Genomic DNA, 57,671 nt, shown 5'->3' with positions numbered 1-57,671 from the left:
GCGCTGCGAGTGCTACTGCTGCTAAAAAAGCTCCTGGTGCTGGTGTGAAAATGGTTGCTGCGGATGAAAAAAGATTGAGCCCTGCTGCTGCGAGGAAGAAAGCCGCTGAAGCAGAAGCGGATAGGAGAAAGTTAGAAGAAGCGATTGCTGCAAGGGAGGCAGCAGATATGGCCGCACGTATTTTGAAGCAACAACAAGCATATCATGCAATACAACAAGCTGCTGAAAGAAAAAAGCTTGCAGATGCCAGCAAGGCTGCCGCAGCGAGAAATGCAGTTGGTGCAACAGTGGGTGGTGGCAGGGCTCCTTCGGGTGTTGCAACGAAACCAGCTGCGCCTCTCAGTACTCCTGCCTATCGGGACGAAGTGAAGAAAAAGAATGGAGGTACACCTGCTGCTGTTGTTGACTGGCGAGCGCCCATGTTGAATGCTACCGGACCGGGATTTGCACCTGTTGGGATGGGTGGTGCTGTTGTAAGAACAGATGGTCGAGGTGCGGTTGGACCTGCGCATGGGAATGGTGCTTTTACAGGTGCTGCCAGAGGAGCTAAATCCAAGGAAAAGGAGGTTGATGAAGTACCTTCCCGCTTTAGGCAACGAGGTTCAAAAGCAGTTGATATTGATGGTGATGATGTGCCTGTTACTGCTTACAATAAAGGTGTTCGTCGCCCTCCTCCCAGGGGTGATGCGAGCCCGCCTCGTAGCGCGGCAGGAGGGGGGGGAGGTATGCCTCCACGATATACCCCAACTGCTGCTCCAGTTCATTATGCCTCACGTGCTGTTGGTGCCAGTGCATATGTACCTGGCCAGGCTCCTTTAAGCGCAACACAAGCAGGATCTGTTCGTCTGCCAGGTAACTTGTTGTTAGGAACACAGGCGTTGCCCGCCAGTATTTTGACCGGACAAGCAACAGTAGAAGGTGGCGGTGGTGGGCTTTTGGTGGAGTTGGCGGAAGCTGAAGCTGAAGCAAAAGCCAAGGCTGTAGCCAAAATTGCTGCAGATGGGAAAGGTGCCGCTAGAGGAAAAAGAAAAGTTGAAGATTATGAAGCGGGTAATGTTGCAGCAGCTGCGGACATGCTTGCGGCCTCAAAAGGCTCCGCTGCAGCAAAGGGAAGTGATGAGGGTAAAGCTGAAGCATCCCCGGCAGTTTTGGGTGAGGCAACTGCCGCAACAGGAGCAGGCTCAGTTCAAGATGAAGGACATAAATCGAAAAAGGTTAAAAAAATTACTGATGATGAAGCCGTGGTAACCGGTGCTGACGATGCGGCTGAAGATGATGTTGCCGACGATTCTGAGCCAGCCTTATTTACTGCTGCTACTGATACTGCTGCTACTGCAGTATCAGCTGAATCAGCAGCCAGTTATGAATGATTGTTAGATTACATTCTACAAAGTGTAATCTAAGAGAGTGATAGGTTGACATATCATTGATCTTTTCAACGATCTACTCTTCAGTTGCTTTTACATCGATATAGCTTAGGGAATAGGGATTTTTTTCATGATCATGGAAAAATAAATAAGCGTCTGCATTCAGTATTTTATTAATTACTATACAAGGAAGGTTTAATTCTATCAAAATCACTGCCTTTACCAAGCCTCTCAACAGGTGATTAATGTGTATCAATTTTGCCGGCGTCCAAATCTCTCCGCCAAGATCGTCGTAATGGGTGTACCAATTGCGCGAATTGCGCATTTTACGCACCATCAGAATAGAATCGGGAGCCCGTTGCTGAAAAAACGCAATGTCCTTGACCGTTTCAAGCAGGTGGTAATATCTTGTCGCATTAATCCATTTCTTCTCCCTTTTTGTTACAACTTTCTCCTGAATCATCAGATCCATATAGGGCATCATTAGATTTTCAGAGCGCTCAACAAGGAAGGTTTTATGAAAAACTTCTAAAGCAGTGGTTATATTGAGATAAGATATTTCCGCCGTTTTGTTCATGCTGCTTTCGTTAAGCAGGTCAAAAACTTTGCTGTATTTACAGGCTTCGTTATAATATCTGGATACCATATCCGGGAAATAGGACTGAAGTTGGTCCAGGGTGATCAGAACGTCATTTGCTGCACCAGGTCTTTTTTTGAACGAGGGCATTTGTATTTCATGGCTATCATTTTCTTGCGTGCACAATATTAATTTCTGAATGCCTGGCATTTTTGAACAGAAAAGCGATTGCAGGCGCAGGAAGCTCAAGAGGTAATTATTCAACATCATTCTTGATGCCGGTTCTTTTGTTTCGATTTTGACGCGGCTGCGAGTTGCAAAAACGGCTTCCTGTTTTTGGAATTTGTGATAGCACCATGTTTGCAGTTCGAGCGTGGTGCTGTCGTTTATTGCATAGGTTTTTTCAAAGGAGGGCAGCGTACTTACGGAAGCTTCCTGCGCGGACAACTTGTAGGTAAAGGGACGGTGATTTATCCATTCTTCCAGCATATTGATCTCGGCTTCGATCCCCTTGTAGTAAGGAACCGTTACAGCAGGACTATGTTCGCCAATGATCAACTCCTGAATGCTTAGTCGTATTGTCAGCAATTCCATTTGTGAGAGGCTGCAATGAATCAGGGTGTAGCTTACGCCTGTCAGTTCTGCAACTACGTACACTACAGGAAAATGCATAATATCATTTTCATAACCTTGTGCATTAAATTCTAGCCAGTGGCGGCCAGCTTCATCCAGGAATAATTTTCCCGGATGTGTTTGTTCAGGGTTTTCAGGAGTTGAAAATGTTATGTCGAGTAAGGGCAATGTGGGATGGTTTCGTTGTATTTGTGCTGATAATTAGCGTGTTATAGTTTCGTTGTCACTATAAGCGTAAATTACAATTTTTATTCCCCGATTCGTGAATTGCGAATCGGGGAATTTTATTATGATCAGGGGAATGACTAATATCTGATCGTTCGTTATCTATAAATATTGAATCAAATTACTCAACTCTTACACTAGAAAAAACGTTGAGCTTTGAAAAGAATTGGAGTAGCTTTTTGAGGAAAGATGCTCTTGCCGATCCTAAGTCCATTTCATAAGTAATTAGGTCGTCTTCGACAAAATGTTTCCAATTATGAACTACACCATCAATTCTGTTGTTTTTTTCAGACTTTTCATTAAACTCGCCTATAAAATCATCCACCTTCTGTAACAACTTAGCCGTATCACTCATTACTCCCTTTTTTAATTGCAGTTGAATGTTACAATCCATATTCAACCGATCTATAATAAGTTCATAGGTTAGGTCTTTGAGTTTGAAAGGTTGACCAACATTCGGATACATTTGCTTGTTGTAGGCAAGGGCATCAATACCTTCAAGCCAGAATTCTATATCTGAGCAATCAATATCACTTTCTCCTACATAATATATTCTTCCAGAAGTTGATTTCCATGACATTGTTACCCAGAAGTTTCTTGTGTTAATTATTAACTGACATGAAAGTTTGGTAACCGGGCCAATACGTAGGAAAAATTCTTGATCCCTAGGCATTGATAAATAAAGCTCAACATGGTTGTTAACTTTAAAACCTACCTCTTTTTCGAATAATGGAGTCAATTGTGCATTTGCACATTCTACAAATTCTTTAGAAACGGTGATTCCTAACTGCTTTTTACATTGTTCAATATAAGTGTCTGGATAGGGGAAAAGAGTATTCGGAATGTATCTTTCCATACCTAAAAAGTTAAAATGACTCTGGAATATTAGAAGAAGTAAGCGATCCTATAAAATACTATATAGGATCGCTTATTTCGTTGACTATATAGTTAAGCTATTCTACTTTAACTCTTGCAAAAGAGTTGAGCTTTGAAAAGAATTGGAGTAGCTTTTTGAGGAAAGATGCTCTTGCCGATCCTAAGTCTATTTCATAAGTAATCAGGTTGCCTTCGACAAAATGTTTCCAATTATGAACTACACCATCGATTCTGTTGTTTTTTTCAGACCGCTCGTTATAGTTTCCGATAAATTCATCTACCTGGTTAAGCAGACTTACAGTATCAACAATTAAACTTTCTCTGATCTGTAATTGAATAGTGCAATCTGTATTTAGGCGATCGACGCTGAGTTCATAACTCAGGTCCTTTAATTTAAAGGGCTGGCCAATATTGGGGAACATTTCCTTATTATATGCAAGTGGATCAATTCCTTCAAACCAAAATTGGATATCAGAACAATCAACGTCAACATCCTCCATGTTGTAGATTCGTCCTGATTTTGATTTCCATAATATGGTCACGGGAAAGTTGTAATGATTAACTGATATTTCTGATGAAAATTCAGTAGTTGGCCCCTTTCGAAGAAAAAACTCTTGATATGGTGAGCTAATCCAGCCAATTCCAACAAGTTTGTTTACTTTAAATCCTACTGTATTTTCAAAAGCTCTAGTAAGTTGTGTGTTAGCACAATCCACGAATTTTTCAGAAATTTTAAATCCATATAACTTTTCACAACGCTCAATATAAACGTCAGGGTATGAGATTAATGTATTTGGTATATGCCTATCCATTCGTATAGTTTTATGATTTTAATGTAATGCTTTGACGAAACGAATAATTCTATATGCCATTGTAAAACTCGCCCAGTCGTCAACAATACCTCCTCCGAATGTAGCAATATCCTGAATAATTGTGCCCACTATTATACCTGCGGCAACGCCATATCCTGCAGCTTTAATATAGTTAAGCAGAGAAGCGTTGTCCGGATCTCTAAAAAATTCTGCTATTACTGCGTCAGTGTTTGATAAATTTTGTGTGAGTTTTTGAGCAAGCCTCGCAAGCTTTACAAGATTACTTTGTGTAAAAGTGACTGGTACAATGTTTGGAACAGTGTTTTTTGGAATATATCTATAAAAAATTACTCCGTTCTCTGCTAATGATGCCTCTAGGTATTCATTAGGCCTTTTGGCTTGATAATATTTTGTAGTATAGTTAAAGCCTTTTTGCCAAGCAGGTGCAATAGCATTTGGAGACATTGCACAATTCTGATTTGCTAGAGTAACATAAGTTTGAATCTCCGCTCGTCCTCTTGTTAAACCAGGCAAGCCATCTGGTTTTATTTCGAACATTTCTCCCGTTAATGTGTTCGCAATATCAGCGTAACCTGGGTATCCACTTCCTGTACTGCTTGCACCTGGTATTTTGAATTCCACTTCACCTGCAATCGGATTTTCAACAACATAATTATACATTATGATCCAGTGTTCTAATGTGCCTGGCCATTGAATATTACCAGTTCTGTTAGTGCCGTGACAGCCACCAGCGATGATATTATCATCGGCATTATCTTCTGCATCTATCTGGTCAAAGATTGCTTTCTCTGCAATTGTCATCTGAGGTTCAGGATCTGGTTCTGGATCAGGATCACCTGGTTCCCAGCCCGGAGCGCATGGATCATTTGGATCAACCCCGCTTAGTTTAATTTTTTCCTGCAGCACATCATTTTTCGAATCATTATTGTTTCCTCCGCCTTCACATGGGTTTGGAGGAGGGCCTGATCCGCCGCCACTGCCACCGGAACCGTCACCGCCACTGCCGCCGCCGCCATTGCCACCAGATTCTCCGCCTAATCCATCGTCCAGCCACTGACCATAGCAAAAGGTTAAATCCATCTGTACAGAGGGACATGATGGACAACGATCACAGCTTCCATTAGGTCCGGCGCAATATCCAATCTCTCTTATATATGGGCAATTGGTAAAGAAAATGGTTACATCCTCACAGTTCTCAGAATAGTACATCATATCAGTTTTCACCGTTTGCATTCCTTCTTTTTTGCCAATTCTTAATGAAATTGAATTTGCATCAGGATGCGCGTTATTGGAAAACAGCGATTTGTCTGTAACTCTGAAATCGGTATGGCCGAAAACGATCTTATCAAACATCATGAAGGATAACGCAAATTTTTGCGCCTGGCTTTTTGAAGGATCGGAATACAGAAGCCCTTTATACTGCCAGTCACAAGCGTAACTGATTGTAGTATCTGTTTGTGATGTTTTAATGATCATGATCGCATTGACGTTATTTTGAGAATCACGCGCAAAGGGTATATAATAAACATCTCCATTACTTCCACTTTGGGTGAGATTTGTTTGTATTCCACTTCCATTAACTGAAATGCGGCTCATTTTTGCTCCCTTTTTCATCATCTTATCCCACCTGGGATAACCGATATTTGCCACAGTCTGACCAATAAATGGTTTGGTTTCGTTCTTTCGCTGCAGGAAGGTAATTAACGCAGTTTCGGTAGCATCACCGCTTCGGTGGTTTGTAAAGAATTTCTCTTTAGTAACATCTTCCGATGTTCGAGTGATGTCCATTTTGCGGCATGACAAAAACAATGTCGATGCCAGTAGCCATAGCATGGCCACTCTGAGTAAGAATTCAGGTTTTTTCACAACAGGTTGTTTTGGTTAAATGAAACTATATGGTTTGAATTAAATAAAACACCGTTAAAACACCCATTTTTTCAATTTTGCAGTTTATATCCTGTTCTGCACAACACCTGATTACTTGATGTGGGAACATTGATTGATTCTAACAGGCCTCGCTTACCGATATACTTATCAGAGAGGTTTATTCATTCTATCTTTCAAATGATTTTCTCCGATCTTTTTCGGAGTGTGTAATGCTGTAGTTTTATCTCTTGAGCCACCAGCGCATAACCTGCAATTATTGAAATGAGAGGAGGGGATACTCTCGCTTGTAAAAATGTTTATATTTGTGTGAATAGGAAAATGCGAAACAGAATAATTGTTTCATTTTTGAATATCTCATTCAAATCTTAACCAAATGGCAACCAGTACACTTAAAATGCTCCGCGAGCTTAACGATTATACACAAGAATACATCGCAGAAGATATATTAAAAATCAGCCAACCCAGCTATGCGAGGTTAGAGCAAGACCCTTCCAAGATAAAAGCGGAACATGCGCAAAAACTGGCTGACTTATATAAGGTGAGTATCGCTAATCTGCTTTCTGAGGCTACTCCAATTATTACTTTCAAGGATACGATTGATGTTAATAATGGACTAAATGGCTATACAAATATGCCAACAAACAATTTTCATGAAGGGGAAGTCTCAGCCCTCAAAGCTCAAAACGAAATTCTGATAAAACAAAATACTGAGTTAATGGAATTGGTAAGAGTATTAGGCGGCAAGCTTGCTAATAGTTGATCTTAAATTGACCCAGTTTAAGAGATTACTAAATCTGCATTTGTTCTATTCTTTGCCGCTAGCATTTTAATGAGATTATCATTTTGATTTTGTAAATATTCAATTTGTTGTTTTAAGGAACTAACTTCTTGTTTACGCAGATATAGAATCTCCTCCATTCCGCGATCGTTGTTAAGGTGATTAACATAACCACTCGTGCCACCATATCCACTTGTAATGGTACAATTAGAATATAGGACCTGGGCCTGCAGGTAGGTTGGTGTATCATCGATCAAAAAGAATTCAGCAGGTGCCTGATAAAGTTCTGACAACTTATCAGCCAACATTCCTGAAATTCTGATTCGTCCTTCTTCAAGATCCTCGTAACTATCTCCTGATAACCCAAGTTCCCTGGCTACATCTTCTCTTTGCCAATTCTTAAATTCTCTAAAGGACGTTAGTTTGAAAGCTAAGTTCATAAGATGACAATTTACTTATTTGTCTTTTTACGTTTTTTCTTCGCCTCAAGCTGATTTCTGCGAATGAAATTCAACATTACGTCAAATTTTACTTGGAAAAAGTCGGCGAATATTTCCACTTCATTGAGTGAGAAACGACCTGGATCTTCAATCTTCTTATCGAAAGCATAAAACTCACCACCAAGAAGAGATTGTAGATTGCTTTTGGCAATAATGGCAAAAATTTGAGGAAAGCTTATTATAGTCGAGGTTTCCATGCCATTCTTAATAACTTGGATTTTATTCTGGCCAGCTTCTGCTTTGAAATGAGTGAGGATTTCTTGTTTTGTCTTCCTAGGCATGAGGTTGTAAGTGTTTGCCATTAAAAAGTAGACACAGACAAACAATTATCAATCAAATACTTATATATAAAGTACATAGGGTTTTATATATAGTACGAAGTATTGTATATAAAGTACTAAATTTGTTTTTGTATGTTTAATAAGAGCAAAACATATAATGAGTTCAGAATAGTTTTCAAGCAATACTATCCAGCACTTTGCTTTTTTGCAGAGAAGTTTGTATTGGATAAATCTGCTGCAGAAGACATTGTGGAAGATGTGTTTATCAAGCTTTGGGAAAAAGAGCCAGACTTTGCTAATTATAAGAACATCAAGGCATTATTATATATATCTGTGAAAAATGCCTGTTTCAATCATCTTCAGAAAATTATACGTGAAAAGCAAAGCCTGGCAGCCTATGGACAGTTCCGTTCTGCGGATTCCGAAGACTTTGTACTCCTAGAAATGGTGCGCTCTGAATTACTCAGGGATCTTTATACTGCAATGCAGGATCTTCCGGTGGAGTGCCGTAAGGTGATGCACCTTATTTTTGTAGAAGGTTGGGATCATAAGAAAGTGGCCAGTCACCTTGAAATTCATGTAAGCACGGTTAAGACACAAAAGGCGAGAGGAATATTAGCATTGAGAAAAAGACTTTCTTTTCCTGCCATTCTCTGGCTTCTCTATATTATTTTTTCTTGAAAAATTATTATACCCCTGTAGTCCCGATTTGCATTTCGTTGTCTTTATAACAGCTATAAGTCACGATTGCAACGGGGAAGGATAAGGGGATATCTAAACCATTCGTATGCAAAATAAACAGACACGGGAAGGATTTCGTGTTGCTGAACTCATAGGGAAGTATTTAAAGGGAACTATTTCGCCTGAAGAAATGGCTGAGCTGGAAGTTTGGGTGAATGAAACTGAAGGAAGCGTGGAATTCATGCGCGAGGTAACTAATGCTGAGAAACTTCAACAGGAGATTGATTCTTATGACCAGATCAATTTGGATGAAAAGTGGGAGCGGTTGGTGGAAAAGGCACTGGTCAGGGAGCGAGCCAATAAAAAAAGGATTGCTGGTTTTACCTGGTTGAATGTTGCTGCCGTGGTTATTGTTTTATTGGTAGGTGGTTTTCTACTTTATCAACCCAAAGAAACGGGATTGGTCAATGTGAAAAATGGACAAGCCATGATTGACAATGATGTGGCACCAGGAACTAGAAAAGCTGAATTGATCTTGAGTGATGGAAGTGTTGTTGAATTAAACGGCAAGGTCAAGAGTAATTTGAGTGACGATGGGACATCTATTCAAAACGGCGTGTCAGGATTGAAGTACGAGGCATCCGAAGGGAATGCACAAGTATTAAATACTTTGAAAATACCCAGAGGCGGCGAATTCCAGGTAACGCTTCCCGATGATACCAAGGTCTGGCTGAATTCAGGTTCAACTCTGACTTATCCAATCCGGTTTCCCGGAAAAGAAAGAAGGGTGCAGCTTTCAGGTGAGGCATATTTTGAGGTAAAGGCATTACATGCTGGTTCTAATAAATCAAGGGTGCCGTTTGTTGTAGAAGTTGATGGTGCAGAAGTACAAGTGTTGGGAACCCACTTTAATGTGCAGGCATACCCTTCGGAGAAAATGATAAAGACAACTCTGCTGGAAGGTTCGGTAAAAGTGCGTAATGAAATAGCAGATTTGCTGATAAAGCCTGGGGAGCGGGCTTTATTACCGGTAGCAGGCGGCCGTGGAACCATTGAGCATGCTGATAGTGAGGCCGCTGTTGCCTGGAAAAATGGTCTGTTTTTATTCAGCAATACATCATTAAAAGAAGTGATGGAACAGATCAGCAGATGGTACGATATTGACGTCAACTATAATAGCGATTTTCAATTTCCTAAGTACTTTACAGGGGAAATCAGACGTGACACACCCATGAGCAAATTGCTGGAGATGATTGAAATGACCGGTATCGCAAAGTTCAAGCTTGATCAGCGAACCGTAACCGTGCTTCCGAACCGGAAGTAGCGCGGCTTTTTATCTTTTAATCACCAAAACGCCCCTTATGAAAATGGGACAACTGCCTTTAAAAAGGGCTGGGGCCATGTATTGCCCTATGCCAACATTGAGAAAACTTCTTGTTTTACTATTTGTTCTTGCGGTCAGCCATCTGGCAAATGCTTCTGCCGATAGCAGTAAGCTTTCATTGAACCTCAGAAACGAACCGCTTGAAACAGCATTTACCTCTATCAAATCCCAGACGAGTTACCGGGTCATGTATGATAACAGCATGTTAAACAATGCGAAACTCGTCACGCTCAAAGTCCAGAATGAAGAAATCGTAACGGTTCTGCCTAAATTATTTCAATCACAACCTTTCGATTATAAAATTGTCGACAGGATCATCGTTGTTACGCCCAAAAGTGTGATCCCTCAAACCTTACCCACTAATCCGGCTAACAACCTATTAAAAGATACACTAGTATCGGGTATTGTTGTTACGGATTCAGCCGAAGTCCCATTGAAGGGTGCGATGATTACGATCGAAGCTACTGGTAAAATTTCCGTTACAGATGAGAATGGAAGGTTTTCGTTTTTGCTGCCGATGAAATCAAGTAAGCTGTCAATCAGCTATATCGGCTATGAGACAAAATCAATTACTGTAAATACACAGAACACTACACAGTTAAAAGTGGCTCTTCATCCCATTCTTGCTGAGATCCAGGATGTGAGTGTTAGTACAGGTTACCAGCGTATTTCAAAAGAGCGCTCGACCGGGTCGTTTACGCATTTGAATAATGAAGTGCTCAACCAGCAAGCAGGTACAAATATTTTAAATCGTCTGAATGGCGTTGCCAATGGTGTTTTGTTTGATAACAATCCCGCACGTCCACCCATTACTATCCGCGGTCTTAGCACGATACAGGGGCCAAGAGAACCACTGATTGTAGTAGATAATTTTCCCTACGAAGGGAATATTAATAATATCAACCCCAATGATATCGAAGATGTTACGATTTTAAAGGATGCTGCAGCCACGTCCATCTGGGGTGCAAGAGCGGGTAACGGTGTAATCGTGATTTCTACGAAGAAATCACAGTTCAATCAAAGAGCGAAGGTAGAGTTCAATTCCAATATATCTATCATCGATAAGCCCGATCTGATGAAATTAAGGCCCATTACCTCATCTGATATGATCGATGTTGAGACCATGTTATTTAAAAACGGTTATTATGATGCAAGCATCAATAGTGTCAATAAAACAGCTTTGTCACCTGCCGTTGAAATATTGTTACAGCGCAGGAATGGAGCCATCAGCGCTTCTGATTCGGCCCAACGACTTAATGCACTAAGAAATCTGGATGTCCGTAATGACTACAACAGGTATGTCTATGAAAAGGCAGTCAATCAGCAATATGCTTTAAACATCCGTGGAGGGGCTGAGAAAATGTCTTATCTGTTTTCTTTAGGTTACGATAAGAACAAGAGTAATCTGTCTGCACCTTATGAACGATTGACACTTCGTACCTCGAATATTTATAAGCCGACGAAAAATATTCAAATTACAACAGGCATTGCTTTCACGCAAAGTAAGACCGGTACAGGGAAAAGTGCCTATGGTTCAGAATTGATTAATACAAGCCAGCGTTTATATCCCTATGCACAATTGGCAGACGCATCAGGAAATCCGGTGCCACTGTACATGATAAGAAAGGGATACGCAGATACGATCGGGCAGGGCAAGCTATTAGACTGGAAATATTATCCTTTAACGGACTATCAATCTACAGGTACGGATAACCAGCTTCAGGAGATAGTCGCAAATCTTGCTGTACAATATAATTTTCTTCGGTTTTTTAGTGTGGATGTTAGATACCAGTACCAAAACCAACAAAACCGGGTTGATAATTTGCGCAGTAAGGGAAGTTATTATACCAGAAGTCTGATCAATCTGTTCAGTAAGATTGATTATAGCACAGGTAAGGTTAGTTATGCTGTTCCTAATGGTGCAATCCTGGACAGGAATATGGATTATGTCATGTCCCATGCCATCCGAGGACAGTTGAATTTTAATTATTCATCTGGTAAGCACGCAGTGGTGGCTTTCGCGGGAAGCGAGGTTAGGCAAATACGCAATTGGGGCAATTCTTACAGGTTGTACGGATATAATGAAGATAACCTCAGTTCGCAAAATGTTGATTATGTCAATACATATCCAAATATCATGACTGGCAGCCAGTCCATCATACCCAATAATGTTGACAATGCGGATAAGGAAAATCGCTTTGTTTCTCTATATGCAAATGCTGCCTATACCTATCTTGGTAAATACACCTTAACTGCAAGCGCGAGAAAGGATGCCTCCAACTTGTTTGGGGTCAACACTAATGACAAGTGGAAGCCTCTCTGGTCAACAGGAATTAGTTGGAATATTTCACAGGAGAGTTTTTATCACAGCAGGCTGTTGCCCTATTTGAAAGCCAGATTAACTTATGGGTTCAGTGGGAATGTCGATCCGTCCAAATCAGCTGTACCTGTAATCAATTATGTCGGTACTGCCAGTTACACCAATTACCAGGCGGCCAATATATTACAATATGCAAATCCTGAACTGCGATGGGAAACAGTTCGAACCATTAACCTGGGAGTTGATTTTCGTACCAAAGCAAGCGTTCTGTCTGGTAGTATCGATTTTTATTATAAACAAGGCTTTGATTTATTGGGTGGGACTGTGATTGACTACACCGCTGGTTTGAATACTTATACTGTAACTAAAAATGTTGCGGCCATGAGTGGCCGGGGTATTGATATTAGTCTTACTACCAAAAATTTAACCGGTCGATTTTCATGGAATTCGGTATTCCAATTCAATTACAATGCTTCTAAAATAACAGAATACTATTTGAGTACAAGAAGCGGGGCAAATTTTGTTGGAAGTGGATCTGTGATCGGTGGCATTGTAGGGAAGCCTGTTTATTCTCTGTTTAGCTACCAGTGGCGTGGATTGGATAAAGCAGGGAATCCCCAAGGTGTTTTCGCAGGGCGGACCAGTGCCAATTATAGCGGTATAACCGGCGCAACAACGACTCTTGATGATCTGGTTTATGGAGGCTCAGCGATTCCAACCCTATTTGGAAGCCTTACGAATATCTTTTCATGGAAAGGTGTTACACTGACTGCCAATATCACTTATAAGATGGGGCATTACTTCAGAAAAGAGTCTATCAACTATAATTCACTGTTTTCTCAGTATGCCGGGAATGCAGATTTTTCAAACAGGTGGCAAAAACCTGGTGATGAATCGATAACCTATGTTCCAGCGATGATTTATCCTAACGTTACGACACGCGACAACTTTTACAACAATTCCGCTGTTTTAGTGCGTAAGGCGGATAATATCAGACTGCAGTTTGTTAATATCAGTTACGATTATCTTCCTCTGAATTCAAAACGGATGCCATTTGAAAGGATCCAGTTTTTCCTGATGACAAGCAATCTTGGCATCTTATGGAAAGCTGAAAAGGAAGTTCCTGATCCTGAATTCCAGGGTAATGCTCTGGCACCTTCAAAAACTATAACCGTTGGTCTTAAAGCCATTTTTTAAGTGAATACTAAAGTCATGAAAAGAAACATATTATCCTGTGTACTCCTGGCAGTAATGATACTTTCCTCGTGTAAAAAATATTTAGATGAAAAACCAAACAAAAAGTTATCCATTCCAAGCACGGTTGAGGATTGTCAGGCATTGCTAGACCTGCATACTTATATCAATTCATTTGTTAATAATGCGGTAGGTGAGGTTAGTTCTGATAATTATTACCTGACCTCGCAAACATGGGCCGGACTTACACAACAGTCTTATAGGGATATGTACACATGGGGCGAAGAAATATTTTATGACAATGGTCCTTCCCAAAATGAATGGAGTAGTATGTACACGATTGTATATAGAGCCAATGTGGTTCTTGAAGTGATGGATAAAGTCCAAAAGACCGAACTGAACAATGCGGCCTGGGACAATGTTTACGGTTCTGCATTGTTTTTAAGAGCTGAAGCATTCAGTGTACTGGCTAGAAATTTTGCAAAGGCTTACACGGATAACAGCCAGGATTTAGGGATACCATTAAGAATGACCTCCGATTTTAATACACCATCCGTGAGAGCCACGGTTCAGGAGTCTTACGATCAGATCATCCGTGATGCCAAGGCGTCAGTTCCGTATTTGCCCCAATCTTCGGCTCATGTTATGAGGCCATCCAAGGCTGCCGCTTATGGATTATTAGCCAGGGTGTATCTTTCGATGCGGGTATATGATAAAGCAGCATTGTATGCTGATTCCAGTTTGCAGATCGCTAATACGCTGATCGATTATAATGGTGCCAGCACAACAGCGACATTCCCGTTTGATCGATTTAATCCAGAAGTCGTGTACTTTGCTCAAGGCGGACCGACTCCGTTAACGAATACAAGGGCTCGTATTGACTCGGTATTGTTTCTGTCTTATGCAGCGAATGATCTAAGGAAGTCGCTTTTTTTTAAAAGCAATGGGGATGGTAGCTATAATTTTAAAGGTAACTATACAGCTAGTGTATCACAATTTGTTGGCATTGCGACTGATGAAATGTACCTGACAAAAGCAGAGGCGGTTTGCCGCAATGGTGATTTCCAGGAGGGGTTAAAAATATTAAACCAGCTGATGGTTAAAAGATGGAAGCAGGGAACTTTCATTCCATTTTCTGCATCCAATCAATCACAGGCGCTGGCAATTATACTTTCAGAAAGACGCAAAGAACTCTTGATGCGGGATCTGCGGTGGATAGATATTAAACGGTTGAACCTGGAGAATGCTAATATTTCACTCAAGAGGATTCTGGATAATGGTGTATATACACTTCCTCCAAATGATAACAGGTTTGCATTACCATTACCAGCTAAAATTGTTGCGATTTCTCATATGCCACAAAATCCCCGTTAGGGGAGGGTAGGTCAGAAATCTGGCCTACCCAGTTTTTGCCTTAGAGATCAGGCTTCCGTTCGATCGTGAAATCGCCGGGACTGTCGTATGGGTTGCTTTCAGGTGAAAAATCAGGATTCTCACCTTCATCTGTTGGCCTCAGAACGGTGCAGATCATCGTAGTTCCACCACATTCTTCAGGCAATGGGTGTGCAACTGATGGCTTAACATACAGCAATGGGTCACGCTGTTCTTCAGGACTGGCATCGCCAATGTACACGTAGATCTGTGAGAAAGTTCCAGGCTTTGCTTTGGGAACAAAGGCTTTTGGCGTAAAAGCGGTGGTGCCCAATGCGAGTACCACAGCAAGCAATGCAATTATTGGCATTGCAAATTTTGATTTTTTCATTTTTTTGTTTTTAGGATGAATGAATTGTGAACATAGATTTTAAATGTTGCCTACTCTTTTTGAGGTTTTCGGCTTACTTCCTCGATCGGTTAGAGCTTGGACCGATCAGCCTTTCATTTGCAGGTGCGCGCGCTTTTATGAAGAGGGATACAAATGCTAATAAGGTTAACAATCCATTCAATACTAAATGTTGCTTCCAGTTAAGTTTGGCAATGATGCCGCCGCATGAACATGGCAGCTTCTCGGCTGTTAATAACATGTATGCGATATAGATCGTGAACACCGCCATTAATCCAAATGAAAGGATCATGCCTTTGCGCTGTGTTCTGGGCAAGCACAGCAGTATGGCTATAAATATTTCAGTAACGGGAATTAAAATGGAAACCTCGTAGGCGTAGTCAGATAAAAGTGGTGACCTGTAAAGGCTTGACTGAAATTGTCCCAGACCTATCAACTTACTAAACCCTGTGTACATAAACAGGAGGACAAATATGCCTGCGATAATATTTTTAAATAGGCTGGTATTCATAAGCGATAGCGAAACTACCTTCTTGCTACCACCCATGAAATCTATTATGCGAAGCTGTCTATTCTAATGACAAGCAAGCTGTTCATAGCATCATGTTCTTATAAATAACTAAATCAGCCGCCCTTTCATTTTTTCCAGAAACTCATTTCTGTAACTCTCGCCAAGCGGTATTGATATGCCGCTTTGTTTCAGTTTTAATGCTCCGTTCTCAAACTCAGCAATTCTTTTTAGTGATACGATATAAGATTTATGCACTCTGGCAAAATGCTCCTGTGGTAATCGCCGCTCAATATCCCGCAGTGCTAAATGTGCCAGTGTTGTTTCTTACCGCGGTGAAATGCAACGTAATTGCTCCTGGCTTCAACAAAGTCAATGTCTTCTATGTCTATTTTTACCATCTTTCCTTTATGTTCAGCTTTTACATAGAAGTAATCATTGGGTGTGATTTTATCGCTCATGCAAGGCCCAAGCGTATCAACAACCTTGGTAAGCGCTTTTATGAATCGCTCGAATGCGATCGGTTTTACCAGGTAGTCCACTGCATCCAATTCATAGCTTATCACCGCAAATTCTGAATAGGCAGTACAAAAAACCACTTTAATGGAAGGATCAATGAGTTTTTTTAATTCAATACCTGTAAGTTCATCCATTTGGATGTCCAGGAATAACACATCGATATGGTTCATTTTCAATAATTCCAACCCTTTGATCGGATCTGTTGTCGTTCCCATCAATTCCAAACCAGGTATTCTTTGAATGTATTCCTGTAAAACGTTAATAGATGGCTGTTCATCATCAATAATCAGGCAGTTCAGCATAATATCAGTTTTTAATGGTTAATTCAAAAGTGTAAAAATTGGCTTCGTCAATTGCATTCATTACATATCGATCTTTAAAAGCAATATCCAGTCTCTTACTTAGGTTTGTTATTCCTATGTTTAAGGAGAATAGGTGGTTGTTTGTTCTTCGCTTCTTGTTCCTGCAGGAAAATCGAATCTCTTTTGGCAATAATTGTATATTGATCATCAAAGGATTTTTCTCATCCTTTAAGTCTCCATATTTAAAGGCATTTTCAACAATTGTCAATAAGGATAAGGGTGGTAGTTCCTGGCCAGCAATGATTCCATCGATATTGTATTGAATGTGCCTGCTATTGCCAAATCGCAGACTATGAATTTCCAGTAAGGTTTCTAATTGTTCAATTTCATGTTGAATCAGCACTTTATCCTTGCCTTCCTGGGCACTTTCCAGTAAATAACGCATCAGCTTGGAAAGCTTCATAATATTGTCGGCAAGATCCTGGGAAAACATCATTGCCTGTGAGAAAAGAACGTTTAATGTATTATACAAAAAGTGAGGATTGATTTGTGCTCTTAGGAAAGCATACTCATATTGTAGTTTCTCCTTTTCTGATTTCAGTTCCAAAGCCCTTAATCTGGCTATTTCTAATTCTTTATTTACTTTATCTTTTTGCAACGAAAGTTTCTCTTTCTGAAGCCGCATAATATTTTTTTCACTCATCAGGATCCTCTGTATATAAAAGTAGAGCATCGCATAAGCTGAATACCTGATATAACCTAAAGTGGTCGTTTTAAAGAAAATGATCCGTTCGGTCGTTGTGTATATTTGATTGCCCAGGCGTGGAATCCAGATATAGATATAACAGTACCCGAATGTAGACATGATCAAGAGCACAACTGCCATGGTCGCTATTCCCTGTAATGCCCATGTTCTCTTGTATAATCCTAACAAAAAAAGATTGATGTAAAAGGTAATGCTGTACGGTATGATAGTCAATAAGGTCTGAAAAATACTGAGCTCAGTATTGTATAGATAGTCGGTAATGTACAAGAAGGTTATATAAACCAACCATGCACAAAGGTGAACAGCCCACATCGGGATGCGCCGTTTTTTTAAATAGGTTTTCATAAGATGGCAAGGTATTCCTTCAACACATGTATTCAATATCTAATATAAGTATTCCTTATTATTATTGATTGCCTCGATTACATTGATCTTGATAAATTTTAATAATTGTTGCAATAATGCAACTCATTAATACTTTGTTTTTGCTGACAGCCTAATACTGGTATTTTGTCATTGGTGATATTGCAATCAACCGGCATGGCAGCTTAATTACACAGAGCTCCATTGGTAAACTGTCGTTCACAGTTGAAGAGCTAGTTGGGGCGTGAAGGAAGCATAAAATCTTACAATATTTATTTAATGCTATCGTAAACGTAGGCTTATCTCTCTGAAAACGGTAATTTTTTATGCCAACAGGGCTTTGCTCAATGTGTTCACTTTTATACTAACTAATGAACAATGTATGGTGCAACGCTCTACAATCAATCTTGGAGCAGATTTGTTGCTTAAGCCAACAATTAATCGGTTAAAATTGATGCGGATCAACATTTATGTTTTCTATTGTTGACCAAAGAAACATGGTTGTCTGAATGGCATTTTAGCTTTGGATTATTAATTCACAACCCAAAAAACAGAACCATGAAGTGGATAATGTGTGCAGTTTTTCTTTTATTGGGAATGTTTGCAAAATCACAAGGTATAGGTCTTCGCCTAGGGCATAGCCTGGTGCCCGCTACACAATTTGCTCTTCGTTATGAACATTGGACCAACAACAATATCAATTTTTCGCTGAGTCCATTTTTTGAGAAAGCTAAGTTCGATGGTCTTAACTATTCATGCTTGGGCACTGATCTGCTGGCAGAATTTACACCAGCGCGTCAAATGGACGGCACTTCACTAATTAACTGGCGCACTGGCTTGGGGTTAAGCTGGCAGGTTGAAAATGAGCCCTGGCTATATAAAGGCCTTTCATTCATGCAACGCATGAATTACGGAGTTGTAGGTGAGGCATCGTTACAATGTTATCTGACTGAAACCTTCCGGCTCAATACATTCATTCAGCAGAAATACCTGTTACGAACGCAGATGGGAGCTACCCGATTCTGTTTCGGACTAGGGCTCACCTATAACCTTAACAGCTACTAAGTCATAAATCTCTTCTTATGAATTGCAATAAAATTTTCCGGCATTGCCGGTGCTGGATCCTTTTTGCCTTACTCATCCCTTTGGCTTCTCAAAGCCAGACTATGAATAGTATAACGATTACACCTTTGGACATTCAATATGATTGCGTCACTGGTAGGGCGTATGCCAAGTTTAACATCAGAAATGTTAACACATTAGATCCGTTTGGGTATTATCATACTTTGTATGTTATTGATTTCGGGGCCAGTCGTTTATATGGAGACCTTGCTAGCGGCGTAGACGGGGGCGAAGTTTATTGGGAAGGTGCCTATGACCCTTCACAGGCAATTATCTGTTCGGCCTGGGGCTACAGCGATAATGATGCGCCGTTGATCTTTTATTATATTTATCCGCCTCCCAATTCTTCTCCTGCAACACCGACAATTGTTTCTTCACAGGCGATGCCGCTATGTAATGGTATGTCAACGGTTCTAACTGCGACGGGTTCTGAGGGAAGTTATGTGTGGTCAAATGGGCAGCGAGGTGCTTCCATTATAGTAAACACAGCCGGTGTTTACACGGTGCGTGCGGAAAGTGCCTGCAGTTCCTCGGTGGCGAGTTTGCCTTTCAACGTCCTCATCAACAATTCCCCCCATGCACCAGTAATCGGAAGTTCCAATGGGTTGTCGCTGTGTAATGGTCAGCAAACAATTTTGACTGCTACTTCTTCAGCTGGAAGTACAATCTATTGGAATAACGGTGCTGTTGGTAATAGTATGTCCATTACAGAACCTGGTGTGTATTATGCGTCTCAAACCAACGAATGCGGCACGAGTGATAATAGCAATGTTCTCGTGATTACTACAGGCAATACGCCAGTAGCACCTACAGTGAACAGCAGCAATGGTGTGACACTATGCAACGGGGAGAGTACTACGCTGACTGCCAGTTCCGCCGGAGGATTGATTACCTGGAATACAGGGCAGACTGGAGAGTCCATTACGGTTGCAGCTCCTGGCAGCTATTATGCCTGGGAAACGAATGATTGCGGCAGCAGTGGTGCCAGTAATGCCATTGTTATCACCGCAGGAAGTGCGCCATCTGCACCAACAGTCTCCAGTTCCAATGGGATGCTGTTATGTAATGGTAACACAACCGTACTCAGTGCTTCGGGATCAGGGGCAATCACCTGGAATTCTGGTGCAACAGGTAATTATATCAATGTCAGCGTTGCTGGGAGCTATTATGCGGTGGCGGCGAATAACTGTGGTTCCAGCGGGCCAAGTAATACTATCGTTATTGAAACAGCTAATCTGCCAGCAGCACCCACGCTGTCAAGCAGTAATGGAACACTGCTTTGTAATGGTGCTTCCTCTATACTTGCAGCACTTCCTTCCTTCGGCGGATCAATACGCTGGAACACAGGCACTAGTGGAAACAGTCTTGCTGTTAGCGAAGCTGGAACCTACTATGCATACGAGGTAAATGGATGTGGCAGCGGAAGTAACAGCAGTACCATTGCCATCACAACAGCTAATACGCCAGTCGCTCCAGTTATTACTCCATCCGGCAGTCAATTGTTATGTAATGGTGAAAGTACAACGCTTAGTTCCAGTGGTGGTAATGTGGTTTGGGCCAATGGCGCGACAGGAAATTCATTGTCGACCTCGGTTGCGGGCAGTTATTATACCTATGATCGCAACGCTTGTGGCAACAGCGCGAATAGTAATACAGTCGTCGTTACTACGGTAGTTTGTCCGACTCCCTTACCCGGATCTTCATTCCTGGTTTGCCCCGGTAGCAATAAGACACTGGATGCTGGCGCAGACTATGATAGTTATGAATGGTCAAATGGTGCGACAACGCGCACAATCTCAGTCGGGCCTGGCAACTATACCGTACGGGTAAGTAAGCAGGGTTGTTATGCTACTTCTGCTCCTGTAACGGTAGGGTATTACACAGTTGTTACACCCACAGTTTCAGCTTCCGGGCCGCTGCGTTTCTGCGCAGGCGGTAGCGTCGTTTTGAGTTCCAGCAATGCGCATGCATATGCATGGAATACTGGGGCATCTTCAGCTTCGTTGAGTGTAAGTAACTCTGGATCATATTATGTTACTGTGACAGATGCGAACGGGTGCCAGGCTACTTCAGCAGCGGTTGGTATTACAGTGAATCCATTACCATCTGCTGCGATTGCCGGTGATGCTTCCGTTTGTCAGAACGGAACGGCACCATCGGTGATTTTTACAGGAAGCGGAGGAACGGCTCCTTATACGTTTACTTATCGCGTAGGCAGTGGTGCTGCGCAGACCGTTTCGAGTTCGGGCGGCAATAGTGCATCGGTCGCAGTGCCAACGAATGTTGCAGGTGCTTTTACTTATACGCTGATCGGCGTACAGGAGAGTAGTAGTACGACTTGCAGTAATGCGGCCAGCGGTTCTGTCACAGTAAACGTGAATGTATTGCCAACGGCTACTATCGCAGGCAGTACAACGGTTTGTAAAGGCAGCGCTTCACCTTCGATCTCGTTCACTGCGGTTGGTGGTCATGCGCCCTATACATTTACTTACCGGATCAACGGAGGTGCGGTGCAGGTGATCAGTTCGGGTAGCAGTAATAGTGTGAGTATATCAGCACCAACGGATCAGATCGGAACCTATGTTTATTCGCTGGTGAGCGTGCAGGAAGCAGGTAGTTGTATCGCAACGGCTTCTGGTATAGCGACTGTTACGATCAATTCAGTACCGTCGGCTTTGATCTCCGGAACAGCAACGGTATGCCAAGGTTCAGGTTCTCCAATGGTCGGATTCTCCGGCAGTGGTGGGATTGCACCTTATACATTCTCTTATCGCATTAATGGTGGAGCCGTTCAAACAATTTCAACCACCGCAGGTAATAGTGTAAATGTTCTTGTTCCGACTACGACATCAGGTGTGTACCTGTATGAACTGTTGAGCGTGAAAGAGAGTAGTGGAACAGCCTGCAGCAGTTTGGCTAGTGGTTCGGTATCGGTTACCGTTCGTGCATTGCCAACTGCAACGATTTCTGGCGGCACGGAAGTTTGCCGCAATTCAACAGCTCCTTCCATAGTATTTACGGGTAATGGTGGCAACCTGCCTTATACTTTCTCCTACAAGATCAACAGTGGCGAATTACAAACCATCACCACCAGTGGCAGCAACAGTGCAGCCAGCGTGCAGGTGCCAACGGATGCGGCAGGAACTTTCATTTATACATTGGTCAGCGTTCAGGAATCGGGTGGTACAGTTTGTGCTGCTACGGCAAGTGGAACGGCTACCGTTCAAGTCAATCCTTTACCTACTGCTTCCATCAGTGGTAGTGCGACGGTTTGCCAAAACAGTTCATCACCACAACTGAAACTTACAGGCGGCGGTGCAACGGCCCCTTATACCTTTCTTTACCGTATTAATAGTGGCAGCGATGACACGATTGTCAGTACCGGTAATCTTGCGAATGTAAATGTCCCTACAAATGTTGCTGGTAGTTTTACTTATGCACTTGTTGGAGTAAGAGAATCGAGCACAACGGCATGCTTTACTGGTGTCACCGGTAATGCAACGGTCGTTGTAAAACCACAGCCTGCTCAACCGATCATTGTTACGAATAACGCCCATCTCTGTAACGGCGAAACAGCAACACTGACTATCAGTAATTACGTGCCTGGAACTACCTATACCTGGTATCGCAACGGCGTTGGTTTTGCAAACACAACAACGAATAAGATATCCGTTACGGAAGCTGGTAGTTATACTGTTCTCGCTATTTCCGCGGATGGTTGTGCATCACAGGCTGTTTCTGATGCCGTGATTATTACAACCGGTTCTGTGACGACTCCTGTGATTCAAGGTGTCGCCAGGGTATGTCCAGGTGGTAGGACATTACTTACTGTCAAGTCATTATCGGCTATTTCTTATGACAGCTGGCGGTGGGAGGGTGCTCCGCCAGGTAACGCAGGCCAGCTATCGGAGGATAGCAGTTTTTTCGCAGAAGCCGGACAGTATCGTGTAAAGGTTAGTGCCCAAGGTTGCGCTGACAGTGTGATCGTGCATGTCACAGCAAACGATACTGAGTTCCCGGCAGGACAATTAACTATTACGCCAGCTGCAGTAGCCTATGGTGCAGAAACGATACTTAAGGCAGAAATTGTTGGTGCAGTACGGTATGATTGGAATTTGAGTAATGATGATCCGTTTACGACCAACGGTAAGGAACTGCGACACCGGTTTTATGAAACAGGTGACAGTATCCCGGTTCATGTAAAAGCAATCTCAGCTCGTAACTGCATCAGTTCATTTGCCACTTACGTAAAAGTAGGTGCAGCTGTGACGATAAAACTTCCCGACAACTCCTTTGCAGGAGGTGTGAAAGACTGGAATGTGTTCCCGATCCCTTTTAATTCTCAGGTAAAAATTACGGCGGTATTAAAACGTAATGAGACGGTCAAAATTGACCTGTTCCTTGGTGACGGTCGGTGGCTTCGCAGTTGGTCATTCACTGGTAAAAGAGGCGATAACCTTTTTACGCTGGACAATGTATCAGATCTGCTTCCAGGTGTGATATACCATATCACAGGTTTTTATAATGGCAAAAAATACTACGACAAACTCTATAAACAACAGTAGCTTATGAAATGGCTCTTACACTTGCTGCTTGCCGGAATGTTCTTCACTTCATGCAGTGACAAAAAAGACGTGCTTTGGGCAACGGCCCCAGGACCGGAATTAAGTTTTTCCAGCGATATCCTTCGTGTTCGGGAAAAAGACTACACTAATATTAATAATACTCGCAGCGGAATGATAACCATCAGTGCGATCCCTGCCATTCACCAGTTGAACCTACTGTTCAATGAACCTACGGGTAAGGTTCACTTCAGTTACCGCGGTGAGCAGTTAAAGGAATCAATACCTTTTGTTGTTCCTTCCGATGACAATGAACTCTATTGCAGTGTGGACACACCGGGCATGTATTCGGTGGATTTTTACCTGACGGATCAGTTGGGGCGTGTTGCAAGTAAACGCTTACTGATTACATGCATTGCCAGTGAGCGGCCAATTGCTCAGCTGGAGTATCAGCTGTCTGTATTTATCCCGGATAGCTGGCTGTACCTGTTTAATGCCAGCGGCAGCAGGCAACCTGCCGGACTTATCATGGCCTATCGTTATATCATCAATGGGCAGCTGTTCAATGCGGATGGTTCGTGGTTTCAATATTATTTCCATCAGCCTGGAGATCAACAAGTGTCTTTTTATGTCATTGATGACCTCGGTCGGTCATCAGATACCCTTCATTACTCAATCAATGTGCGATGAAAACATATCTTCTTTTTTTGTTACTACCATGTCTATTACAAGCGCAGGACCCCAGGCCGCTGATCACACGTTATTCTTCGTTGTCAATTCCTGCGTCAAGCAGGGGGTGGGCAATGGGCAATACGGGGTTGGCGGGTTCAAATAACAACCAGTGGTTAAGTTATAATGTTGCCGGAACTGCTTTCAGCCATCATATGCACCAGGCAGATGTATATTATATGCCCTGGCTTCCTGGGATTACAAGTGATACCCGTTTTATTCATGCAGGTTACCTGACTACGACCAGTAACACTTCAGCCCTGGGAGTGAATGTTAACTATCTCGATCTTGGTACCATAGCATTGCGAAACGATATGGGTGCTACGCTAGGTCTGTACAAAAGTCGTGAATACAATGTGGGCACCTCATACGCTTTGCAATTGAGTGATCGTGCCGCTTTGGGGGTGGCCATGAAATTTCTCGGTCAAAATATCATGGATGGCTCAAGGCAAGGTGGGGTTGTAAACAATTACACCGTATGCGGGGATGTCGGGTATTACCAGAGATTCAGGTTAGGCCAAGAATCACGTATGCTGTCAGTTGGAGCAATTGTTGCCAACCTGGGTGCAGGCATTAATCTTCCGACTACTGCTGGTGTTGGTGTTAATTATAGTTCTCATGCTCCAGATGGAAACCAGTTCAGTGCGTCACTTGATGCAACCCGGTTAATCAAAGAAGATTGGAGTGGAATACGTATCAATGCGGGTGCTGAATATGGTGTTGCTGAACAGTTTTTTCTGCGCGGTGGTCTTAGCATGGAGCATCAATTGAAGGGTAATCGTAAGTTTTTTTCCTTAGGTGCCGGCTACAGGGGATTTGTAAGTGATCAGAGCTGGTCGCTCGATCTGCATTACCTGATTCCATTTGCTGTGGTTACGATGTCTTCACCGTTTCAAAATAGTTACGGAATGACCATTTCCATAAACCTGCGGAATTACCAATAATAAGCGTTGCAGGAGGGAGTTTGAAGTGAGTGAATTGAGGGAACCTGTAATGCAGGCATGCCTTGTCACCAATCTGAATTGGAAAGTGCGTGTGAATGGCTCTAGTGGTGACGGGCATGTCTTTTAAAATGTGTGTATGAAAAAGTGTGTTGGAATTTTGCTTTTGTTGTTCCTTGTAATTACGGCAAAGGCGCAGGATGGTAACGCAGCAATTATGGAAGCTAACCAAAAAGTGCGCAGTTATTTCCAGACAGGTACACAGCTGATGTATGCGATTGGGGCAGTACTTGCTTTAATAGGTGCTGTAAAGGTTTATAGTAAATGGACTTCCGGGGATCCCGATACAGGTCGGGTAGCTGCAGCATGGTTTGGATCCTGTGTGTTTCTTGTTATTGTGGTTACCGTAATAAAAGCATTTTTCGGGATATGAGCAGCGTTTACCAGATCAACAAGGGAGTAGGCATGCCAGTGGTGTTTCGCGGGCTGAAAGCTCAGTATATCTGGTGGCTGTTTATCGGGCTGGCGGGCTTATTGGGTTTGTTTACCATACTGTACGTTTTCGGTTTAACGCTTGTTGTTCTGATCCCCTTAGTGTTCGTGCTTGGATCAGGGTTATTCTATGTAGTATATAAACTGAATCGCCGTTACGGTGAACATGGTTTGATGAAACAAATGGCTCGCAAAGCAACCCCAATATGGGTTAAATGTGATCAACTCTTTCAATGAAACAACTATCGGACATATTACCGCTGTACGGCGTTGAACATGACATGCTTTTGTCCAAAATGGGCGCTATCACCATTTGTTATCGCCTGCAGTTGCCAGAGATATTTACGATTTCCGATCCTGATTATGAAACGATTCATCAGTCATGGGTAAAAGCGTTGAAGTTATTGCCGGTTGGGTGTGTGATCCATAAGCAGGACTGGTATTTACAACAACAATATGATGGGGATTTTGAACGTGACCTAAATTTCCTGGAACGTAGCAGTGAATGTTTTTTTCATGAGCGTCCCTACCTGGATCACAATTGTTACCTATTGATTACTTTAAAGCCTGCGGATTGCAAACCTGTCAATTCTTATTTTTCAACCCTATTGCGTAAACACCTAGTTCCAACGCAGACAAAGGATCCAGCCTTTATAAAAATGTTTGAAGGTGTGTGTGCTCAATTCATAAAAGTGTTGAGTGATTCTGGATTGATGTCTTGTGAGCGCTTAGGTAATACGCAAATTGTAGCGTTGGTCAATCGATATTTGATCTTATCAGATGATGGGGTACTCCGTGATTTGTCTTTTGAAAGCGGTATTCGCATAGGGGAGAAGTATTGTGAACTTTTTACACTTGCAGATACGGAAGATCTGCCGACACATTGCGGCCCACGCATCGATTATGAAAAGTACTCGATGGATTGTGTCCGTTTCCCTGTAGGGTTTAGTGCGGCATTAGGGCAGTTACTGCCTTGTGATCATATTTTCAGCCAATACCTGGTTGTCGAGGATACAGGGGGCGTACAAACAGAACTGGAGCGTAAGCGGCGTAAACTGCAGTCACTGTCTGCCTATTCAAGGGGTAATGCTTTTGCGAAAGAAGCGGTGTCCTTATTTTTAAATGAATCAGTGGTAGAAGGGAAACAGATCGTAAGTGCGCATTTCAATGTACTTGCATGGACAGACGAAGCTGCGCGGTTGTCAATGATCAGGGACCTTTGTTCCTCCGCTTTCGCGAAACTTGGGGCAACAGCGCGAATCGAAACGTTGGGTGCGCCACAGCTTTTCTGGTCTGGAATTCCTGGGAATGCCGGAGACCTTCCGGTCAATGAAACTTTTCTCACATTCTCAGGTCAGGCCTGTTGTTTGTTGAATGTTGAGACCAACTATATAAGTTCTATCAGCCCATTTGGGATAAGACTGGGCGATCGGATCAGTGGCAGGCCATTGCATATAGACCTGTCTGATGAACCGATGAAACACGGTATCACCACCAATCGCAATAAGATCATAATTGGCCCATCGGGAAGCGGCAAGTCATTCTTTACCAACCACCTGACCCGGAGTTATCATGCACAAGGAACACATGTGGTCATTGTAGATGTTGGTCATTCCTATAAAGGCCTGTGTGAACTGACTCGTGGTTATTATTTCACGTTCAGTGAGGATGAGCCAATCAGCTTTAATCCCTTTTATGTCGGTCAAGATGAAACGCTTGATATCGAAAAAAAGGAGAGTGTAAAAACACTGCTGGTAGCGCTCTGGAAAAAGGACGATGAACGCTTTACGCGCAGCGAATATGTGGCGCTGTCCAATGCTTTACAGTTGTATTATGATTCACGCCCTGGATTCCCCTGCTTTAATTCCTTTTATGAATTTCTTCAAACGGAATTCGTGGCTGTGCTGGAACGGGACAAAGTCAAAGACCGGGATTTTGATGTCGCCAATTTTCTTTATGTATTGCGCCCCTATTACAGGGGAGGGGAGTTCGATTACCTGCTGAATGCAACAGCAAACCTCGATCTCTTGCAGCAGCCCTTCATTGTTTTTGAACTGGATAATATCAAAGACCATCCGATCCTTTTCCCAGTGGTAACCATCATCATCATGGATGTGTTTATTTCCAAGATGCGTAAACTCAAAGGTGTACGTAAACAAATGCTGATCGAAGAAGCTTGGAAAGCGGTCGCTAAAAACGGGATGGCAGAATACATTAAGTACTTATTTAAGACAGCCCGTAAACATTTTGCGGAGGCCATTGTGGTCACACAGGAGATAGAGGATATCCTCTCTTCGGAAATCATCAAGCAGGCTATCGTCAATAATGCGGATTATAAGATACTGCTCGATCAGCGGAAGTATCAGAACCGGTTTTCAGAGATCCAGCAGTTGTTAGGGCTGCCGGACAGCGAAGTGCCTAAGATCCTTTCAATGAATAAGGCGAATGACCCGTTGCACCGCTATAAGGAAGTCTATATCTGGCCACTTCGTAAAGTGTATAGGGTCGAAGTGTCAGCTGAAGAGTACCTGACTTATACAACAGAAGAAGCAGAAAAACTGGCGGTGAGCAATGCAGCTGCGATATTCGGTGGAATGGAAGCTGCCATTAAATCAATTGTAAGTAGTACCTGAATTAGGAAATATAAAAAAAAGAAAAAATGAAACATAAAATCCTGTTCATTATTTGCCTGTCATTCGGAATTGCTTGTGTGCAGGCGCAAAGCATTGATCCAATCAGCGTGATACTTGCTAAAGCCATAAAAGCGCTTGACCTGAAAATACAGCGATTACAAAATGAAACGATGGTATTGCAACGTGTGCAGCAAGCTGCTGAAAATGAATTGTCAAAGAACAAACTTGCTGAAATCAGCAACTGGCAGCAGCAGCTCAACAAGTTATATGAGGGCTATTACGCTGAACTGCGCCAGGTCAAACCAACCATCCTTGGTGGTTCTATGGTAAGGCGGATACTGAGTTTGCAGCAACAACTGATTAACGAATATGGACGGGTTGGTAAAACGACAGCTGTAAAACCCCAATATGATGCCTTGCTGAACAGTAGCATGGAAGTTCTGGACATGTTATATGTAGTAACAGGCAGTGAGTTGTCTATGAAAGACTCCGACCGGCTTTGTGTGCTACGCACCCTGTATGACGCAATGACGCATTGCCTGGAGAGTATGCAGTCGCTAAACAAAAGAGAGCTGGAAAATATCGTTAACCGCACGCGGTTGCAGGCTGATCTCGATTATGTAAAACGTTTACACGGACTGAAATGAAAAAGCTATTCGTTTTTATTGCTGTTTTACTGTGGACAACAGTGTTTTCGCAAAGCCAGGAAATGGAACAGTTGAAACTGAATCTCGAAAAGTTAGCTCAACTGAAGCTGATGTTGAGCCAGGCAAAGCAGGGATATCAAACACTGGCCAACGGCTACAACGCTGTTAGGGATGCTGCAAAAGGCAACTTTAACCTCCATAAAGGTTATCTGGATGATTTGTTACAGGTAAGCGTAAAGGTGCGTAACACACCGGGCTTGAAGCGGTTATTGGATCAGCCTGTTATGATGACCAGGGAATTTCAGGGCTGGTTTGGTCAGTTATCTGCCATGGGTTTGTTTAAGGCTCAGGAATTGTCTGCCATGCAGGCCAGGTTTAGCCAGATAACGGATGTGGTACATGACCAGTTGGATCAACTGCAAGGGGTTCTGACACCGGGAGCTTTAAGGATGAATGATGGTGAAAGGATAGCGGTGATCAATGCACTGGTTGTCCAGAGTGATACGCAACTGGTGCTTTTGCAAAAGTTGATCAATGAGCAGACTCTCATCGCTGTGCAGCGTGCACAGGATAAGCAGGACAGGCAGGCAGTGATACGTCTGTATGGGTTACATTAAACAAGTGTGTTATGAAAAAGTGGGGAGTGATTTTATGTGTTTCATGTTTGCCGTTGGGCCTGAATGCGCAGGGTATATCCAATGGCGAAGGTTTACAACTAATCCTTGATCAGCTATACAAGGAAATGATGCCCTTGTGTAAAGGGTTGATCAGCTCGGCTCGGCTTATCGGTGGCTTTGGTGCATTGTGGTATATCAGCCTTCGCGTATGGAGACATGTGGCTTCGGGGGAGGCAGTGGAAGTTTACGGGCTGCTCAGACCTTTTGTATTGGGATTCTGTATCCTTGTTTTTCCTTCGGTGATTGACCTGATCAATGGTGTCATGCAACCAACTGTAGCAGCTACAGCAACAATGGTGAAAAGTTCCAATGCCGCTATTTTCAAATACCTGGATCTTAAAAATGCGGATGGCGGATTGGGTATCGGAGCCTTGAATCCTGCTAACTGGATACGTGCAGCGATCCAGGGTCTGCTTGAATTCCTGTTTCAGACGATTGCATTGCTTATCCATGCAATACGTACGTTTTATTTGATCGTTCTTGCCATCATCGGCCCGATCGTTTTTGGTCTTTCTATTTATGATGGCTTTCAGCACCTGATCACTGTTTGGCTCGCTCGCTATATCAATGTATTTCTTTGGCTACCGGTGGCAAACATCTTTGGTGCGATCATCGCGAGGATACAGGAGAATATGGTAACAGATGATGTGTTCAGTGTACCTGTAGCGGGCCAACCGTTCGCCCTTACAGACTGGGCCTATCTCGCTTTCCTGCTGATCGCTATTGTCGGCTACTGTACGGTGCCCTCTGTGGCTAATTACATCATTAATGCCGGAGGTGGAAATGCTCTTCTGCAAAAGGTATCCTCTTTAACTACTTCTGCAGCCAGTAAAACAACCAGCGCCATCGTCGGAGGAATGTCTGGTGACAGCTTTGGCGATGGCGCTTCAAAAATGAGCCGTGGTATGAGTACTAATGGAACTAGTAATAATTATTTCAAGGATAAACTAAGTGGTAAATGATCTTCAAACCGACCGATAATCTCGATAAGGCATTTCGAGCTATGAGAGCTTTCATGGTGCTGATTGTTATAGGGAGTTTATCTGTGAGTATGTACGCGTTGTATCAGAATGCGGTGCTGTCTGCGCGGATGCAGGATCGAGTGTATATACTCAGTAATGGCAAGGCGGCAGAGGTTTTCTCCTCAAGCAGAAAGGAAAATGTGGCTGTAGAGGCCCGAGATCATATATCCCGGTTTCACCAGTTGTTCTTTTCGCTTGATCCGGATGAAAAGGCGATTGCTTCGACAATAAAAAAGGCTTTGTACCTGGCGGATGGTTCTGCAAAAAAACAATACGATGACCTCGTGGAATCGGGATATATAGCGGGTGTTATTTCAGGCAATGTCAGCCAAGAGGTAACTATCGACAGTGTGCAGGTTTCTGTAACAACTGCCCCATATCTGTTCCGTTGTTATGCTACTGTGCAGATCATTCGGTCAACCAGTATTGTTATCAGGAACCTGATTACGCATGGGCAATTACGCAATACCGCCAGGAGCGATAACAATCCGCATGGATTTTTAATTGAAAAATGGGAAACCATTGAAAATCGTGACATCAAAATTGAAAACAGATGAAAATAGGATTAGGAAAAGACAAGGTAAGGTTTGGCGCATTCCTGGCAGTAATATCATTGATTTTTATCGGTGTCTTATGGTTGATTTTTTCTGCGTCTATTTCAGATGATGGTAAAAGGGAAAATAATGCCAAGGGGCTTAACATGTTGCTGCCGCAGCCAAATCTCACTGGAGATTCAGCAAATGACAAGATGAGTTTTTATGCTACTGCATTTGCAGATTCCATTAAGCGATCGGAGGCTATACGCAATGATCCAAACCGCCAGGATACAATTGGCCGGGATTTTACTTTGCCAATGCTGAAAAATGAAAAAGATCCACTAGAGGTGAAGGTGAATCTAATACGAAGGAAGATCAGTGCAATTGATGAAGAAACACCTATTGATCCTGTTGTTTTGCCGAAGCAAAAAGTCGTCCAGTCTTTTCCAGATCCTGAAATAGAAGCTATTAACGAAGCACTGGATAAGATTATGGCAATTCAGCATCCGGGTGAGGAGCCTGTAAAAGAAGGGATTAGTGAAAAAGTATATCGCGTAGTAACTGCTAACCAAACTGATGAAACCTATTTTGGAAGAAAAAAAACGGGTGAAGGGAAAATCTTATTCCATGACGATGCTGAGAAAAAAGAAGACGGAGGCCTTGTTGCTGTTATTCCAATCAGACAGGAGCTCTTCAGCGGAGCAACTGTGAAACTTGAGCTTGTCACAGGCATTACAATTAATGGCATCTATATTCCTGCGGGAACTCCTATTTATGGAATTGGCAACATCGATGGAGAACGCCTTCATATTCATATTCCATCTGTCCGTTACGCAGAATATATACTACCTGTTTCGATTTCTGTATTTGACATGGATGGATTGGAAGGTGTTTTTGTTCCTGGATCCGTGATGAGAGACGTTGTTAAAGCATCTGCTGATAATGCAGTTCAATCCACCAGTTTGGGAGGGGCTGGTTTAACGCTTCAAACACAAGTTGCAGCTGCAGGTATTGGTGCTGCTAAGAGCCTTTTTTCTAAGAAGGTAAGGCAAGTTCGTGTAATTATAGGTGCAGGATACAAAGTATTGCTTAGAGATAATAAAGAAAAGCGGGGTTGATATGAAAGTTCTTTTAACAATGATAGGCTCTTTGTGTGGTTTGCTGTTGTCCGCACAATCATATATAAAGCCGCATAATCTTCCGGTGACAGATAATCGGACAACAAATATCATTTTCCCATCTCTGATAAATACAGTTGATCGAGGCAGCGAAAGGATTGTTGTCCAGAAATCAACAGGCAATGTTCTTCGTGTAAAGGCCGATAGTGTGTTTGCAGATACTACAACCCTAACTGTGATTACGGCAGATGGCAAACTGTATTCCTTTTTGGTTAGCTATATTCAGTCTCCGCCATTTCTAAACCTTGATCTGGCAATGGCAGAGATCATATCTGTGGATACTGCACTTCTGGGCCTTTCTCAAAAAGCTCTGGCCTTAAAAAATAACCTGCATGGAATAGGATACAGCGCTGGGATGGTAAAACTTTCTTTACTAGGGATGTACACTACCGGATCGATCATTGTATGTAAAATTCGTGTTGAAAATGCATCAGCCTATCAATTTGATGGTTCTCGTTTGCGAGTTTATATAACCGGTGCACGATCATCAAAAAGAAGATCCTTACAAGAGAGTATAGTAGAACCACTCTTTATCTATCCAAAAGCGTTTTCAGTCAAAGTAAAGCAATCTTTATTGATGGCCTTGCTATTGCCCAAAGCAGCACTTGCAGAAAGCCAGGCTTTAAGGATTGATCTGCTGGAAAAAGATGGAGAGCGCCAATTATCATTGAATATTACAAATAAGCGTGTATTGAAAGCAAAGCTTATTCTATAAATAGATTTTTTATCAATTAAAACCAAGTAACATGAATCAGGACAATTTGGAGTACCTCAAAAAGCAATTGTTTTTTGCAGGTTTCGGGGAGGGGCTGGTTACGCAACTGGAGAAAAGGATCAAAGAGGGACAGACTGAATTTCAGATTTCTGCCAGCCATGAATTTGGAAAAGATAAAATGGAGGCTACGCTTTATTTTACCAGGTCTAAACAGGAGGGGAGTGATATGTATTTCTTTAATAAGTATGACGCGACCCTGCAAAATCACAATGGAACGGCCAGCCAGACCTTTTTTATTAACAACAAGGGTAAGTCTGTCGGGCTGGACGAAGCGTGTAACCTTTTATGCGGAAGAAGTGTCTACAAGGAAATAACGCCCAAAGAAGGCGATGCCTACAAAGCCTGGATCAAATTGGATTTCAGTAATCGTGATGAAAACGGTCAGGCAAAGGTCAACTATTTCAATAACAGTTATGGTTACGATCTGCATGAAGCTGTAGGGCGTATTCCCTTAAAGGAATTAGGGGATCCTGACCGTATGGAGGCACTTTATGTAGCCCTGCAGCGTGGTCAACTCGCGCACGCAACGCTGATCAAGGGGGGCAAGGAAATTTCTGTGCAGTTGGCAGCAGATCCTAAATTCAAGACAGTCAAAATGTTTGATATGGACAATGTTAAGCTGTACGTTCCTGGCCCCAAGCAGGATGTTCGTTATGGACAGGCACCTGTTGATCAGACTGCTAAGCAAAAGGAGGTCGGACAAAGCCTGGGTTCGCCAACCAGAGAATCTTCAGAGAAGGGGAAATCCGTTGGCACCAGTGATGCTAAAAAAAAAGAGGTGACCGCAAATAACTCTGTTTCGGATGAATTATTGCCGAAAAAGAGAGCTGGAAAAAGCAAAGGTCTCACTGCTTAAAATCCTAACTATGCATTTAAAGAATTTAGAATCATTGAAAGCCCGGTTATTAAAACTGGGCTTTCCTTCCGATATCGATCAAAGGCTTGGAGCGTTTATCTGCTTTGACCCATCCCAATTTGAAATCTTACATAAGATTTACCTGGACGATTCAAATTGTGTTTTTCAGGTTCAATGCGTAAAAGGTGATTCCGGACATTGGGATGCTGTGTCCTATTCAGCTCATCTGTTCAGGTTTCCAGTTTTGCCACCTGCATTAATTGAATTAGACACTGAGATGAGAGCTGTTAATTGGTCAAAGTTTTATCAATTAAGAGAGCTGGGAGCTCTTGATGAGCAAAATAGCCAGGGCGAACTTGCCTTGCAATTGATACTGAAGGCTAATGATCTTGATACGGGTGGCCTTGTCAGGGGGAGGCACTGGATAAACACACATTTGGAAAAGTATATTCCAAACCTGAACAATCAAAAAGCCGAATGTGAGATTTCACAAAGGTTTTACCTGGTGGGGCAGCAGGAGCCTTTTACCTTCCTGGAGGCACTGCGCTTTCTTCAAAGCAAGTGGGCTGAAAGAAAATTAATAGCTGATCGAAAACAATTGCTCAAAAAAGAAGAAGATGGAACGTCCAATGGCGGTTTGATTGAAAAACGTTCCAGGTCAGGTAGAACTGGGGTGAAAAGAAAACTGTGAAAGAAATACTGCTACCTGATTTTTTTGCTGTTGTGGGGGATGATCCAAGAATAGCCGCTTCACATATCAGTTTATATTTTGCTCTGTTATGTGAATGGGAGATTCAGCAACGTCCTGATCGCGTTTTGCTCGATAGGATAAAGATCATGAGATGCGCAAAGATTTCTGCACGTTCAACTTATCAGCGATGCTTGCATGATTTACATAAATTTGGATATGTAATATATACGCCATTGCCAATCCCAGGCAGGAGCAACGTCAAATTTCGTAAGTTGATCTAAAGTGAGTCTTTGTAATACTAATCTAAATATTTTATTGCATCCGCCTCCTGGTATGACTCCGTAGTTTTGCCATTTGTGTTTGTGGTTATCTTCGGTATGATCACAGCGTCAGCTCCGGCGCTTTTAGCTTTCGTCAGAATAGCTTCCCTTGTTTTTTCCGCTCTAATTAAAGTGGAAGCATAAATATGTCTAATTACTTTATAATTTTTCTTTACATCCTTCGTGTCATAATAGACATCGAGTTTTGATGTAGGGGGGAGTTTGTCACCCATATAAGATACGGTGCGGCATGAACTTATCAATAATGTCAAACCAATTAAAAGTGCAGAAACTTTAAAAATTTTCATCATTTCAGTCAAATTTTAGTGCTAATGCAATTTAGAAGGCTGGCCATTCTTCTCCTTACCACTCATAAGAATTCTTTAATGATTAACATTTGATAATATTGAAAAGAGGCTTTGGATTCGTGCAGTGAATTTTTGAGACATCTTTTCTGTCAGAGATAGGTTGAGAAGCCAAATTGAAATCCCGCCATCCTAGAAGGAGGGTTACCTAAAAGATCGGTCTGCCAATTGTAACGATAGTTGAGACGGAATACAGTTTGAGTGGACGGACGCCAGCTTAAAGATGGTACTACTGAATAAATATGGTCTGAGATGTTTTCACCAGTGGAAACAAATTTTCCTTTATTCCAATCCACATATTCCAGGCGAAGGGCAGCGTTCAATACAGAATTGGTAAAACCAAAAAGCGGTTTGCGTATAATGGGTTGGACGATATCAATAAAGCCTCCTGTTTGGTTTCTGCCAAATTGCTCTGTATAGGTATCGGGTACATCGATCTTAATCCAAGCCCATTCTCCATTGATGAATGTACCTGTCTTAGCAATAGTTGTATTAAAATCAATTGCGTAAGCCGTTACTGCACGTTTTTTATCCAAAACCAATCCGTCCTTTTCAAACTGATTATAGATCCCGCTCATGTATGAAATGCCGACTTCTCCTAATTTGGTATTTCTTAAAGCGAATTTTGCTGTAAAAAGCGGCATCCCATTTACAGATTGCCCAAAGCGATCAGGATCACTTTTGGAGGCTGGCAGGAATGTTTTATTCATAGAATTGGAAACAATGCTTTCATTAAACCCATTGGTCAGGTAGAGTTCATAGCCGTAAGTCCAGTTGTGCTTGCTTTTTTTGCCGAATATCCCGAACCCGACATTACTCCATGTCGCAGGAAGCATTTGTGTAGCGGCAAGGGGGCGGTCGACAAAATCCCACTTGGGGCCATCGTGGTTTTGGTTAAAAGCTCCTATGGGATTCATTACAATCCCACCCCGAAAGTTGAGCAATGGCTCAAACTCAAAATCTACGGAAGCAAATTCAATGTTTATTTCTTTTGTTCCCTCTTCAAATTCTAACTCTGTCAAAAACTTAATTCGCTTGGAAACTGTAGAGGAAACAAAAAGAGTAAGGCGGCGCATCTGAAATTCGTGCCCCTTGCTAATGCCATTTTCATTTAAATATTGGTAATTGGCTTCAACATAACCGCCCAATGCTACAGGCAACTTGCCGGCCTGAATAAAAGGTCGGTTATAAACAGCATCCATGTTTAATTTTCGTTCAGTTGTGTCAATCGAAAAGTTTCGCAGCAACTCCGGATCAATTTGCCCCTGGACAATAAAGCTTGTGAAAATGAATAGTATTGATAAGCAGATTTTCATCATGATAATTTTCGCAGGTCTATGAATATTTCATTGCCGTTAACTTTTACAGGAAAGCTTCGAAGATTGGAGCCTGCAGGCCCATTAGTAACAATCCCACGCTTATTGAATTCGCTTCCGTGTGCTGCACATTGGAGCATATCGCCGGATACCTGTAGTTCTGTTCCCTGGTGGGTGCATCTCATCCAGACCGCGGCGTAATCAGCATCACTTATTCTATGTACACAGATGGGATATAGAAGTGTTTCATTTCTAACAATGATGAATGAATTATATCCCTGATTCTTTCCCTTGTGAATTACAAAATCAGTCTTCAAAATCGTAATGCCATCCTTTTGAATCTTCCCGCTTATGTACTGTGTCGGTGTGCAGGATGAGATTAACGTGCCTGTTAGTGTAACAGAAAGACATGCATTGCAGGCATTCTTTAAAAAATCTTTTCTGGTCATAGTGATAATTACAATGATTCTAGGAACTTGATGAGTTTGTTTTTATCTGATTCAGTTAATTGTTGAAACAACTTCCTGCTATTGTTTGCCTCACCTCCATGAAGGTTAATGGCTTCAGTAATACTTCTTGCCCGTCCATCATGCATAAGGAAAACCTGGCCGCCTTGTGAGTTTTTGGATAGTCCCAATCCCCACAAAGCGGGTGTTCGCCATTCTGGCGTTAGTGCAGTTCCTTCTGTATATCCGTCATCAAGCGCTGGCCCCATGTCATGTAGCAGCAGGTCGGTATAGGGAAATATTGTCTTATTGGAGATTGCTGCAATTGGGGATGGACCTGTCTGTAATTGTGGGATGTGGCATTTGCTGCAGCTGATTTGAATAAATAACTGTTTGCCTGCCAATACTTCACGATCCTGCTGATCTCTTTGGACGGGAGCCTTTAGGGTCTGCAGGTAAAACACCACGTCGAGGATGGTTTGATTGGGTATTTCAGGATCTACCTGGAGATTATTATAAGTGGAAATGGATTCATAGGAAGAGTTGATCCCCATGTCCTGATTGTAGGCATTAGCTGTTTGTTGAAGTAAGTCATAAACCAATGCTTTTTTGCCAAAACGGCCAATATACTTTCCATTGTTATGGATAGCGCCTGTTTTAATTATTGTGTAAGAGGGAAGGGTTATCCAATTGGGACGTCCGGATATGCCATCACCATCTGCATCATTTACATCAGATAATGCGATCAATGTTGCATCAGGGACAGCCTCTAATAATCCCAAACCGGTATTGGCCGGCGGTGTAAAACGGGAAAAAGTTGCTCCGGCTGGTAAAACCTCCGGCTTGTAACCAGGTAAAGCCCTTGATTGAAGCTGAGGGCCGCCCAGATGGAGAAATTGGTTACCTAACGTGTCGCTTTGTCCGAACCGTGTCAATGTGGTAAATGGATGTCCTTTCCCGTCACCTGCATGACAACTCCCGCAAGAAGTTGCAACGAATGTTGGCCCCAGTCCATTTGAGGATGTGAATACTTCATCATTGAAGGCAAAATCCCCACGAAGAAATATTCGATTCTGTTCGGGCGAAAGTCCATCAACCGGCCCATCTAAAATACTATCATCTGTAGGGAGCTGGGGTAATAGTTTGCTGCAGGATATAGATAGAATTATCCCCAGGCTGATGGCGCTCAATACTTTGATTTTCCTTTTTCCCATTAATAATCTTTTACTGTCTCAGTTATCGAACACGCGACTAAATCAAATATTTAGGCAAGGCTAAATAAAATATTTCGAATATGCTAAGTTTTGAAAAGAAATATTTTTCCTGGGCTGGATCGGTATTGGGTCGTTAGCTTGTTATGTATTTGCAATTTTGAGAAAGAATGTATCTTTATAGAGATAGTTCTTTTACAATTCCATTCAGTTGATTACTGCATTAAAATTGGTTGTTTGCAAATTGTTTGCAAATGCTTCAAATGCGAGCAGGAAAACAGAAATCGGATCAATCAAAAAACAAGTTTTCTACGTTACGTTTTGAGGTATTGCAATATTGATGTGAAGCAATTAATAAAATAGCGAGAGTCACTCTAAGAAAATGATTGCCAATCGATTTCGAATGGTTGAAGTGTTTGTGTATAAAACAGGCTACAATAAAAAAAGCCTCAGCATTTCTGCTAAGGCTTTCTCTGTGGGAGCACACGGGTTCGAACCGCGGACCCTCTGCTTGTAAGGCAGATGCTCTAAACCAACTGAGCTATGCTCCCTTTTTTCCCTTCACTTATTTCGTTGTTGGGAGTGCAAAAATAGGGGATGACACATTACTACCAAAAAAAATCTTTCTTTTTTTTTTAATTAATTTAATTGAAGCGCAGGAAGCCTATACTGCTGACTATCATAGAGAAACAATTCTTCTATTTCATAGCTCCAGTATTTATACAGCGGCGACTTCGACAAATAAGCATCTGCCTCTGTTTTTGTTTCGGTATTGAGCGTGATCCAGCAGGTATGACTTTCCATACTCACTGCATAACTATCGATGATGCCTTTGTTCAGCAGGTAATTAATATAAGTGCGATGCGGTGGAACCAGCGCCATAAAATCCTCGTCCATTGTAAATTTGATGATCGCCTGATACTTTTTCATTCTCTTCTGTTTTTACAAATTGAGTAATGCAAGATTCGTGCTATGTTTTGCCGGATGGCAATCTGGCAATATCGGTACCGCTTCTTGCTGTAACTTGCACGAAAGTCAAACTAAACGATATGATCAAAACCATTGGCCTGCTGCTGCTTTCCAATATTTTTATGACGTTTGCCTGGTATGGCCACCTTAAGGAGAAGGGTGTTCCGCTCTGGAAAGCCATTCTTGTCAGCTGGGGTATCGCTTTTTTCGAATATTGTCTGATGGTGCCTGCCAACCGTGCAGGTTTTGCCAACGGGTTTAACGGATTCCAGCTCAAAATCACCCAGGAAGTGATCACTCTGGTCGTTTTTGCCGTGTTTGCAGTCGTATACCTGAAAGAACCGTTCCAATGGAAATACATGGTCAGTTTCCTGTTTATCCTCGGCGCTGTTTACTTCGCATTCAAGAAATAACAAAGGGGCAACCGCTTCCGGCCTGCCCCTTGTTTACCCTGCTGCATAAAGAAACTTAAAAACTGCTTTTTAACATTACAGGTTTGACTGCTCCTGTTCCGCAGGGTTTAATGAGTTCGAACTTTTATTTTAACCTGCCGATCCTGCCATTGCCGCCGGCCAGGTATACTGCATTACCCTGTTTTGCTTTTTTAACTACATGAAAACTGTCACGCGACAATAAACGCCAGTTGCGGCCGCCATCGTCCGACAGATCGATCCCTGACGTTCCGCAGGCTACCAGCTGGTTACTGTTCAGGTATATAACGCATGACCGGTAACCATGCGGTGGCGTTTCCGGGATGCTGAAAACCGGTTTTTTACCCAGGCTTACCAGCACACAATTATTCGAGCTGATGGTATCCTTGCTGAAATCACCGCCTACTATAACTGCTTTGCCATCGTATACGTCTATGGAATTGGCTCCCGTGGATTCAAGTCCCTGCACGATCGGCAAAGAATCATATTGACTGGTACCGGTAAACAATACAGACCTTTTACCGCCTGTTACAACATAAGTGCCTGCTTTCGTAAAACGGATATTGGTTCCGCTGGAAGCAAAAAAAGCCTCTCCGTCAGCCAGTGGTCCATAGCTGCGCGAAGGATCCGTTTTTTTCCAGCTGTTCCCGCCGTCGGTTGTAGTTGCGAGGTAAGCTTGCCGGCCGTCGATCGGGTCGCCGATCGCCACGCCGTTCCTGGAATCTTTAAAATCCATCGCATCGAGAAAAATTCCTTTAGCGGTATCTTCATAAACTTTTTTCCAGTTGAGGCCGCCGTCCGTGGTTTTAAGAATTACGGCCGGTTCTGCCACCGCAACAATTATTGCAGTGGATGAATCGAATGCCTCTATATCTCTGAAGTCCCTTTTCTCATAACCCGGCACCGTGATCCAGGTCCAGCTGCTGCCACCATTCGTAGAACGGCCTACACTGCCCGAACTGCCACTTACCCATACAATATTGTCTGTTACTACAGACAGGCCACGAAGGCTTATCCTTTTGCCGGAATGGAGGAGGATGTACGCGGGCGACTGGGCATGGCTCAACACCGACAATAACAACAACACAGAAAAGATTTTAATAAACCGCATAGGAACTACATTTTTGCAGACTAAATTAATGATCAATCCGCATTGTAAACGGTAAAAAGAATTGTTATGATCCCTTACTGGATGAGCCGGACACAGTTGCTGCTTGGCAACGAACAGGTTGAAAAGCTGATGAACAAACATGTGCTTGTGGTTGGACTGGGCGGTGTAGGCGGCATCTGTGCTGAAATGATCGCAAGGTCAGGGGTGGGGAAGATGACCATCGTTGATGCGGATACGGTTGATCTCAGCAATACCAACCGGCAGATCCCGGCCTTGCACAGTACGGCAGGAAGACCTAAGGCGGATGTAATGGCAGAGCGTTTGAAAGATATCAACCCCGAACTGCAGCTGACTGTTTTGCCGCAGTTCATTAAAGAAGAGCTGACCGTTCAGTTACTGAATTCCGGTGAGTTTGATTATGCGGTGGATTGTATCGATACCTTATCTCCCAAAGTAGAGTTCCTGGTTGAGTGTAAAAAAAGGAATATTCCTGTTGCTTCTTCCATGGGCGCAGGTGGAAAAATGGATCCTGCCCGGATTGAGATCGCTGACATCTCGAAGACACATGAATGTAATCTTGCACGCTATGTCAGGAAAAAACTGCATGAACAGCAGGTACGCACCGGCATCAAAGTGGTGTTCAGTGCAGAGAAAGTAGACCAGGACAAAGTGATCGAAACGGAGAAAGCGTTCCCCAAAAAATCCCTGATCGGAACGGTCAGCTATATGCCGGCGATTTTTGGCTGCATGCTTTCAAGCATTGTGATTCGCGACCTGCTGGATCAGTAAAGTAAAAACGGTGCTACATCTTCCTGCCAGTCTTTTACCCTTATTTCACGGGTAAAAGTAGCCATGAATGAATTAAGTGGCAATTCAAATAATGCTTCGATTTCATTGATTCCCAGTAATTTATCTAAATGATTTATCCCGCTTGGGTTTACATGCGTAGGATACGTTCCCCACGCAAAATGCGCAGGATAAAGTGACCTGATCACCTTAATTAACAGTAATCCATTCATAACTGATTGAAAATCAAAAATTTCATTAACCTTATATACTATTCCGTGACATAACTGCCCTGCATATTTTCCTTCGGATGGTGTAAATGTAATTGCTTGTGTTTCAACTTCTTCTGAAAACATGCTGTTAAGGATCCCTGACAACTCGTTGCTATTGATCCACGGCGCTCCGGCGACAGTAAATGCATAGGGTGTGCTTCTGCCTTCGCTGATATTGGTGGCTTCCAGCAGGCATAACCCCGGGTAGAGTAACATACTTTCGAAATTCCGGATTGCCGGTGAGGTTGCAACAAATGGAACACCCCAGTCGGGCTGGAACATACCACGATCCCAGCCTTCGCATTTATATACCTGCAGGTCTGCATTAATTCCCCTGGTGGTGTTGAAGTACTGCGCCAGCTCGCCCAGGGTGCAACTGTGGCGGACAGGTAAGGGCCAGCGGCCGATAAAGGACGCGCTTTCTTCCCTCAGTAATGGTCCCTCCGCCAAAGCCAGGTTCCCGGAAACAGGGTTCGGGCGATCCAGTATGATCAATGGCTTCTTATAGCGTGCCGCCGATTCCAGCACATAGGTCATCGTCCAGAGATAAGTATAGAAACGGCTGCCTATATCCGGTATGTCGAACAGCAACATGTCTATATCCGCCAGATCCTTTTCATCGGGCGCAAGTTTGTCGCCGTAAAGGCTTGTAACAGGCAGGCCGGTTAAAGGGTCAGTTCCATCATGCATGGCAAGGCCATCTGCCCCGGTTACGCTCAGGCCATGTTCAGGGGAAAATAATCGTGTGATCCGGAATCCGTTTTCCACCAACGCTTTCCTCGAAGGGACCAGTTTTCCTGTAGTTGCCGCATGATTGGTTACCAGCCCGATGGAATTATCCCTCCAGTCTGGGTTTGCTTTTAGCAAGATGTCAACTCCGAATGAAATCATATAAATTATTTAAAATGAATTTGTTGTATTGTTTAGTTATAATTTAATATTCATCCTTAAAGCCAGTTTTGAGCTTCAATTCCTCTATAACATTGAAAATGATCGGGCAACGCGGGTAGTGCATGAAAGTTGAAAAGAGACGCTTGCTGAAATAAGGTAAATGAAGCGCCGGAAACTCCCTGCAACCCTCAAAACGGTCTTCGTAAACGGAACAGGCATTATCTTCTTGTAAAAAATGACAAGGGATCGTATTGATCAGCATCATCCCATTCGACCCTTTTTCAATATATTGATTATCAAATTCTTTACGTGTCTTATTTAATTTTTTAGATAAATTATCTGCTTCCGGTTCACTGACATTGATCATCAGGCTTTTACAGCAATTACCACAATCCAGGCAGTTGATTTGGGGCGTGATGGTTTCATTAAGTTGGTGTACTATTGCATCCGTTTCGGCAACTGGTAATGACTTGAGAAAAGGAACAAAACGGTCGTTCTCTGACTGTTTTTCTGCTGCAAGGCTGGCAATCCGCCTGAGATCTGTTTCGATATATTTGGGATTTTGACTGATCCTGCAAAGTTAAGGTCTCCTGGTTTATCCACAGTGAAATGCCATTTGTAGAAAAGTAAACTTGGGGCAAGGCAGGAGCTTTTTAGATTTGCGGGTTGTGGAATAAAATATAAATGATCGTCCGGCGTTATTGAATGCCCGGCTAACATATTAAGATTAAGCGATTATGGCTGAAGTGAAGCAATTGAATGAGTATAATGAAGATTCGATACGGTCGCTCGACTGGCGGGAACATATCCGGTTACGTCCGGGCATGTATATCGGTAAGCTGGGCGACGGTTCTGCTCCCGATGATGGCGTTTACGTGCTGATCAAGGAAGTGGTGGATAACTGTATCGATGAGCATACCATGGGCTATGGTAAGCAGGTTGAGATCGGTATTGAAGGAAAGACTGTAACGGTAAGAGATTATGGTCGTGGTATTCCATTAGGTAAACTGGTGGATGTGGTGAGCAAGATCAATACCGGTGCCAAATACGATAGTAAAGCTTTTCAGAAAAGTGTGGGTCTGAACGGTGTGGGTACCAAAGCGGTCAACGCCCTCAGCCAGCATTTCAGTGTTACGGCATTCCGCGATGGTAAACAGAAAACTGCCGACTTTGAAAAAGGAATTCTTGTAAAAGAGTACAAGGAACAGGCCACCCAGGAGCCCAATGGAACCCTGGTTACTTTTACGCCCGATGACACTGTTTTCCGCAATTTCCATTTTATCCACGAGTATCTCGATAACCAGCTCTGGAACTACTGCTACCTGAATGCGGGCCTCGCCATGCATTTCAATGGTAAGAAATATGTGAGCAAAAATGGTCTGCTCGACCTGCTGCAGCGTAAAACGAATCCGGATGAACTGCGCTATCCGATCATCCACCTGAAAGGAGAAGATATCGAGATCGCTTTATCGCATAACAACGATTACGGCGAAGACATTTTCTCATTTGTAAACGGCCAGTATACCACACAGGGCGGAACGCACCAGCAGGCTTTCAGGGAAGCTTATGTGAAAGTGATCCGCGACTTTTACAAGAAAGATTATGAAGCTTCCGATATCCGCACCAGTATTGTGGCGGCTATTTCTGTAAGGGTACAGGAGCCTGTTTTCGAAAGTCAGACCAAAACCAAACTGGGCTCACAAAGTGTTTATGAAGGCGGGCCAAGCATGAAAAATTTCGTGCTGGAATTCCTTGCACGTGAACTGGATAATTTCCTGCACCGGAACCCGGCAATTGCGGATGCACTGAAAAAACGGATCGAACAGAGTGAAAGAGAACGTAAGGAATTATCAGGGATCCGTAAACTGGCCAATGAACGTGCCAAAAAAGCGAACCTGCACAATAAAAAACTGCGCGACTGCCGTGTGCACCTGAATGATGAACCACCGGCGAAGAATAAGGAAGAGTTTGTATCTAATCAGTCCAACACTACTATATTCATTACCGAGGGTGACAGCGCCAGCGGAAGCATCACCAAATCCCGAAAGGTAGATACGCAGGCAGTATTCAGTCTGCGCGGTAAACCATTGAATGCATTCGGCCTCACCAAGAAAGTGGTGTATGAGAACGAAGAGTTCAACCTGCTGCAGCACGCGTTGAATATTGAAGAAGGACTGGAAGGATTACGCTATAATAATATTGTAATCGCTACCGATGCCGATGTGGATGGCATGCACATCCGCCTGCTCTTAATGACATTCTTCCTGCAGTTCTTCCCCGACCTGGTAAAACGCGGACACGTCTATATCCTTGAAACACCATTGTTCAGGGTAAGGAATAAACAGGAAACGATCTATTGTTATGATGAAACGGAAAAACAGGCGGCAGTAAAAAAACTGGGCAACAAGCCGGAGATCACCCGGTTCAAAGGTCTTGGTGAGATCTCACCGGAAGAGTTCGGACGGTTTATCGGCGAAGACATGCGTCTGCAACCGGTCATCCTGGAACAGGGGGATCATATCCAGCAACTGCTCGAATATTATATGGGCAAGAACAGCATGGAAAGGCAGGAATTCATCATCAATAACCTGAAAGTAGAACTCGACAGGGTAGAAGATGGCGAACCGGCAGTAGCCTGATCCGAAAGAATTTTATATCATTATTATAAGCAACCCGCATGATCCATATTGTATTTGAACAACCCAATGTAACCGCGCTGGAAAAAGCGATAGAACTGGATGAAAGCCTGCAGGGACAGATCGTAGAGATCAAGGACGATTTCGCAGTAGGACCGTTGGGCGATATTTATCATACCGAAGGTTACCAGGCCCGCCGCAGCTGGTGGGAAACCCTGCTGGAACATTCACCTTATGCCGATACAGTTAATATAGTAGATGATAAGCTGGCTGTCCACAACCTGCTGAAAATGCTGGATGAGCAACCGGAGGCCGAGGCCTGGATCTGGATGGGGCAGAATGCGCATGATGTATGCAGCTATTACTGGCTGATGCCGCAACTGAAAGATTACCAGGGCCGGATACAGGTTTTATACCTGAACAATCTTCCTTTTATCAATGAAAAAGGGAGCATTTTTTATCCTACCCATCTCCATGAGATCCAGCCGAAGGAATTCCTCAAAGCTAAAAAACTGGCCCGGCCCATTACACTCAGTGAATTTGAGCTGGACCCGGACGAATGGAAAAAACTCTGTAACGAAAATGCCCTGGTCCGATTCCTGGAAGGCGGGAAGAAGATCGTGAGCAAGGATGTGGATTTTTACGACAAAGACCTGCTCGCTCACCTGAACGGTGCCATGAAACTGAGCAAACTGATTTATACAGCGCTTGGCAAAATGAAAGTAAAGACCGGGGATGTGTTCCTGGTATGGCGGATAAAGGAAATGGCCGCAGCCGGTAAACTGGAACTGGCAGGCGACTGGAGCAAGGGCTGGAAGGAAGTGGTGGTGAAGTTTCCCGGAGCAGCAGAGACAACAGAAACAACCGAAGCAGAAACAACGGTATGATCGGAATAGAATCCATACACCATGTTGCGTTGCTGACGGATAATGCGCATTATGAAGAAAGTAAACGTTTCTACACGGAAGTACTCGGATTCAACATTATCAGCGAAACCTACCGGGAAGCAAGGCAGTCGTACAAACTGGACCTTGCATTGAACGGAAGGTACCAGCTGGAGTTGTTCAGTTTCCCGGATTACCGGGAGCGCGCTTCTTTTCCCGAGGCAAAGGGATTGCGGCACCTGGCTTTTTCGGTAACGGATGTGGAAAAATCTGCAGCACAGCTTTCAGCTTATGGTGTAAAACATGAAGGGATCAGGCTGGATGAACTTACAGGTAAACAGTTTGTGTTCTTTTACGATCCCAGCGGCCAGCCGCTGGAATTGTATCAATTATAAAAAAAGGAAAATGATCAGTATAATACCGGTAGAGAAAGCAGGTGAAGATGAGCGCGGCAGTACGCATTTTTTTGAGAATGACAGGACGGGTCAGTTCATTGTTGCCTATCGTAAGCAAGGAAGTGCAAGCGGCCGGCATTATCACAAGGGTTTGTCGGCGAACAAAAACCCAGAAAAGATCATACTGATGCAGGGAGAGGTTACACTGAACTGGTTCAATGTGCAGGGTGAGGAAAAGGGAACTGAAAAAATAAAAGCCCCGGCACTGATTGCGATCGAACCTTATGCCTGGCATGAAGTGATTGCAGAAACGGATATCATGATACTTGAACTGAATTCGTTTGAAGATGGCAACATGGATACGTTCCGTGTTTGATAATAGTAAGGAATAATCATAAAGAGCTTCTGAAAAAGCGTGTAGTTATAATGGCGAAAGAAAAAAAAGAGAACAGGGTTTTTGAAAATGAAACAGGTGTGCAGGGCCAGTATAAGAACTGGTTCCTGGAATATGCGTCTTATGTGATCCTGGAACGTGCCGTACCGGCCATTGAAGATGGATTAAAACCCGTACAGCGCCGTATCCTGCATTCCATGAAGGAGATGGATGACGGTCGTTTCAACAAAGCGGCCAACATCATCGGACAGAGTATGCAGTATCACCCGCATGGGGATATGAGTATAGGTGACGCGTTGGTAAACCTCGGACAGAAAGACCTGCTGATAGAAACCCAGGGTAACTGGGGGGATGTACGTACCGGCGATGATGCGGCTGCGCCCAGGTATATCGAGGCCAGACTTTCGAAGTTCGCGCTGGAAGTGGCTTTCAACGCAAAAACAACAGAATGGCAACTGAGTTACGATGGCCGTAAGAATGAGCCGGTGACCCTTCCCATGAAGTTTCCCTTGCTGCTGGCACAGGGTGCGGAAGGTATTGCGGTAGGGCTTTCAACCAAGATATTACCACATAACTTTTGTGAGCTGATCGATGCAACTATCAAATGCCTGAAAGGAAAGAAGTTTGAGATCTTCCCGGATTTCCAGACAGCAGGTATGATCGATGTGGCCAATTATAATGGCGGGAAACGCGGCGGTAAGGTACGTGTGCGCGCGCGGATCGAAGAACTTGACAAGAAAACGCTGGTGATACGTGATGTGCCTTACGGGATCACAACCTCCCAGCTGATGGAAAGCATCACCAAAGCTAATGACCAGGGTAAGATCAAGATCAAAAAAGTAACGGATGTTACGGCAAAAGATATCGAGATCCAGATCGACCTCGCAGCAGGCATTTCTCCGGATATTACCATCGATGCATTATATGCCTTTACAGATTGCGAAGTGAGTATTTCCCCGAATGCCTGCGTGATCGTAAACCAGCGGCCGATGTTCCTGAGCGTTCAGGAACTGCTGCAGGTATCCGCCGAAAATACCCGCACTTTACTGAAAAAGGAGCTGGAGATCAAACTGGCAGAACTTGAAGACAAATGGCATTATACATCCCTGGAAAAAATCTTCTTCGAGGAAAAGATCTATAAGGAACTGGAACAGAAGCATGAGACCTGGGAGAAAGTGATCCTCTCGATCGATAAAGCTTTCGAACCCTATAAGAAGAAACTGAAACGCGCCGTACAGCGTGAAGACATCCTGAAGCTGACCGAAAAACCGGTGCGCAGGATCTATCGTCTCGATATCAATGAGCTCAATGAACAGATCAAAGCCATTGAAGCAGACATGCGCCAGGTAAATCACGACCTGGAACATCTGACCGATTTTGCCGTTGCTTATTTTGAAACGCTCCTTAAGAAATACGGTAAAGGCCGGGAACGGAAAACGGAGATCAGGGAATTCGATACCATACAGGTGAAACATGTGGCTATTGCCAATACCAAGCTTTACCTGAACCGTGCGGAAGGGTTTATCGGTACCGGTCTTAAAAAAGACGAATTCCTCTGCGATTGTTCTGATTACGACGATATCATCGCATTCACAAAAGCAGGGAAGATGAAGATCGTGAAAGTGGCAGATAAGGTGTTCATCGGAAAAGATATCCTTTATGCGGCTGTTTTCCAGAAGAACGATGAACGCACTACATACAACATGATCTATCTCGACGGCGCTTCCGGTACCAGCTATGCCAAACGTTTCAATGTAACCGGTATCACACGCGACAAGGAATACGATCTCACCAAAGGTTCGGATAAAAGCAAAGTGCATTATTTCACAGCCAATCTCAACGGTGAAGCCGAAGTAGTGAAGATCGTACTGAGCCCGAACTGTTCGGCAAGGATCAAGGAATTCGATTTCTATTTTGAAGAACTCGAAATCAAAGGACGTGGCAGCATGGGTAACCAGGTGACCAAATACCCTGTTAAGGCTGTGAAGTTCAAAGAAGCGGGAAGAAGCACACTCGCAGGCCGTAAACTCTGGTTCGATGATAAGTTCGGCAGGCTCAATACCGAAGAAAAAGGACAATATCTCGGCAGCTTCGAAGAAGAGAAGATTCTGGTGTTATATACAGACGGCAGCTATGAACTTACCGATACGGAGATGACACAGCGCTTCGAACCGGAAAAGATCATTCTCATCGAAAAGTTCAACCCGGAAAAAGTGATCACTGCTGTCTATCTGGACCATGATAAACAGCAGTTCAATATCAAACGTTTCCGTATCGAAACCACAACACTGAAGACCCGGTTCCTTTTCATCAAGGAAGGAAAAAACAATTACCTGGAAACAGCTACCACCGATGACAACCCGATCCTGGTAGTACAGTCGGGCAAAGGCACGCAGCAGCGTACCAACAAATTCAAGGTAGCCAGCATGGTAGAGATCATGGGGTGGAAAGCCGTTGGCGCCAAGCTGACCGATTTCAATAAATCCACTGAAATGCAATGGGAGCACAGGCCGGAGAAAGAAAATGCTCCGCCTGAATTGTTCTAAACCGCAATAACAGAACGGCCCCGTATCATTCCGATCCGGGGCCGTTTGTTTGACGTAACTTACAGTATGTCTTCCGAAACCTATTCATTCATCACCCGCTGGGAACTGGATGCGCCAAAGGAGCTGGTGTGGTCTGAAATCAGCAATTGCGCCAACTGGCCCAGCTGGTGGCCGGAAGTAAAAGCAGTGGAATTGCTTGCAGCGGGTGACCAGGATGAGATCGGTAAAACCTGGCGCTATAAGTGGCAAAGCCCTTTCTTTTATAAACTTTCAGTTACGCTTTGCATCACGGATATTCAACCGCTTCAGTCTGTGTCGGCTCTTGCAACCGGCGATCTTGAAGGAACGGGCGAATGGCAGTTTTCCTGCCATGATACCACCACTGTTGCGATCTGCTCGTGGAAAGTCCGTACACGTATTCCCTGGATGAACCGCATGGCTTTTTTACTGAAACCCTTGTTCAGGTACAATCACCGGCTGATCATGCGCAGCGGGTTACAGGGCCTGAAGCAGGCCATTGAACAACGGGAAAAAACTTAACCGGAACTTACTCCTCTTTTCTTTTCAGCCGGATCGTAGCACTCTTGTTGAAATCGCTGGTAAGGATCAGTTCGTGGCGGATATTGCCGTCGTACAGGATCAGTGCAGCGGTATTGGGCGGAATCGCACCCAGGTTTTCGGCAAACATGCTCAGCTCATTGTATTCAAGGTTTGGATCGAGCGTAAGTGTAAGCCGGATCGCTTTATGCGTGAGCCGCGATGCCGGTAATACTTCGCGGTTATTCAGGAACAGGGAAACGGAGTCGTTATCGATCGTGCCGTTATCGTACAATTCAACCCGTACGGTGGCTGAATGAATGATCACCTCTTTTGCTACCGTTTTACTGCGTAGCAGGAAATCGTTACGCATAGCTGCAGTGGCAGTATCGGTTGCCTGCGGCAGGATCACTCCGGCTGTTGCAGTGTCGCCCCTGTCTTCCAGCCCTGTTTCGATAGCAACAGCAGCCGTATCATTGGAAAGATGAAAACGGAAATTAAGCGGCGGTACCGTATACCGGTGTTCTGCGTCACTGGTAAAAGCGCCGGTTAGTGTAGACGCTGTTTTGGAAGTCAGCAGTGTAAATGAACCGCTGAGCATACAGTCAATACCGTTAAGAGTGCTTGTAGACCTGTAATAGATCATTTGAACAGGGTTAATAACCAGCCTGCGTTTGACAGGATCGAAACTTCCGTTGAGCGATGCGCTGAAAAGACTGTCGCGGAAATAATAATTCAGTACACCGGTTACTTTCTTACCTGTTTGCTTCAGCTGCATTTCAGCCATATAGCTGCTGCTTACGCCATTGGAGAGTACTGTGCCAAGGCCGTACCAGTTACCATTGACCTGCTGGGCCCTGGCTGAAACGGCAAAAACGGTGAAGATCAGAAAATATAAAATGGACCGCATAGGTGCAAAGTATAAAAACTTTACGTTCCGGCCAGAAAATCAACAGCTTAGTCGTTCAGATACATAGATCATCTTGCTGCTCCAACAATGCTTAACTTCGCAGCTTAAATAAGGAATATATCATGAGTCAGGTACAGGCAGGAGCATATCATACCCTAAAAGTGAACCGCAAAGTTGAATTCGGTTTTTATCTCGACGATGGCGCGGAAGGCATCCTGCTGCCCAAACGTTTTGCACCCAAAAACCTGCGTATTGGTGATGAAGTGCATGTATTCGTTTACCACGACTCAGACAACCGCCTGATCGCTACCACACAGGAACCCAAAGCTGTGGTTGGAGATATAGTGAAACTGGAAGCTGTAGCCGTAACACGGCAGGGTGCATTTCTCGACTGGGGACTGATGAAAGATCTCTTTGTGCCTGCATCGAGGCAATTGGGCGGAATGCGGGTCGGCGGCCGTTACCTGGTAAAAGTATACCTGGATGAAATGACCGGCAGGGTGGCCGCAACTGAAAAGATCGATTCGCTCCTGTCAAACGACGAGCTTACGGTAAAAGAAATGGAACAGGTGCAACTCGTGGTCTACCGCAAGTCGGAGCTGGGTTATGTGATGATCATCAACAACCGCCATACCGGCGTACTGCACAGTAATGAAGTGTTCCGCGATCTGGAGCCGGGCGATAAGGTGGAAGGATTCATCAAACATATCAGGCCCGATAATAAGATCGATGTAGTACTGGGTAAGCCGGGTTTCCAGAAAGTGGAAGACGAGGCAGAAAAAATCCTGCGCCTGCTGCAGGAGAATGACGGTTATCTGCCATATCATGATAAATCGGATCCGCAGGAGATCTATGATTTCTTCGGCATGAGTAAAAAAGCATTCAAAATGACCACCGGCAATCTTTACCGTCAGCGGAAAATCGAATTTACACAAACCGGGTTCCGGTTAACTGATCCTGATTAACCTGTAGTATCGGTATCGGATTCACTTGCGTCTGCATCTGTGGTTGTTGTGCCGCCTCCTGTTGAAGAACTGGAATCGTCGACAGCTGTTGTTGTCGTTGTTGTGGCTGTTGCAGTAGGTTTGGGCTTGGGTGTGGCTTTAGCAATGGCGCTTGCAAGGCTGGCGGCGCCAGCAGTACCTTCTTCAGCAGCCATAGCATCGAAACCTGCTCCGGATTTGGGGTGCAACGATGCTTTTTTTGAGTTGCCGAAAGCCCTGGCAGCATCCACAACTGATTTGTCTGCATTATAAATCTCAAAACGATTCTCATGATCGTCTTTGTCTACGTGTATATGTTCTACAAAGCGATGTGCATAATTATCGATGCCGGAGTGACCGCGAACCCAGCCTTTGCTGGAAGGTCCGTTCAGATCTGCCGAAACGCCGCCGCCGGCTGTCACTTTAAGATAACCGGCATCCCGGTGGAAATCATGCGCATCAGTTTTTGCCGCACTTGCAGATGCTGCGCCTGAACTAGCGGGTTTAATCCTTATCAGTTTCGGAGACAGGCCCGCTTTGCTCAGTGCCAGTGTATTGGCTTTATACCAGTTGGCTGCGCTGGTAACGTCGTTGATTTTATATAAATCAGAGTTTTCCTGTATTGCCTTTATTTTCTGAACCCTGCCATTTGCTTCATTCATGAGTGTTTGTATACCCTCATCCTCGCTATTATCAGTGAAAGCTTCGCTATACTTTTTATAATCGGCTTCGGCTTGCTGAAGCCGTTCAAAAATGAATGTAAAGAACTTGTCCCTTGTTTTTTCCCCGGCCAAGACTTTAATCATTTCAACATCCGGATCTCCGTCGATACCCTGGCTGCCTGGTTCCTCTTTGATCAATGCCTGCGGGTATTTTGTGGCTAGCGTGGCGGCTGGGTTTGCAAAAGCCGCAGAACCATAAATATCTGCTTTCTCCATCTGTATCACAGCATTGGCTGCTTTCAATTGTTTAGCCGGAACCGCTGGCAATGAGAGACCTTTTCCTCCTGCATTGGCTTTGCCTGTGTCAGGAGTTTGTACTGTTTTATTTTTCTCCGGCTGGTGCTGTTTCAAGGATGTCAGTTTGGGTGGTAATATACGGTGCGTTTTTAAAGTGAGCAATAAGCAGGAATGTTTTAAACATATGCATCGGCGTAAATAGTGATCCGTTTAATCAGTAAAAAGTACCATAAATGGTACGAATGATGGCATTACCTCCGGCATGATGTGTTGTATCTTTGCAGTATAAATAAATCTCATGAAGGGAAAGGAAAATATCCCTGTTTACCATCTCTGCAGCCTGCAGCAGGAAGCCAAACAGGATGACCTGCAGGTAGAACGGTTCGGAGAGTATCTTGAAAGGCATTATACCAACCTGCATCACCCGCACAGGCATTCCTTTTACCATATGGTTCTGTTCAGTAAAGGAAGAGGAACACATACCATTGATTTTACCCGATATACCGTAACACCCGGTCAATTGTATTGCATGGTGCCGGGCCAGGTGCACAGCTGGCATTTTACAGGCGATACGGATGGCTATATTCTCAATTTCTCTGAACATTTCTTCCGCAGTTTCCTGCTGGAACAGGATTATCTCGACCGGTTTTCTTTTTTCGGCGGGGAAAGTAATGCGGGTGTATTGCAATTGAATAATACCATTTATGGAAAAGCGGAACAGCTGTTCGGGGAATTGATCACCTTATCGGCCGGCAGTCCCGATCCGGATCTGTTGCGGGTATTGCTGCTGCAATTGCTGCTTACGGTCAATGAAAACGGATCAGGAAACGGAACAGATCCCCAGCAGCAGCAAATGGTGCTGAAGCGGTTCCGCAAGCTTGTCAGCCAGCATTACCAGACATTGAGGATGCCGGGTGAATACGCAGAACTACTGCATGTAACGCCCAATTATCTCAATGCCCTCTGCAAAGAACTGCTTGGAGTAACCGCCGGTGAGCTGATCCGCAACAGGGTACTGCTGGAAGCCAAACGCCTGCTCACCAATGCGGGCATGCAGGTAGCGGAAGTAGCAGCTGTTCTCAATTTCAAGGATAACTCTTACTTCAACCGTTTCTTCAGGAAGTACACCGGGCAAACACCCGAAACCTTTCGCAAACAATTGTATCACTCTTAAAATATTTTTTATGTGCGCAACACATGCGGATCATAAGCCCAACGCAATAATCAGCCTGCTGCAGAACAAATGCCCCAGATGCAGACGCGGCGATCTTTTTGTACGTTCCAGCGCGTACGATCTGAAACAATACCGTTTTATGCAGATGCACGGGAACTGCCCGGTTTGTAATCAGGTTGTGGATATCGAAGTAGGTTTCTATTACGGCACCGGTTTCGTGAGCTATGCGCTTGCCATTGCACTCAGTGTGGCCAGCTTTATAGCCTGGTGGGTATTGGTAGGAGTATCGCTGGAAGATAACCGGGTTTTCTGGTGGCTGGGCGTGAATGCATTGCTTCTGGTTGTAATGCAGCCTTTGCTGATGCGGCTCTCACGCACTTTATGGCTATGGTTCTTCGTCGGTTACAGCCGTAACTGGAAAGAGGGGGATGTGTATAAAGTGGAACGGATTAACGAAGGGTTGAAGGATGCGTGGTAAATAACCGCAGAATCCTGCTAACAATCGTTAGTAATTGGTTATATTTACGCCCTAATTCAGATAATATGGCTAACAGACAGGTTTATATTGTTTCGGCAGTGCGTACCCCGATCGGAAGTTTTGGCGGCGCACTGAAAGATTTCAGCGCTCCTCAGCTGGGTGCAGTTGCGATCAGGGCAGCGGTAGAACGCGCAGGTATTGCACCTGATGCTGTACAGGAAGTATTGATGGGCTGTGTGATCCAGGCCAATGCCGGCCAGGCGCCCGCCCGTCAGGCAGCAAAATTTGCAGGCCTGCCAGACCAGGTGATCTGTACTACAGTGAATAAGGTTTGTGCCAGCGGTATGAAAGCTATTGCACAAGGCGCACAGGCCATTCTGCTGGGCGATGCAGACATTATCGTAGCCGGTGGTATGGAAAGCATGAGCAATGTGCCTTTTTACAGTCCTAACATGCGCTGGGGAAATAAATACGGTAATGTTACACTGGTGGATGGTCTTGCGAAAGACGGTCTTACCGATGTGTATCATAATTACGCCATGGGAAATGCAGCCGAGCTTTGTGCTACGGAGTGCGGTATTTCACGGGAAGAGCAGGATGCATTTGCGGTTGAAAGCTACAAGCGCAGCCAGGCGGCCTGGACTGCCGGGAAATTCGATGCCGAGATCGTACCTGTTGCTATTCCGCAGCGAAAAGGCGATCCGGTTCTTTTTGCGAAAGATGAAGAGCCTTTCAATGTTAAATTCGATAAGATCCCTGAACTGAAACCTGCTTTCACCAAAGACGGAACCGTTACCGCAGCAAACGCATCTACCATGAATGACGGCGCCGCGGCAGTAGTGTTGATGAGCAGCGAAAAAGCAGATGCGCTGGGTATTAAGCCCCTTGCAGTGATCCGCAGCTATGCAGATGCCGAACAGGCACCGGAATGGTTTACTACCACACCTTCTACAGCTGTTCCTAAAGCAGTTGCAAAGGCAGGACTGGAGATGAAAGATATTGAGTTCGTGGAACTGAATGAAGCATTTTCTGTTGTAGGTATTGCCAATACGCAAAAAATGAACTTAGATCCTGAGCGTGTGAACGTGAATGGTGGTGCGGTTTCTATCGGCCACCCGCTGGGTTGCAGTGGTGCCCGTATCATTGTTACCTTATTACATGTGCTGAAACAGCAGAATGCCCGTATCGGCGCAGCCGGTATCTGTAATGGCGGTGGTGGCGCAAGTGCAATGGTGCTTGAGGCGATCGGTTAATTTCAGCAGAAAAATAAAGTAAGTATCAGAGTGTTGCTCCAAAAGGGCAGCACTTTTTTAATGCCCGCCAAGCAATTCTTTCACGATGATGAAGCAGCCCATGATCAGTACAAACCAGCCAAACCCTCTTTTCAGTTTTTCGCCGGCGATCTTTGTACCTAAAAGAGCGCCTGTAACAGTGCCTGCTACAGCAATGGCAGTAACAGACAATAATAATACCCAGTTGAACGATTGATGGTAGAGGTCGCTCACGAAGCCGAAAAGGGAATTCATGGCAATGATCAAAAGCGAAGTGCCGATAGCTTCTTTCATGGTGAGCCGGAAAGAAAATAGTAATACTGGAATAATGATGAAACCGCCTCCTGCACCGAGAAATCCTGTAAGAATGCCTGTTTCAATACCTTTAATCACTGCTTTACCCAGTGGGATCTTTTTAACCTCCCCGCAGTCCTGCTCTTTTAACGGTTCTTTCCTGAGCATATTCAGTGATGCAATGATCATCACAATGGCAAATAAAAGCATGGTGGCCAGTGATCTGCTGACCTGCCAGGAACCGATATTGAAAAGATGATCCGGAATGGCTGGTATTACAAACTTCCGGATGAGTACAACGGTTATAATGGATGAAACTCCAAAGAAGAATGCAGCCCTGAGATTGATATGGCCTTTCCGGTAATTCAGTGCAGCGCCGGTAAGACTGCTGCATCCTACAATGAATAATGAATAACCTGTAGCTAAGGTTGGTTGTATATGAAATAAGTAGACTAATACCGGGATAGTCAATATGGAACCTCCGCCGCCGATGAGACCAAGGGAAATACCGATCAGTAAGGCTGTAATATACCCGGCGATTTCCATGAACCAGTTTTGACCGCGCAAAGGTTAAGAAATAAAATCACTCTTTGCATTGTTTTTTATAACCGGCTGATACCAACTCTTTTTTTCAGGTAATGATTAGCTGTTAATTCCTGCAGCATGAAATCTGCAAGATCGCCTGCATTGATCTGTGAATGATTAGGAGAGGGCAGGTGATCTGTGCTCGTGATATATTTCCCCGTTTTATCGCCATTGAGTATGTCGGGAGAACACACAAAAGTCCAGTCTGCATCAGAAGCCTGTAAAAAGCGGAAAGCCTGTAAATGTTCCATACCAACGGGCAGGTATTCCTGCGGGTAATCCGGGTTATCGATCAGCAGGTTGCCGGATTCATCATCCAGTATGCCCATGCCACCCAGCGCAACAATACGCTTTAGCCCTGCATGATCCATTTGTGTGAGTATATTTTTAAGGCCGAGGCTTCTTGTTTTATCCTTTCCGTCGAACGAGCCCCCCAGCACAGAGATCACTGCATCTGAACCCTCGAGAGCTTTCAGCACATCCTTTTCCTCAAATACATAGCCCTTGATCGCAGTAAACTGGTCGCTGCGCAGGTCTTTATCAATGAGGTTATCGATATTGCGGCCAAAGGCTTTTACAAAATACCCCTTGCCGAGAGCCTGCTGTACCAGGTGCTTGCCAACATGTCCTGTAGCACCGAATATAGTGATCGTCATCATGGAATTGAATTTACCACAATTTACGGAATGTTAAACAGTTGTAGCTCACCTCATTCCTCACTAGGGCGGGTTCTTTCTTAACTCTCTGCTGGTCTCGCTGACGCCTCCCGCAGGATGATTCAGCGCAACACGCATTGCTATCCTTCCGCCGCTGACGTCTCCCGGAGGGGACTCAGCGCAGCACGCACTTGCTATTTCTAAACGCCGTTTATA

The 57,671-nt window shown here is 43.8% G+C and carries 56 protein-coding genes and 1 tRNA gene (1 of these 57 running past the window's edge); 33 read left to right on the top strand and 24 right to left on the bottom strand.

Going from position 1 to position 57,671, the window contains the following annotated elements; translation table 11 throughout:
• Positions 1 to 1,370, top strand: the final stretch of a protein-coding gene (locus tag B5D42_RS10130) for a hypothetical protein (RefSeq protein ID WP_078831388.1). Its footprint begins 2,389 nt before the window's first position; only the last 1,370 of its 3,759 coding nucleotides appear in the window; its start codon lies off the left edge, out of view; it ends in the stop codon at positions 1,368 to 1,370.
• A gap of 73 nt (positions 1,371 to 1,443) precedes the next feature.
• Here B5D42_RS10130 and B5D42_RS10125 read toward each other — a convergent pair whose 3' ends face one another.
• The 4 genes from B5D42_RS10125 to B5D42_RS10110 all read right to left on the bottom strand — a co-directional run bounded on the left by B5D42_RS10125 (position 1,444) and on the right by B5D42_RS10110 (position 6,377).
• Positions 1,444 to 2,745, bottom strand: a complete 1,302-nt coding sequence (locus B5D42_RS10125) for an ApeA N-terminal domain 1-containing protein (RefSeq protein ID WP_078831387.1) — start codon at positions 2,743 to 2,745, stop codon at positions 1,444 to 1,446.
• A gap of 178 nt (positions 2,746 to 2,923) precedes the next feature.
• Positions 2,924 to 3,658, bottom strand: coding sequence for a hypothetical protein (locus tag B5D42_RS10120; RefSeq protein WP_078831386.1), 735 nt, complete (start codon positions 3,656 to 3,658; stop codon positions 2,924 to 2,926).
• A gap of 97 nt (positions 3,659 to 3,755) precedes the next feature.
• Positions 3,756 to 4,490: a hypothetical protein gene (locus B5D42_RS10115; RefSeq protein WP_078831385.1), complete on the bottom strand. Its 735-nt coding sequence runs from the start codon at positions 4,488 to 4,490 to the stop codon at positions 3,756 to 3,758.
• Positions 4,491 to 4,508: 18 nt separating this feature from the next.
• Entirely contained in the window at positions 4,509 to 6,377 is a 1,869-nt protein-coding gene (locus tag B5D42_RS10110; protein ID WP_139367096.1) for a hypothetical protein, read from the bottom strand.
• Between the two features lie 394 nt (positions 6,378 to 6,771).
• Between B5D42_RS10110 and B5D42_RS10105 the strand changes: the two genes are divergently transcribed.
• A complete protein-coding gene (locus tag B5D42_RS10105) occupies positions 6,772 to 7,158 on the top strand; it encodes a helix-turn-helix domain-containing protein (protein WP_078831383.1) in 387 nt (128 codons plus the stop codon).
• A gap of 17 nt (positions 7,159 to 7,175) precedes the next feature.
• Here the strand turns inward: B5D42_RS10105 and B5D42_RS10100 are convergent, their stop codons facing one another.
• Complete coding sequence (locus B5D42_RS10100; protein ID WP_078831382.1) at positions 7,176 to 7,616, bottom strand: helix-turn-helix domain-containing protein; 441 nt, start codon at positions 7,614 to 7,616, stop codon at positions 7,176 to 7,178.
• An 11-nt stretch (positions 7,617 to 7,627) separates the two neighbouring features.
• Positions 7,628 to 7,957, bottom strand: a complete 330-nt coding sequence (locus tag B5D42_RS10095; protein ID WP_078831381.1) for a hypothetical protein — start codon at positions 7,955 to 7,957, stop codon at positions 7,628 to 7,630.
• A 132-nt stretch (positions 7,958 to 8,089) separates the two neighbouring features.
• On the opposite strand from B5D42_RS10095, the gene B5D42_RS10090 reads away from it, so the two are divergent.
• The 4 genes from B5D42_RS10090 to B5D42_RS10075 all read left to right on the top strand — a co-directional run bounded on the left by B5D42_RS10090 (position 8,090) and on the right by B5D42_RS10075 (position 14,910).
• Positions 8,090 to 8,638 (top strand): RNA polymerase sigma-70 factor, encoded by a 549-nt coding sequence (locus tag B5D42_RS10090; protein ID WP_078831380.1) that lies wholly within the window; start codon positions 8,090 to 8,092, stop codon positions 8,636 to 8,638.
• A 106-nt stretch (positions 8,639 to 8,744) separates the two neighbouring features.
• Positions 8,745 to 9,962: a FecR family protein gene (locus B5D42_RS10085; protein ID WP_078831379.1), complete on the top strand. Its 1,218-nt coding sequence runs from the start codon at positions 8,745 to 8,747 to the stop codon at positions 9,960 to 9,962.
• 37 nt (positions 9,963 to 9,999) lie between these two features.
• Entirely contained in the window at positions 10,000 to 13,539 is a 3,540-nt protein-coding gene (locus tag B5D42_RS10080; RefSeq protein ID WP_078831378.1) for a SusC/RagA family TonB-linked outer membrane protein, read from the top strand.
• 15 nt (positions 13,540 to 13,554) lie between these two features.
• The gene (locus tag B5D42_RS10075; RefSeq protein WP_139367095.1) at positions 13,555 to 14,910 is read left to right on the top strand and encodes a RagB/SusD family nutrient uptake outer membrane protein; all 1,356 of its coding nucleotides are present in this window, start codon (positions 13,555 to 13,557) and stop codon (positions 14,908 to 14,910) included.
• Between the two features lie 40 nt (positions 14,911 to 14,950).
• Here B5D42_RS10075 and B5D42_RS10070 read toward each other — a convergent pair whose 3' ends face one another.
• The 5 genes from B5D42_RS10070 to B5D42_RS17860 all read right to left on the bottom strand — a co-directional run bounded on the left by B5D42_RS10070 (position 14,951) and on the right by B5D42_RS17860 (position 17,348).
• Positions 14,951 to 15,298, bottom strand: coding sequence for a hypothetical protein (locus B5D42_RS10070; protein ID WP_078831376.1), 348 nt, complete (start codon positions 15,296 to 15,298; stop codon positions 14,951 to 14,953).
• A gap of 73 nt (positions 15,299 to 15,371) precedes the next feature.
• Complete coding sequence (locus B5D42_RS10065; protein ID WP_078831375.1) at positions 15,372 to 15,863, bottom strand: MauE/DoxX family redox-associated membrane protein; 492 nt, start codon at positions 15,861 to 15,863, stop codon at positions 15,372 to 15,374.
• Positions 15,864 to 15,935: 72 nt separating this feature from the next.
• Positions 15,936 to 16,082: a LytTR family transcriptional regulator DNA-binding domain-containing protein gene (locus tag B5D42_RS18305; protein ID WP_394333294.1), complete on the bottom strand. Its 147-nt coding sequence runs from the start codon at positions 16,080 to 16,082 to the stop codon at positions 15,936 to 15,938.
• Between the two features lie 47 nt (positions 16,083 to 16,129).
• Positions 16,130 to 16,645, bottom strand: coding sequence for a LytR/AlgR family response regulator transcription factor (locus tag B5D42_RS10055; protein ID WP_078831373.1), 516 nt, complete (start codon positions 16,643 to 16,645; stop codon positions 16,130 to 16,132).
• 4 nt (positions 16,646 to 16,649) lie between these two features.
• A complete protein-coding gene (locus B5D42_RS17860) occupies positions 16,650 to 17,348 on the bottom strand; it encodes a sensor histidine kinase (protein ID WP_176112968.1) in 699 nt (232 codons plus the stop codon).
• A gap of 984 nt (positions 17,349 to 18,332) precedes the next feature.
• On the opposite strand from B5D42_RS17860, the gene B5D42_RS10045 reads away from it, so the two are divergent.
• The 15 genes from B5D42_RS10045 to B5D42_RS09975 all read left to right on the top strand — a co-directional run bounded on the left by B5D42_RS10045 (position 18,333) and on the right by B5D42_RS09975 (position 34,635).
• Entirely contained in the window at positions 18,333 to 18,839 is a 507-nt protein-coding gene (locus B5D42_RS10045) for a hypothetical protein (protein WP_139367094.1), read from the top strand.
• A gap of 101 nt (positions 18,840 to 18,940) precedes the next feature.
• On the top strand, positions 18,941 to 23,461 hold the full coding sequence (locus B5D42_RS10040; protein ID WP_176112967.1) for a beta strand repeat-containing protein: 4,521 nt from the start codon (positions 18,941 to 18,943) through the stop codon (positions 23,459 to 23,461).
• 3 nt (positions 23,462 to 23,464) lie between these two features.
• Positions 23,465 to 24,148: a hypothetical protein gene (locus B5D42_RS10035; protein WP_139367093.1), complete on the top strand. Its 684-nt coding sequence runs from the start codon at positions 23,465 to 23,467 to the stop codon at positions 24,146 to 24,148.
• On the top strand, positions 24,145 to 25,131 hold the full coding sequence (locus B5D42_RS10030; RefSeq protein ID WP_139367092.1) for a PorV/PorQ family protein: 987 nt from the start codon (positions 24,145 to 24,147) through the stop codon (positions 25,129 to 25,131). The genes B5D42_RS10035 and B5D42_RS10030 overlap by 4 nt, the downstream gene beginning before the upstream one ends.
• A 136-nt stretch (positions 25,132 to 25,267) precedes the next feature.
• On the top strand, positions 25,268 to 25,561 hold the full coding sequence (locus tag B5D42_RS10025; RefSeq protein ID WP_078831367.1) for a DUF4134 domain-containing protein: 294 nt from the start codon (positions 25,268 to 25,270) through the stop codon (positions 25,559 to 25,561).
• Entirely contained in the window at positions 25,558 to 25,857 is a 300-nt protein-coding gene (locus tag B5D42_RS10020) for a DUF4133 domain-containing protein (RefSeq protein ID WP_078831366.1), read from the top strand. Before B5D42_RS10025 ends, B5D42_RS10020 begins: the two co-directional genes overlap by 4 nt.
• Positions 25,854 to 28,253, top strand: a complete 2,400-nt coding sequence (locus B5D42_RS10015) for a TraG family conjugative transposon ATPase (protein ID WP_078831365.1) — start codon at positions 25,854 to 25,856, stop codon at positions 28,251 to 28,253. The genes B5D42_RS10020 and B5D42_RS10015 overlap by 4 nt, the downstream gene beginning before the upstream one ends.
• A gap of 26 nt (positions 28,254 to 28,279) precedes the next feature.
• Complete coding sequence (locus B5D42_RS10010; RefSeq protein ID WP_078831364.1) at positions 28,280 to 28,900, top strand: hypothetical protein; 621 nt, start codon at positions 28,280 to 28,282, stop codon at positions 28,898 to 28,900.
• Positions 28,897 to 29,517: a hypothetical protein gene (locus tag B5D42_RS10005; RefSeq protein WP_078831363.1), complete on the top strand. Its 621-nt coding sequence runs from the start codon at positions 28,897 to 28,899 to the stop codon at positions 29,515 to 29,517. The genes B5D42_RS10010 and B5D42_RS10005 overlap by 4 nt, the downstream gene beginning before the upstream one ends.
• Before the next feature lie 11 nt (positions 29,518 to 29,528).
• Positions 29,529 to 30,539, top strand: a complete 1,011-nt coding sequence (locus B5D42_RS10000) for a TraJ family protein (RefSeq protein ID WP_078831362.1) — start codon at positions 29,529 to 29,531, stop codon at positions 30,537 to 30,539.
• The gene (traK, locus tag B5D42_RS09995; RefSeq protein WP_078831361.1) at positions 30,536 to 31,156 is read left to right on the top strand and encodes a conjugative transposon protein TraK; all 621 of its coding nucleotides are present in this window, start codon (positions 30,536 to 30,538) and stop codon (positions 31,154 to 31,156) included. Before B5D42_RS10000 ends, traK begins: the two co-directional genes overlap by 4 nt.
• On the top strand, positions 31,153 to 32,253 hold the full coding sequence (gene traM / locus B5D42_RS09990; protein ID WP_078831360.1) for a conjugative transposon protein TraM: 1,101 nt from the start codon (positions 31,153 to 31,155) through the stop codon (positions 32,251 to 32,253). Before traK ends, traM begins: the two co-directional genes overlap by 4 nt.
• A 1-nt stretch (position 32,254) precedes the next feature.
• Positions 32,255 to 33,028, top strand: coding sequence for a DUF8473 domain-containing protein (locus B5D42_RS09985; protein WP_078831359.1), 774 nt, complete (start codon positions 32,255 to 32,257; stop codon positions 33,026 to 33,028).
• 31 nt (positions 33,029 to 33,059) lie between these two features.
• The gene (locus B5D42_RS09980) at positions 33,060 to 33,944 is read left to right on the top strand and encodes a hypothetical protein (RefSeq protein WP_078831358.1); all 885 of its coding nucleotides are present in this window, start codon (positions 33,060 to 33,062) and stop codon (positions 33,942 to 33,944) included.
• A 10-nt stretch (positions 33,945 to 33,954) separates the two neighbouring features.
• Positions 33,955 to 34,635 carry a hypothetical protein gene (locus tag B5D42_RS09975; protein ID WP_078831357.1) on the top strand — a complete coding sequence of 227 codons (681 nt, stop codon included), beginning with the start codon at positions 33,955 to 33,957 and terminating at the stop codon, positions 34,633 to 34,635.
• 298 nt (positions 34,636 to 34,933) lie between these two features.
• Here B5D42_RS09975 and B5D42_RS09970 read toward each other — a convergent pair whose 3' ends face one another.
• From B5D42_RS09970 to B5D42_RS09945, 6 genes are all read right to left on the bottom strand, one after another.
• Complete coding sequence (locus B5D42_RS09970) at positions 34,934 to 35,266, bottom strand: hypothetical protein (protein WP_139367091.1); 333 nt, start codon at positions 35,264 to 35,266, stop codon at positions 34,934 to 34,936.
• Between the two features lie 146 nt (positions 35,267 to 35,412).
• Positions 35,413 to 36,639 (bottom strand): hypothetical protein, encoded by a 1,227-nt coding sequence (locus tag B5D42_RS09965; protein WP_078831355.1) that lies wholly within the window; start codon positions 36,637 to 36,639, stop codon positions 35,413 to 35,415.
• A complete protein-coding gene (locus B5D42_RS09960; RefSeq protein ID WP_078831354.1) occupies positions 36,636 to 37,085 on the bottom strand; it encodes a Rieske (2Fe-2S) protein in 450 nt (149 codons plus the stop codon). Before B5D42_RS09960 ends, B5D42_RS09965 begins: the two co-directional genes overlap by 4 nt.
• A gap of 8 nt (positions 37,086 to 37,093) precedes the next feature.
• Entirely contained in the window at positions 37,094 to 38,296 is a 1,203-nt protein-coding gene (locus tag B5D42_RS09955; protein ID WP_078831353.1) for a di-heme oxidoredictase family protein, read from the bottom strand.
• 473 nt (positions 38,297 to 38,769) lie between these two features.
• Positions 38,770 to 38,844: transfer RNA gene (locus B5D42_RS09950), tRNA-Val, on the bottom strand.
• An 88-nt stretch (positions 38,845 to 38,932) separates the two neighbouring features.
• Positions 38,933 to 39,223 (bottom strand): hypothetical protein, encoded by a 291-nt coding sequence (locus tag B5D42_RS09945; RefSeq protein ID WP_078831352.1) that lies wholly within the window; start codon positions 39,221 to 39,223, stop codon positions 38,933 to 38,935.
• Positions 39,224 to 39,342: 119 nt separating this feature from the next.
• Between B5D42_RS09945 and B5D42_RS09940 the strand changes: the two genes are divergently transcribed.
• A complete protein-coding gene (locus tag B5D42_RS09940) occupies positions 39,343 to 39,675 on the top strand; it encodes a DMT family protein (RefSeq protein ID WP_245825644.1) in 333 nt (110 codons plus the stop codon).
• A gap of 124 nt (positions 39,676 to 39,799) precedes the next feature.
• Here the strand turns inward: B5D42_RS09940 and B5D42_RS09935 are convergent, their stop codons facing one another.
• On the bottom strand, positions 39,800 to 40,804 hold the full coding sequence (locus tag B5D42_RS09935) for a WD40/YVTN/BNR-like repeat-containing protein (RefSeq protein ID WP_078831351.1): 1,005 nt from the start codon (positions 40,802 to 40,804) through the stop codon (positions 39,800 to 39,802).
• 66 nt (positions 40,805 to 40,870) lie between these two features.
• Here B5D42_RS09935 and B5D42_RS09930 point away from each other — a divergent pair, with 66 nt between their 5' ends.
• A complete protein-coding gene (locus B5D42_RS09930) occupies positions 40,871 to 41,593 on the top strand; it encodes a tRNA threonylcarbamoyladenosine dehydratase (RefSeq protein WP_078831350.1) in 723 nt (240 codons plus the stop codon).
• On the opposite strand, the gene B5D42_RS09925 is transcribed toward B5D42_RS09930, so the two are convergent.
• Complete coding sequence (locus B5D42_RS09925) at positions 41,587 to 42,753, bottom strand: exo-beta-N-acetylmuramidase NamZ family protein (RefSeq protein ID WP_078831349.1); 1,167 nt, start codon at positions 42,751 to 42,753, stop codon at positions 41,587 to 41,589. The genes B5D42_RS09930 and B5D42_RS09925 overlap by 7 nt on opposite strands.
• A 43-nt stretch (positions 42,754 to 42,796) precedes the next feature.
• The gene (locus tag B5D42_RS09920; protein ID WP_262507787.1) at positions 42,797 to 43,150 is read right to left on the bottom strand and encodes a YkgJ family cysteine cluster protein; all 354 of its coding nucleotides are present in this window, start codon (positions 43,148 to 43,150) and stop codon (positions 42,797 to 42,799) included.
• A gap of 340 nt (positions 43,151 to 43,490) precedes the next feature.
• Here B5D42_RS09920 and B5D42_RS09915 point away from each other — a divergent pair, with 340 nt between their 5' ends.
• The 6 genes from B5D42_RS09915 (at position 43,491) to B5D42_RS09890 (ending at position 50,148) form a co-directional block, all read left to right on the top strand.
• Positions 43,491 to 45,392 carry a DNA topoisomerase IV subunit B gene (locus tag B5D42_RS09915; RefSeq protein WP_078831347.1) on the top strand — a complete coding sequence of 634 codons (1,902 nt, stop codon included), beginning with the start codon at positions 43,491 to 43,493 and terminating at the stop codon, positions 45,390 to 45,392.
• Positions 45,393 to 45,430: 38 nt separating this feature from the next.
• Positions 45,431 to 46,276 carry a DUF1835 domain-containing protein gene (locus tag B5D42_RS09910; protein WP_078831346.1) on the top strand — a complete coding sequence of 282 codons (846 nt, stop codon included), beginning with the start codon at positions 45,431 to 45,433 and terminating at the stop codon, positions 46,274 to 46,276.
• Positions 46,273 to 46,668 carry an SMU1112c/YaeR family gloxylase I-like metalloprotein gene (gloA2, locus tag B5D42_RS09905; protein WP_078831345.1) on the top strand — a complete coding sequence of 132 codons (396 nt, stop codon included), beginning with the start codon at positions 46,273 to 46,275 and terminating at the stop codon, positions 46,666 to 46,668. Before B5D42_RS09910 ends, gloA2 begins: the two co-directional genes overlap by 4 nt.
• A 10-nt stretch (positions 46,669 to 46,678) precedes the next feature.
• A complete protein-coding gene (locus B5D42_RS09900; protein ID WP_078831344.1) occupies positions 46,679 to 47,044 on the top strand; it encodes a cupin domain-containing protein in 366 nt (121 codons plus the stop codon).
• Positions 47,045 to 47,094: 50 nt separating this feature from the next.
• The gene (locus B5D42_RS09895; RefSeq protein ID WP_078831573.1) at positions 47,095 to 49,608 is read left to right on the top strand and encodes a DNA gyrase/topoisomerase IV subunit A; all 2,514 of its coding nucleotides are present in this window, start codon (positions 47,095 to 47,097) and stop codon (positions 49,606 to 49,608) included.
• A 66-nt stretch (positions 49,609 to 49,674) separates the two neighbouring features.
• Positions 49,675 to 50,148: an SRPBCC family protein gene (locus B5D42_RS09890; RefSeq protein ID WP_078831343.1), complete on the top strand. Its 474-nt coding sequence runs from the start codon at positions 49,675 to 49,677 to the stop codon at positions 50,146 to 50,148.
• A gap of 7 nt (positions 50,149 to 50,155) precedes the next feature.
• On the opposite strand, the gene B5D42_RS09885 is transcribed toward B5D42_RS09890, so the two are convergent.
• Entirely contained in the window at positions 50,156 to 51,055 is a 900-nt protein-coding gene (locus B5D42_RS09885) for a hypothetical protein (protein WP_078831342.1), read from the bottom strand.
• A 122-nt stretch (positions 51,056 to 51,177) separates the two neighbouring features.
• Between B5D42_RS09885 and B5D42_RS09880 the strand changes: the two genes are divergently transcribed.
• Entirely contained in the window at positions 51,178 to 52,020 is an 843-nt protein-coding gene (locus tag B5D42_RS09880) for a CvfB family protein (RefSeq protein WP_078831341.1), read from the top strand.
• On the opposite strand, the gene B5D42_RS09875 is transcribed toward B5D42_RS09880, so the two are convergent.
• A complete protein-coding gene (locus B5D42_RS09875; RefSeq protein ID WP_078831340.1) occupies positions 52,017 to 53,111 on the bottom strand; it encodes a hypothetical protein in 1,095 nt (364 codons plus the stop codon). The genes B5D42_RS09880 and B5D42_RS09875 overlap by 4 nt on opposite strands.
• 184 nt (positions 53,112 to 53,295) lie before the next feature.
• Between B5D42_RS09875 and B5D42_RS09870 the strand changes: the two genes are divergently transcribed.
• The 3 genes from B5D42_RS09870 (at position 53,296) to B5D42_RS09860 (ending at position 55,902) form a co-directional block, all read left to right on the top strand.
• Positions 53,296 to 54,171: an AraC family transcriptional regulator gene (locus B5D42_RS09870; protein ID WP_078831339.1), complete on the top strand. Its 876-nt coding sequence runs from the start codon at positions 53,296 to 53,298 to the stop codon at positions 54,169 to 54,171.
• Positions 54,172 to 54,181: 10 nt separating this feature from the next.
• Positions 54,182 to 54,649, top strand: coding sequence for a DUF983 domain-containing protein (locus tag B5D42_RS09865; protein WP_078831338.1), 468 nt, complete (start codon positions 54,182 to 54,184; stop codon positions 54,647 to 54,649).
• A gap of 65 nt (positions 54,650 to 54,714) precedes the next feature.
• Entirely contained in the window at positions 54,715 to 55,902 is a 1,188-nt protein-coding gene (locus B5D42_RS09860; RefSeq protein ID WP_078831337.1) for an acetyl-CoA C-acyltransferase, read from the top strand.
• 57 nt (positions 55,903 to 55,959) lie between these two features.
• On the opposite strand, the gene B5D42_RS09855 is transcribed toward B5D42_RS09860, so the two are convergent.
• The gene (locus B5D42_RS09855; RefSeq protein ID WP_078831336.1) at positions 55,960 to 56,760 is read right to left on the bottom strand and encodes a sulfite exporter TauE/SafE family protein; all 801 of its coding nucleotides are present in this window, start codon (positions 56,758 to 56,760) and stop codon (positions 55,960 to 55,962) included.
• Between the two features lie 56 nt (positions 56,761 to 56,816).
• A complete protein-coding gene (locus B5D42_RS09850) occupies positions 56,817 to 57,458 on the bottom strand; it encodes an NAD(P)-dependent oxidoreductase (protein ID WP_078831335.1) in 642 nt (213 codons plus the stop codon).
• Positions 57,459 to 57,671 lie beyond the last annotated feature (213 nt).

The organism is Sediminibacterium ginsengisoli (genome assembly GCF_900167075.1).
GTDB classification, from domain to species: Bacteria; Bacteroidota; Bacteroidia; order Chitinophagales; family Chitinophagaceae; genus Sediminibacterium; species Sediminibacterium ginsengisoli.
This window is presented reverse-complemented; position numbering and strand designations above follow the sequence as displayed.

What these genes read in the sequence shown, in the direction of transcription:
- B5D42_RS10120 (WP_078831386.1), bottom strand. Translation starts at nt 3,658, where the DNA reads ATGGAAAGATACATTCCGAATACTCTTTTCCCCTATCCAGACACTTAT.
- B5D42_RS10115 (WP_078831385.1), bottom strand. Translation starts at nt 4,490, where the DNA reads ATGGATAGGCATATACCAAATACATTAATCTCATACCCTGACGTTTAT.
- B5D42_RS10105 (WP_078831383.1), top strand. Translation starts at nt 6,772, where the DNA reads ATGGCAACCAGTACACTTAAAATGCTCCGCGAGCTTAACGATTATACA.
- B5D42_RS10100 (WP_078831382.1), bottom strand. Translation starts at nt 7,616, where the DNA reads ATGAACTTAGCTTTCAAACTAACGTCCTTTAGAGAATTTAAGAATTGG.
- B5D42_RS10095 (WP_078831381.1), bottom strand. Translation starts at nt 7,957, where the DNA reads ATGCCTAGGAAGACAAAACAAGAAATCCTCACTCATTTCAAAGCAGAA.
- B5D42_RS10090 (WP_078831380.1), top strand. Translation starts at nt 8,090, where the DNA reads ATGTTTAATAAGAGCAAAACATATAATGAGTTCAGAATAGTTTTCAAG.
- B5D42_RS10085 (WP_078831379.1), top strand. Translation starts at nt 8,745, where the DNA reads ATGCAAAATAAACAGACACGGGAAGGATTTCGTGTTGCTGAACTCATA.
- B5D42_RS10080 (WP_078831378.1), top strand. Translation starts at nt 10,000, where the DNA reads ATGAAAATGGGACAACTGCCTTTAAAAAGGGCTGGGGCCATGTATTGC.
- B5D42_RS10075 (WP_139367095.1), top strand. Translation starts at nt 13,555, where the DNA reads ATGAAAAGAAACATATTATCCTGTGTACTCCTGGCAGTAATGATACTT.
- B5D42_RS10070 (WP_078831376.1), bottom strand. Translation starts at nt 15,298, where the DNA reads ATGAAAAAATCAAAATTTGCAATGCCAATAATTGCATTGCTTGCTGTG.
- B5D42_RS10065 (WP_078831375.1), bottom strand. Translation starts at nt 15,863, where the DNA reads ATGGGTGGTAGCAAGAAGGTAGTTTCGCTATCGCTTATGAATACCAGC.
- B5D42_RS10055 (WP_078831373.1), bottom strand. Translation starts at nt 16,645, where the DNA reads ATGCTGAACTGCCTGATTATTGATGATGAACAGCCATCTATTAACGTT.
- B5D42_RS17860 (WP_176112968.1), bottom strand. Translation starts at nt 17,348, where the DNA reads ATGAGTGAAAAAAATATTATGCGGCTTCAGAAAGAGAAACTTTCGTTG.
- B5D42_RS10045 (WP_139367094.1), top strand. Translation starts at nt 18,333, where the DNA reads ATGAAGTGGATAATGTGTGCAGTTTTTCTTTTATTGGGAATGTTTGCA.
- B5D42_RS10040 (WP_176112967.1), top strand. Translation starts at nt 18,941, where the DNA reads ATGAATAGTATAACGATTACACCTTTGGACATTCAATATGATTGCGTC.
- B5D42_RS10035 (WP_139367093.1), top strand. Translation starts at nt 23,465, where the DNA reads ATGAAATGGCTCTTACACTTGCTGCTTGCCGGAATGTTCTTCACTTCA.
- B5D42_RS10030 (WP_139367092.1), top strand. Translation starts at nt 24,145, where the DNA reads ATGAAAACATATCTTCTTTTTTTGTTACTACCATGTCTATTACAAGCG.
- B5D42_RS10025 (WP_078831367.1), top strand. Translation starts at nt 25,268, where the DNA reads ATGAAAAAGTGTGTTGGAATTTTGCTTTTGTTGTTCCTTGTAATTACG.
- B5D42_RS10020 (WP_078831366.1), top strand. Translation starts at nt 25,558, where the DNA reads ATGAGCAGCGTTTACCAGATCAACAAGGGAGTAGGCATGCCAGTGGTG.
- B5D42_RS10015 (WP_078831365.1), top strand. Translation starts at nt 25,854, where the DNA reads ATGAAACAACTATCGGACATATTACCGCTGTACGGCGTTGAACATGAC.
- B5D42_RS10010 (WP_078831364.1), top strand. Translation starts at nt 28,280, where the DNA reads ATGAAACATAAAATCCTGTTCATTATTTGCCTGTCATTCGGAATTGCT.
- B5D42_RS10005 (WP_078831363.1), top strand. Translation starts at nt 28,897, where the DNA reads ATGAAAAAGCTATTCGTTTTTATTGCTGTTTTACTGTGGACAACAGTG.
- B5D42_RS10000 (WP_078831362.1), top strand. Translation starts at nt 29,529, where the DNA reads ATGAAAAAGTGGGGAGTGATTTTATGTGTTTCATGTTTGCCGTTGGGC.
- traK (WP_078831361.1), top strand. Translation starts at nt 30,536, where the DNA reads ATGATCTTCAAACCGACCGATAATCTCGATAAGGCATTTCGAGCTATG.
- traM (WP_078831360.1), top strand. Translation starts at nt 31,153, where the DNA reads ATGAAAATAGGATTAGGAAAAGACAAGGTAAGGTTTGGCGCATTCCTG.
- B5D42_RS09985 (WP_078831359.1), top strand. Translation starts at nt 32,255, where the DNA reads ATGAAAGTTCTTTTAACAATGATAGGCTCTTTGTGTGGTTTGCTGTTG.
- B5D42_RS09980 (WP_078831358.1), top strand. Translation starts at nt 33,060, where the DNA reads ATGAATCAGGACAATTTGGAGTACCTCAAAAAGCAATTGTTTTTTGCA.
- B5D42_RS09975 (WP_078831357.1), top strand. Translation starts at nt 33,955, where the DNA reads ATGCATTTAAAGAATTTAGAATCATTGAAAGCCCGGTTATTAAAACTG.
- B5D42_RS09970 (WP_139367091.1), bottom strand. Translation starts at nt 35,266, where the DNA reads ATGATGAAAATTTTTAAAGTTTCTGCACTTTTAATTGGTTTGACATTA.
- B5D42_RS09965 (WP_078831355.1), bottom strand. Translation starts at nt 36,639, where the DNA reads ATGATGAAAATCTGCTTATCAATACTATTCATTTTCACAAGCTTTATT.
- B5D42_RS09960 (WP_078831354.1), bottom strand. Translation starts at nt 37,085, where the DNA reads ATGACCAGAAAAGATTTTTTAAAGAATGCCTGCAATGCATGTCTTTCT.
- B5D42_RS09955 (WP_078831353.1), bottom strand. Translation starts at nt 38,296, where the DNA reads ATGGGAAAAAGGAAAATCAAAGTATTGAGCGCCATCAGCCTGGGGATA.
- B5D42_RS09945 (WP_078831352.1), bottom strand. Translation starts at nt 39,223, where the DNA reads ATGAAAAAGTATCAGGCGATCATCAAATTTACAATGGACGAGGATTTT.
- B5D42_RS09940 (WP_245825644.1), top strand. Translation starts at nt 39,343, where the DNA reads ATGATCAAAACCATTGGCCTGCTGCTGCTTTCCAATATTTTTATGACG.
- B5D42_RS09935 (WP_078831351.1), bottom strand. Translation starts at nt 40,804, where the DNA reads ATGCGGTTTATTAAAATCTTTTCTGTGTTGTTGTTATTGTCGGTGTTG.
- B5D42_RS09930 (WP_078831350.1), top strand. Translation starts at nt 40,871, where the DNA reads ATGATCCCTTACTGGATGAGCCGGACACAGTTGCTGCTTGGCAACGAA.
- B5D42_RS09925 (WP_078831349.1), bottom strand. Translation starts at nt 42,753, where the DNA reads ATGATTTCATTCGGAGTTGACATCTTGCTAAAAGCAAACCCAGACTGG.
- B5D42_RS09915 (WP_078831347.1), top strand. Translation starts at nt 43,491, where the DNA reads ATGGCTGAAGTGAAGCAATTGAATGAGTATAATGAAGATTCGATACGG.
- B5D42_RS09910 (WP_078831346.1), top strand. Translation starts at nt 45,431, where the DNA reads ATGATCCATATTGTATTTGAACAACCCAATGTAACCGCGCTGGAAAAA.
- gloA2 (WP_078831345.1), top strand. Translation starts at nt 46,273, where the DNA reads ATGATCGGAATAGAATCCATACACCATGTTGCGTTGCTGACGGATAAT.
- B5D42_RS09900 (WP_078831344.1), top strand. Translation starts at nt 46,679, where the DNA reads ATGATCAGTATAATACCGGTAGAGAAAGCAGGTGAAGATGAGCGCGGC.
- B5D42_RS09895 (WP_078831573.1), top strand. Translation starts at nt 47,095, where the DNA reads ATGGCGAAAGAAAAAAAAGAGAACAGGGTTTTTGAAAATGAAACAGGT.
- B5D42_RS09890 (WP_078831343.1), top strand. Translation starts at nt 49,675, where the DNA reads ATGTCTTCCGAAACCTATTCATTCATCACCCGCTGGGAACTGGATGCG.
- B5D42_RS09885 (WP_078831342.1), bottom strand. Translation starts at nt 51,055, where the DNA reads ATGCGGTCCATTTTATATTTTCTGATCTTCACCGTTTTTGCCGTTTCA.
- B5D42_RS09880 (WP_078831341.1), top strand. Translation starts at nt 51,178, where the DNA reads ATGAGTCAGGTACAGGCAGGAGCATATCATACCCTAAAAGTGAACCGC.
- B5D42_RS09870 (WP_078831339.1), top strand. Translation starts at nt 53,296, where the DNA reads ATGAAGGGAAAGGAAAATATCCCTGTTTACCATCTCTGCAGCCTGCAG.
- B5D42_RS09865 (WP_078831338.1), top strand. Translation starts at nt 54,182, where the DNA reads ATGTGCGCAACACATGCGGATCATAAGCCCAACGCAATAATCAGCCTG.
- B5D42_RS09860 (WP_078831337.1), top strand. Translation starts at nt 54,715, where the DNA reads ATGGCTAACAGACAGGTTTATATTGTTTCGGCAGTGCGTACCCCGATC.
- B5D42_RS09855 (WP_078831336.1), bottom strand. Translation starts at nt 56,760, where the DNA reads ATGGAAATCGCCGGGTATATTACAGCCTTACTGATCGGTATTTCCCTT.
- B5D42_RS09850 (WP_078831335.1), bottom strand. Translation starts at nt 57,458, where the DNA reads ATGATGACGATCACTATATTCGGTGCTACAGGACATGTTGGCAAGCAC.